The organism is Aeromonas sp. 9A (assembly GCF_963900955.1).
Lineage (GTDB): Bacteria > Pseudomonadota > Gammaproteobacteria > Enterobacterales > Aeromonadaceae > Aeromonas > Aeromonas salmonicida.
This window is the reverse complement of sequence record NZ_CAWRFG010000001.1, coordinates 312,693-370,363: the sequence shown is the minus strand read 5'-3', so window position 1 is coordinate 370,363 and position 57,671 is coordinate 312,693. Positions and strand designations below refer to the sequence as shown.

48 protein-coding genes (2 of these 48 cut by a window edge) are annotated in these 57,671 nt (G+C 57.9%); 17 read left to right on the top strand and 31 right to left on the bottom strand.

Features of this window, described 5'->3' with window-relative positions; all coding sequences use genetic code 11:
* A protein-coding gene (metH, locus tag AACX78_RS01810) for a methionine synthase (protein WP_159167422.1) crosses the window boundary here: on the bottom strand, nt 1-1,000 show its start. Its footprint begins 2,693 nt before the window's first position; the window shows 1,000 of its 3,693 coding nt (coding positions 1-1,000); it begins with the start codon at nt 998-1,000; its stop codon lies beyond the left edge, outside the window.
* 218 nt (nt 1,001-1,218) lie between these two features.
* Here metH and AACX78_RS01805 point away from each other — a divergent pair, with 218 nt between their 5' ends.
* From AACX78_RS01805 to AACX78_RS01775, 7 genes are all read left to right on the top strand, one after another.
* Nucleotides 1,219-2,496: a cation:proton antiporter gene (locus tag AACX78_RS01805; RefSeq protein WP_021141116.1), complete on the top strand. Its 1,278-nt coding sequence runs from the start codon at nt 1,219-1,221 to the stop codon at nt 2,494-2,496.
* 467 nt (nt 2,497-2,963) lie between these two features.
* Nucleotides 2,964-3,140, top strand: coding sequence for a hypothetical protein (locus tag AACX78_RS01800; RefSeq protein ID WP_021139540.1), 177 nt, complete (start codon nt 2,964-2,966; stop codon nt 3,138-3,140).
* 154 nt (nt 3,141-3,294) lie between these two features.
* Nucleotides 3,295-4,527 (top strand): tyrosine-type recombinase/integrase, encoded by a 1,233-nt coding sequence (locus AACX78_RS01795; RefSeq protein WP_212591125.1) that lies wholly within the window; start codon nt 3,295-3,297, stop codon nt 4,525-4,527.
* A 5-nt stretch (nt 4,528-4,532) separates the two neighbouring features.
* Nucleotides 4,533-5,567 carry a hypothetical protein gene (locus tag AACX78_RS01790; RefSeq protein ID WP_159165211.1) on the top strand — a complete coding sequence of 345 codons (1,035 nt, stop codon included), beginning with the start codon at nt 4,533-4,535 and terminating at the stop codon, nt 5,565-5,567.
* Between the two features lie 113 nt (nt 5,568-5,680).
* A complete protein-coding gene (locus tag AACX78_RS01785; RefSeq protein ID WP_096117747.1) occupies nt 5,681-5,866 on the top strand; it encodes a helix-turn-helix transcriptional regulator in 186 nt (61 codons plus the stop codon).
* A gap of 396 nt (nt 5,867-6,262) precedes the next feature.
* A complete protein-coding gene (locus tag AACX78_RS01780) occupies nt 6,263-6,838 on the top strand; it encodes a YagK/YfjJ domain-containing protein (RefSeq protein ID WP_159165210.1) in 576 nt (191 codons plus the stop codon).
* 105 nt (nt 6,839-6,943) lie between these two features.
* Complete coding sequence (locus AACX78_RS01775) at nt 6,944-7,501, top strand: hypothetical protein (RefSeq protein WP_159165209.1); 558 nt, start codon at nt 6,944-6,946, stop codon at nt 7,499-7,501.
* A gap of 350 nt (nt 7,502-7,851) precedes the next feature.
* Here the strand turns inward: AACX78_RS01775 and AACX78_RS01770 are convergent, their stop codons facing one another.
* From AACX78_RS01770 to AACX78_RS01755, 5 genes are all read right to left on the bottom strand, one after another.
* On the bottom strand, nt 7,852-8,217 hold the full coding sequence (locus AACX78_RS01770) for a 50S ribosome-binding protein YggL (protein ID WP_159165208.1): 366 nt from the start codon (nt 8,215-8,217) through the stop codon (nt 7,852-7,854).
* Nucleotides 8,214-8,945, bottom strand: coding sequence for a hypothetical protein (locus AACX78_RS01765; protein ID WP_159165207.1), 732 nt, complete (start codon nt 8,943-8,945; stop codon nt 8,214-8,216). Before AACX78_RS01765 ends, AACX78_RS01770 begins: the two co-directional genes overlap by 4 nt.
* Nucleotides 8,946-8,984: 39 nt before the next feature.
* Nucleotides 8,985-9,179: an ATP-binding protein gene (locus tag AACX78_RS22145; protein ID WP_407704527.1), complete on the bottom strand. Its 195-nt coding sequence runs from the start codon at nt 9,177-9,179 to the stop codon at nt 8,985-8,987.
* 301 nt (nt 9,180-9,480) lie between these two features.
* Nucleotides 9,481-15,825, bottom strand: a complete 6,345-nt coding sequence (locus AACX78_RS01760; RefSeq protein ID WP_159165206.1) for a DEAD/DEAH box helicase — start codon at nt 15,823-15,825, stop codon at nt 9,481-9,483.
* Complete coding sequence (locus tag AACX78_RS01755; protein WP_159165205.1) at nt 15,818-19,144, bottom strand: STY4851/ECs_5259 family protein; 3,327 nt, start codon at nt 19,142-19,144, stop codon at nt 15,818-15,820. The genes AACX78_RS01760 and AACX78_RS01755 overlap by 8 nt, the downstream gene beginning before the upstream one ends.
* A gap of 477 nt (nt 19,145-19,621) precedes the next feature.
* Here AACX78_RS01755 and AACX78_RS01750 point away from each other — a divergent pair, with 477 nt between their 5' ends.
* The gene (locus tag AACX78_RS01750) at nt 19,622-20,068 is read left to right on the top strand and encodes a hypothetical protein (protein ID WP_159165204.1); all 447 of its coding nucleotides are present in this window, start codon (nt 19,622-19,624) and stop codon (nt 20,066-20,068) included.
* 354 nt (nt 20,069-20,422) lie between these two features.
* On the opposite strand, the gene AACX78_RS01745 is transcribed toward AACX78_RS01750, so the two are convergent.
* The gene (locus AACX78_RS01745) at nt 20,423-20,944 is read right to left on the bottom strand and encodes a GNAT family N-acetyltransferase (protein WP_159165203.1); all 522 of its coding nucleotides are present in this window, start codon (nt 20,942-20,944) and stop codon (nt 20,423-20,425) included.
* Nucleotides 20,945-21,062: 118 nt separating this feature from the next.
* Nucleotides 21,063-21,884, bottom strand: coding sequence for an HDOD domain-containing protein (locus tag AACX78_RS01740; RefSeq protein ID WP_201302750.1), 822 nt, complete (start codon nt 21,882-21,884; stop codon nt 21,063-21,065).
* A gap of 175 nt (nt 21,885-22,059) precedes the next feature.
* Here AACX78_RS01740 and AACX78_RS01735 point away from each other — a divergent pair, with 175 nt between their 5' ends.
* Entirely contained in the window at nt 22,060-22,323 is a 264-nt protein-coding gene (locus tag AACX78_RS01735; RefSeq protein ID WP_159165201.1) for a hypothetical protein, read from the top strand.
* A gap of 125 nt (nt 22,324-22,448) precedes the next feature.
* On the opposite strand, the gene aphA is transcribed toward AACX78_RS01735, so the two are convergent.
* Nucleotides 22,449-23,159 carry an acid phosphatase AphA gene (gene aphA, locus AACX78_RS01730; protein ID WP_159165200.1) on the bottom strand — a complete coding sequence of 237 codons (711 nt, stop codon included), beginning with the start codon at nt 23,157-23,159 and terminating at the stop codon, nt 22,449-22,451.
* Between the two features lie 259 nt (nt 23,160-23,418).
* On the opposite strand from aphA, the gene AACX78_RS01725 reads away from it, so the two are divergent.
* From AACX78_RS01725 to AACX78_RS01705, 5 genes are read left to right on the top strand one after another with little or no spacing between them, the layout of a single operon-like run.
* Nucleotides 23,419-24,639, top strand: coding sequence for a PAS domain-containing protein (locus AACX78_RS01725; protein WP_159165199.1), 1,221 nt, complete (start codon nt 23,419-23,421; stop codon nt 24,637-24,639).
* A gap of 15 nt (nt 24,640-24,654) precedes the next feature.
* A complete protein-coding gene (locus tag AACX78_RS01720; RefSeq protein WP_088814402.1) occupies nt 24,655-25,026 on the top strand; it encodes an anti-anti-sigma factor in 372 nt (123 codons plus the stop codon).
* 6 nt (nt 25,027-25,032) lie between these two features.
* Entirely contained in the window at nt 25,033-26,097 is a 1,065-nt protein-coding gene (locus tag AACX78_RS01715; protein WP_159165198.1) for an ATP-binding SpoIIE family protein phosphatase, read from the top strand.
* Nucleotides 26,098-28,764, top strand: a complete 2,667-nt coding sequence (locus AACX78_RS01710; protein ID WP_159165197.1) for a response regulator — start codon at nt 26,098-26,100, stop codon at nt 28,762-28,764.
* A gap of 9 nt (nt 28,765-28,773) precedes the next feature.
* Nucleotides 28,774-29,895, top strand: a complete 1,122-nt coding sequence (locus tag AACX78_RS01705) for a response regulator (RefSeq protein ID WP_159165196.1) — start codon at nt 28,774-28,776, stop codon at nt 29,893-29,895.
* Here AACX78_RS01705 and AACX78_RS01700 read toward each other — a convergent pair.
* Complete coding sequence (locus AACX78_RS01700; protein ID WP_159165195.1) at nt 29,892-30,572, bottom strand: ATP-binding protein; 681 nt, start codon at nt 30,570-30,572, stop codon at nt 29,892-29,894. The two genes, AACX78_RS01705 and AACX78_RS01700, sit on opposite strands and share 4 nt — an antisense overlap.
* 181 nt (nt 30,573-30,753) lie before the next feature.
* Between AACX78_RS01700 and AACX78_RS01695 the strand changes: the two genes are divergently transcribed.
* The 3 genes from AACX78_RS01695 to AACX78_RS01685 all read left to right on the top strand — a co-directional run bounded on the left by AACX78_RS01695 (nt 30,754) and on the right by AACX78_RS01685 (nt 33,297).
* Nucleotides 30,754-32,070 (top strand): MFS transporter, encoded by a 1,317-nt coding sequence (locus tag AACX78_RS01695; RefSeq protein WP_059168872.1) that lies wholly within the window; start codon nt 30,754-30,756, stop codon nt 32,068-32,070.
* 143 nt (nt 32,071-32,213) lie between these two features.
* Nucleotides 32,214-32,930 (top strand): MarC family NAAT transporter, encoded by a 717-nt coding sequence (locus AACX78_RS01690; protein WP_058394779.1) that lies wholly within the window; start codon nt 32,214-32,216, stop codon nt 32,928-32,930.
* 163 nt (nt 32,931-33,093) lie between these two features.
* A complete protein-coding gene (locus AACX78_RS01685; RefSeq protein ID WP_170321042.1) occupies nt 33,094-33,297 on the top strand; it encodes a hypothetical protein in 204 nt (67 codons plus the stop codon).
* Between the two features lie 125 nt (nt 33,298-33,422).
* On the opposite strand, the gene tldD is transcribed toward AACX78_RS01685, so the two are convergent.
* From tldD to AACX78_RS01580, 21 genes are all read right to left on the bottom strand, one after another.
* Complete coding sequence (gene tldD / locus AACX78_RS01680; RefSeq protein WP_058394778.1) at nt 33,423-34,871, bottom strand: metalloprotease TldD; 1,449 nt, start codon at nt 34,869-34,871, stop codon at nt 33,423-33,425.
* An 84-nt stretch (nt 34,872-34,955) separates the two neighbouring features.
* Nucleotides 34,956-35,789, bottom strand: coding sequence for a carbon-nitrogen hydrolase family protein (locus AACX78_RS01675; RefSeq protein ID WP_159165194.1), 834 nt, complete (start codon nt 35,787-35,789; stop codon nt 34,956-34,958).
* Between the two features lie 29 nt (nt 35,790-35,818).
* A complete protein-coding gene (locus tag AACX78_RS01670) occupies nt 35,819-36,139 on the bottom strand; it encodes a Dabb family protein (protein ID WP_159165193.1) in 321 nt (106 codons plus the stop codon).
* Between the two features lie 49 nt (nt 36,140-36,188).
* Nucleotides 36,189-40,088, bottom strand: a complete 3,900-nt coding sequence (locus AACX78_RS01665; RefSeq protein ID WP_201302749.1) for a YhdP family protein — start codon at nt 40,086-40,088, stop codon at nt 36,189-36,191.
* The gene (rng, locus tag AACX78_RS01660) at nt 40,089-41,558 is read right to left on the bottom strand and encodes a ribonuclease G (protein WP_005316349.1); all 1,470 of its coding nucleotides are present in this window, start codon (nt 41,556-41,558) and stop codon (nt 40,089-40,091) included.
* 94 nt (nt 41,559-41,652) lie between these two features.
* Nucleotides 41,653-42,240: a Maf family protein gene (locus AACX78_RS01655; protein ID WP_159165192.1), complete on the bottom strand. Its 588-nt coding sequence runs from the start codon at nt 42,238-42,240 to the stop codon at nt 41,653-41,655.
* Between the two features lie 100 nt (nt 42,241-42,340).
* On the bottom strand, nt 42,341-42,826 hold the full coding sequence (gene mreD / locus AACX78_RS01650) for a rod shape-determining protein MreD (protein ID WP_005316354.1): 486 nt from the start codon (nt 42,824-42,826) through the stop codon (nt 42,341-42,343).
* Nucleotides 42,826-43,716, bottom strand: a complete 891-nt coding sequence (gene mreC, locus AACX78_RS01645) for a rod shape-determining protein MreC (protein ID WP_159165191.1) — start codon at nt 43,714-43,716, stop codon at nt 42,826-42,828. The genes mreD and mreC overlap by 1 nt, the downstream gene beginning before the upstream one ends.
* Before the next feature lie 42 nt (nt 43,717-43,758).
* Nucleotides 43,759-44,799 carry a rod shape-determining protein gene (locus AACX78_RS01640; protein ID WP_005308111.1) on the bottom strand — a complete coding sequence of 347 codons (1,041 nt, stop codon included), beginning with the start codon at nt 44,797-44,799 and terminating at the stop codon, nt 43,759-43,761.
* Between the two features lie 204 nt (nt 44,800-45,003).
* Nucleotides 45,004-48,663 carry a DUF6701 domain-containing protein gene (locus AACX78_RS01635; protein WP_159165190.1) on the bottom strand — a complete coding sequence of 1,220 codons (3,660 nt, stop codon included), beginning with the start codon at nt 48,661-48,663 and terminating at the stop codon, nt 45,004-45,006.
* The gene (locus AACX78_RS01630) at nt 48,663-49,133 is read right to left on the bottom strand and encodes an MSHA biogenesis protein MshP (protein WP_407704384.1); all 471 of its coding nucleotides are present in this window, start codon (nt 49,131-49,133) and stop codon (nt 48,663-48,665) included. The genes AACX78_RS01635 and AACX78_RS01630 overlap by 1 nt, the downstream gene beginning before the upstream one ends.
* Nucleotides 49,123-50,034 (bottom strand): PilW family protein, encoded by a 912-nt coding sequence (locus tag AACX78_RS01625; protein ID WP_159165189.1) that lies wholly within the window; start codon nt 50,032-50,034, stop codon nt 49,123-49,125. The genes AACX78_RS01630 and AACX78_RS01625 overlap by 11 nt, the downstream gene beginning before the upstream one ends.
* Nucleotides 50,034-50,597, bottom strand: a complete 564-nt coding sequence (locus AACX78_RS01620; RefSeq protein ID WP_159165188.1) for a type IV pilus modification PilV family protein — start codon at nt 50,595-50,597, stop codon at nt 50,034-50,036. Before AACX78_RS01620 ends, AACX78_RS01625 begins: the two co-directional genes overlap by 1 nt.
* Nucleotides 50,584-51,081: a type II secretion system protein gene (locus AACX78_RS01615; protein ID WP_159165187.1), complete on the bottom strand. Its 498-nt coding sequence runs from the start codon at nt 51,079-51,081 to the stop codon at nt 50,584-50,586. Before AACX78_RS01615 ends, AACX78_RS01620 begins: the two co-directional genes overlap by 14 nt.
* Nucleotides 51,082-51,135: 54 nt before the next feature.
* On the bottom strand, nt 51,136-51,609 hold the full coding sequence (locus tag AACX78_RS01610; RefSeq protein ID WP_159165186.1) for a prepilin-type N-terminal cleavage/methylation domain-containing protein: 474 nt from the start codon (nt 51,607-51,609) through the stop codon (nt 51,136-51,138).
* A 14-nt stretch (nt 51,610-51,623) separates the two neighbouring features.
* Complete coding sequence (locus AACX78_RS01605) at nt 51,624-52,295, bottom strand: type II secretion system protein (protein WP_058394769.1); 672 nt, start codon at nt 52,293-52,295, stop codon at nt 51,624-51,626.
* Nucleotides 52,296-52,372: 77 nt separating this feature from the next.
* Nucleotides 52,373-52,834, bottom strand: coding sequence for a hypothetical protein (locus AACX78_RS01600; RefSeq protein ID WP_159165185.1), 462 nt, complete (start codon nt 52,832-52,834; stop codon nt 52,373-52,375).
* A 295-nt stretch (nt 52,835-53,129) separates the two neighbouring features.
* Entirely contained in the window at nt 53,130-54,350 is a 1,221-nt protein-coding gene (mshG, locus tag AACX78_RS01595; protein ID WP_021139564.1) for an MSHA fimbrial biogenesis protein MshG, read from the bottom strand.
* Between the two features lie 74 nt (nt 54,351-54,424).
* Nucleotides 54,425-56,134, bottom strand: a complete 1,710-nt coding sequence (gene mshE / locus AACX78_RS01590; protein ID WP_059111674.1) for an MSHA fimbrial ATPase MshE — start codon at nt 56,132-56,134, stop codon at nt 54,425-54,427.
* A gap of 32 nt (nt 56,135-56,166) precedes the next feature.
* Nucleotides 56,167-57,231, bottom strand: a complete 1,065-nt coding sequence (locus tag AACX78_RS01585; RefSeq protein WP_201302748.1) for a tetratricopeptide repeat protein — start codon at nt 57,229-57,231, stop codon at nt 56,167-56,169.
* Nucleotides 57,228-57,671: the final stretch of an ExeA family protein gene (locus AACX78_RS01580; RefSeq protein ID WP_021139567.1), read on the bottom strand. It continues 447 nt past the right edge of the window; the window shows 444 of its 891 coding nt (coding positions 448-891); its start codon lies beyond the right edge, outside the window; its stop codon occupies nt 57,228-57,230. The genes AACX78_RS01585 and AACX78_RS01580 overlap by 4 nt, the downstream gene beginning before the upstream one ends.

Below are 57,671 nucleotides of genomic sequence, written 5' to 3'. Positions count from 1 at the left end.
CTGCCACGGCATCAGCCATGGCGCGGATATGGGTCGGGGTGGTGCCGCAGCAGCCGCCCACCATGTTGAGAAAACCGCTTTGGGCCCACTCGCGGATATGCTCCGCCATCTCGCCCGCGTCGAGATCGTACTCGCCGAACGCATTGGGCAGACCGGCATTGGGGTGGGCGCTCACAAAGGTCTCACTGATGCGCGACAACTCCTCCACGTACTGACGCAACTCGTCGGGCCCCAGCGCACAGTTGAGACCGAACGAGATGGGTTTGACATGGCGCAGGGAGTGATAGAAGGCTTCGGTGGTTTGACCGGAGAGAGTACGCCCCGAGGCATCGGTGATGGTGCCGGAGATCATCACCGGCAGGCTGTAACCCAGCGCCTCGAACACCCCTTCCACCGCGAAGGCCGCCGCCTTGGCGTTGAGGGTATCGAAGATGGTCTCGATCAGAATGAGGTCGGCGCCCCCCTCGATCAGGGCATGGGTCGACTCCGTATACGCAGCCACCAGCTGGTCATAGGTGACATTGCGCTTGCCGGGGTCGTTCACGTCCGGCGAGATGGAGCAGGTGCGGTTGGTGGGGCCCAGCACACCGGCGACAAAGCGAGGTCTGGCGGGGTTCCTGGCCGTCCATTCGTCTGCCACGGCACGGGCCAGCCTGGCCGCCTCGCGGTTGATCTCGGCCGAAAAATCTTCCATCTCGTAATCGGCCATGGCGATGCGAGTGGCGTTGAAGGTGTTGGTTTCGAGGATGTCGGCCCCGGCGGCGCAATACTGATCGTGGATCTCGCGAATGATCCCGGGCCTGGTCAGCACCAGCAGGTCGTTGTTGCCCTTGATGTCGGTGTGCCAGTCGGCAAACCGCTCACCGCGATAATCCGCCTCGCCCAGCTTGTAGCCCTGGATCATGGTGCCCATGGCCCCGTCGATGATCAGGATCCGTTCCTTGAGACAGGATTCCAGTTTCTTTGTTGGGTCCGACTTTATGCTCGGCTTTTCGTTCAACACCGCTCGCTCCTCTTACATCCATGCAACTGCGTGAAGGTCATCCTAGCAGCAAACAAATTAAATGGAAATCTAGCCGTCTATCTGTCCATGGCGGAGTCCACAATAACCGACGGATACTCATAAATGGGTAATGAGTAACATGTGACCCCAGAGTACCCTATGCCGGTCCTCAGCGAAGGATACGTGCTTGCTGTTTACTAACGAGAAAAATAACCATGAGCGTCTACTACACACTCTGCTTTTTGGCAGCGTTGGCGATCCTGATCGCCTTTGCCAACCAGTATGTCGTGAAGATCCAGACCACCATCGCCATCACTGCCGGATCCATGCTGATTTCCGCCCTGATGGTGCTGTTTGGCAAACTGGGTTGGTTCAACCTTGAGCCCCTGGCCATCGAAACCATGAAGAGCATCGACTTCCAGAATTTCCTGCTGAAGGGGATCCTGGGCTTCCTGCTGTTCGCTGGCGGCATCGGCATCAACCTCAAGGCCTTGCGCAGCCAGAAGTGGGAAATCACCATACTGGCGATCTTCTCCACCCTGCTCTCCACCTTCCTGATCGGTTACGGCTTCTGGTTCATCGCCAAGCTGCTGGGCTGGGAACTGCCGCTGGTCTATTGCCTGCTGTTCGGGGCCCTGATCACCCCCACAGACCCCATTGCCGTGCTGGCCATCGTCAAGAAGATGCAGGCTCCCCCCCAGATCGCTATCCAGATCGAAGGGGAATCCCTGTTCAACGACGGTACCGGTCTGGTGATCTTCGCCACCGTCTTTGCCGTGGCGTTTGGCGGCGTTGAACCGACCTTCGGCAGCGTCGCCGGTCTGTTCCTGCACGAGGCCCTCGGCGGCATCTTGTTCGGCGCCGTGCTGGGGCTGCTCGCCCACGTGATGATCAGTGCCACCGACGATGGCTCCCTGGAGCTGCTGCTGACCCTCTGCATCCCGACGGCCGGCTTTGCCCTTGCCAACATGATGGGAGTCTCCGGTGCCTTGGCCATGGTGGTCACCGGCATCATGATCGGCAACTGGACCCGTCACTCCGGCTTCTCCGAGCAGAGCAGCCACTATCTGGATCACTTCTGGGAGTTGATGGACCAGTTCCTCAACGCGCTCTTGTTCCTGCTGATCGGTCTGGCGCTGGTGCTGCTGGATCTCGCCTGGCGTGACTGGATCCTGCTGGTTATCGCGGTACCGCTCTGCCTGGCGGCGCGCTTCATCAGCGTCTCTGTCCCCTTCATGGCCTTCCGCCGTTTTCGCACCTACAACCGTTTCACCATCCGCATCCTTACCTGGGGCGGCTTGCGTGGCGGTCTGGCCATGGCCATGGCGCTGGCACTGCCTTCCGGTGTCATGATGATACCCGAGCACAACGTCGATCTGCGTCAGGTCATACTGGTGATGACCTACTCTGTGGTGATGTTCTCCATCGTGGTGCAGGGCATGACCATTACACCCATGATCACCGCCGCCAAGAAGGCCAGCGGCGACTACTGAGTCACCGTCTGACAGTGATTGACCTGCTGAAAAAGGGCTCCCGACGGGAGCCCTTTTTATCTCGGAGAACACGACAAAAACGGATCTGGCACAAAATCACCAAATAATTGTTTGCTTTTTATTCATATCGAGGAGAGAATGCGCGCCGGCTAGTTAATCAGCCCTGTTTATGTTTACCCTGCAATGCTTCACTCACGATGAATCCTGTCAGTATCCGCATAACCTCCCTCTGATTTACTCGCCTCGAGAACCGTCAGGCTGTCTGCCTGCGTTGCCCGGCTCTCACGGCGCAGACTCGCTCTGCCCACCCAATTTGATTTATGCATCAGCATATTCCTTGATAGTGCAGACGCCCCTGACAGGGCTGGGTATTCCTGCGCGCTTGTTGACCACAAAGTCAACCGCGTCCATTAACCTGACATTTGCCAACACAAGGAGCAAACACTTAATTTATATAGAGAAATACCATGATGAAAACCATACATACACACAAACCCCTGCGTCGTAGCAAACCCATCAACCTGCCTGTACAAGAGCAGGATTCCGATGCGTTCCTGATCCAGTTCAGCACCCGCTTCAGCGGCGGTTTCGCCATCTCCTGTGATGGTATCGCTGGCGAGTTCTCCATCGAAGACCTCAACTGACGTTTCATCTCGTCCAAAGAAAACCCGCCTTGCCTCCTAAAGCCCCATGATATATAAGGCCCAATGAGAATCGCCGTCCTATCTTGTGATAGGTTGTGATATCAGTTAGGGATACATATGTGGGGTTTTTTATGGGGTTTAGTGGGGTTTTGAAATGGCATTAGGGATCACTGCGCTCAGAAAAATGCTGGGCACCAAACACGATGGCCCCAAACCGATTCGGAAAGTAGATCGTGGTGATGGGCTTAACGCTTTTTGGCATCCGAGTGGAAAGGTGAGCTTTGTTTTCCGCTATCGCTTCGATGGAAAGAACCTCGAAGTCACCCTTGGGAAGTTCACGGACAACAGTGCGGGGATCGACGTTGATGAAGCCAGGCGAAAAACGGAGCAATGCAAAGGATGGCTCGCGGCTGGCCACAACCCTGCACTGATGCTCAGGCTGGCCAAAGAAGAACGGCTAAAACCAGTAACGGTTAAAGATGCTATGTGTTACTGGCTGGATAACTACGCCGCCCAGAACAGAAAGAACGCCCACAAAATCAGGCCACTATTCCAAAAGTGGCTCTTTCCCAAGATCGGTGACTTGCCACTGGTGGATTGTGAAACCAGACACTGGCTGACTGCATTTGATGAATGCAGTAAACATGCCCCTGTTTCATCTGGCATGCTCTTCCAGATCTCAAAACAGGCGCTGAAGTATTGCCGTGTTCGGCGTTACGCTGTCTCTGAGGCTCTCAATGATCTGACCATTGCGGATGTGGGTAAGAGAGGTGGAAAAAGAGATCGGGTACTGAGCATGACAGAAGTCCACTCACTCATGGATTGGATCAAAAACCCCTCTTCCAACAGCTATTACCGTGCGCTGGCACTCTTACTGCTGACTTTTGGCTCCAGAACTCGAGAAGTGCGAGAATCGCATATTACGGAATGGGACTTGTCTGCTGGGACATGGACAGTGCCAATCGAACACTCCAAAGCTAAACGTAAGATTGTTCGTGCCATACCAGAACAGATTAAGCCTGTGATAGCCGAACTCATAGCCAACGCGAAGCGGGACAAAACTCACTATCTGCTTGGCCAGCTAAAGAAATTGAATACTGTGTCCACCTATGGCCACAAGTTATCAAAGAGGCTTGGCCATACCCCCCACTGGACCTTCCATGATCTGCGACGTTCTCTAGCCACCCATCTCACCGCAGCAGGCATTGCGCCTCATGTTATCGAGATCATCTCAGGCCATAGCCTCAAAGGTGTAATGAGCCACTACATCCATGATCATCGACTGTCAGAGCAAAAAGTAGCTCTGGAACTATGGCAGTCAATTATCTGGAACAGCCCCACCAACACCAATATCATCCCGTTCAATCACGCTGGTGGACGATTGTAGTAATCATGACAAGAAACATTTTACTGGATAGGGACTACCTCAAAATCTCTCGGGCTGCGACCATAGTGGGTTGTGAGATCGACGATATCATCCATTGGGCAGCCAATCAGAAAACCACGCTTTTTTTGATGCTGAAAGAGGCTGAATGTGCCGTCATCATACGTAATCTAATTCCAATACAGCCAAATGACTCCCTCGATAAACAGATGGAATATCAGGCCAGGCTGGTCAGGGCTACGCTGAAGATTACTGAGGGAGAATTTGGACTCGCGCAACTCAACTTCAATGATGTGCGTCCGAAAAAGCAGCTTGGTGACGTCCCCATGTTTTACCGCTTCAGCTACGGCGGGGTTACTTTTCCATTGACCATGATGGCCAAGGCATCCGGACTCTGGGCTGTGGGACACAGCTTTACCAAGCAGCTTGAATCTCATGGGGCAGTGGATTTCCGCTCCTTCTTTTTGAAACATGGTTATTTGCTTAACATTGATAACCCGATTGAAGGCTTCCAGGTCTCCATTGTACCTGTGACCTCTATTGAAAAACCTGCGGTCCCAGATCATCGTGTATTGCCGGAACATCTGTGGTTGACTCATGAAAGCATGCAGCGATTACTCGGCAACACAGCCCAACATTCAGCCATTCAACGCTTACAACCGCTGAACAAGCCCCAACGATACTCACCTAAAAAACATGCCATGCTCTGCTTTCTGACCGAGTTGCTGGTGGAACGGGACGATGCACTGGCCACCATCGCCTTTGAGCAGCATTCCCTCATATCCTCGAACTATCACCAGCTGGTCACCGAGCTCGGTCACGCCCTGCAGTGCCCTGCCGAGGAGCTGATCCGGCAACTTCTGAGCCGGTGCGCTCACTCCTCGATAGCCTTTCTCTTTCTGGTCAACAAACAGTTCGAGGAGTGGTCGAACACAGCGATTGCAGAAGCAATACAAACGCTAATGGACTCAAGAGAGCGGGATCAAATACAGTGCCAATTGGCCAGCATTGACAAAAACACCATCCAAAACTGGTTAAATTAAAATCAATCACGGTGAGTTAACTTAACTCACCGTGATTTAACCTTTGCTCACCTCACATCTGAAAATAAATCCGGGAAGATGCACCCATCAAATCCAATGAGACGAGGTGAGTAATGATTTCTCAAAAAATCCTTTCTATTACAGCAATTTGTGAACTGGTAGGTCGCAATCGTCGCACCCTGTGGGCATGGGTGCGCGATGGCGTTTTTCCTGAACCCATCAAGATTCACGGCAAAACGGTGGGTTGGCCTGAATCGGTTTACCAGCGGTGGCTGGCCGAGCTGATGGAGGGCAAATAATGGCCAAATCGCCATTTTGCTATCGCACTTTGGCAGCAGCAGATAGCGGTACTCTTCAACCAATACTCAAACATAAAGACCTGCAGCGAGTGCTGGGGTGCTCAAGAACGACCATCTATCGCTGGATCGCACTGGCCAAGCTCCCCTCTCCCCTGAGACATAATAACGGGCGGATCATGGGGTGGACAAAACAACAGATTGAAGCCCTATTAACACAACGCTGAATAAAAAAGAGGAGGCAATCGCCTCCCTTATTTGGTACTTGATGTAACAAAGTGGAACATTGAGGCCGTTTTTTCCTTAAACAGAAATGCCTATTGCAGAGCAATCCGGCCATAAACGACGGGGGAAAGCTGCGATCCACTGCTGCCCAAATCGCTAGGATATTAATAATATATGCCCGATTTTAATAATGATTCTTCTTTATCATTACCCTTTAACTATGAGTATCAAGGCTATGCTTGGGCGGTCATCAAAAGCTTTCATATCAGACGAGAGATAATGGATGGAATTTTTCAAATTATGGAAAAATTCTTCAGTAAGACAAGCAAGCTCACGGCTATTCGCTTGGAGTTAAAGATGAAGCAATGGACAAAGGATAACCGGCCGATCAGCCAATTTTGCCAACAGTTAAAATGTCAGTTAATCCATCATTATGGCCAGATTTACAATGGTTATATCTGGGTCAGAGAACAAGGAAAGTCCAAAGCCCAGCACTACCACTTGGCACTACTACTTGACGGGCAGAAGGTTAAACACTCAGACACGGTTTACCGTATAGCTAAAGCAATGTGGACCTATGGCAATCTTTCCCTACCTGATAACCCTTTTTATCACGTTCATCGTGATCGTCTGGATGAACACAGGTTGCTGATTTACCGCTTGAGCTATTTGGCCAAGGCTGAAACCAAGGGGGAACGGCCACCCGCCGTCAAGGATTATCAATTCAGTCGCAGTATCAGGGTAAATTAAGCAAAGACAAATAGAAGGTATTCTCCAAAAATACCACACAGGACCGGACAGCCAAACTAAGGGATATTCTAATCAGCAAACGGAAGTTTACCAAAGGTCTATTGGATGAGTGCAGAAGAGAACGAGGAAAACGAGTGGCACGCCATAGAGGAAAGCTTACGCCTCATGTATGGTGATAACGCATACCAGCGTATGACAGAGGATGAGTGGTGGAGGTATGACTATTGCGGACGGCGCAAGAAGCTGGAAAGACAAATAGAACGTCAAAGAATAACGATTGTTAAACCGTTGGTGTTCCCCTCTATTTTCGCTGACCCAAAAACTGTGGCTAAGATAAATCGGCAAAACGGGCAACGCTCCCGGTGGCTTATGGATAAATTATCCAGAAGCATTGCCCTTGAAGATATGGGGCCGATTGATAACGTGACGCACGTTGTGACCAAAATGTCCTGGCATCCCCATCATGCCCACATTTGGGCAGTGGCAACCTACCCCGGAGTAACCAGTCAACAATTGACGGATTACGTGGGAGTGGCCAGCTCAAACCACAGAATGGTGTTTCGGCGTTTGAACAATGACCTATACCACGTTGGCTGGCAGTGCGTCTCAAGTCCGATAGGCTACAAAAACGAGCCGTGGGGCTGGTACCTGGAAAAAATCTGAGACCTGATCACCGGAGATGATCAGGTCTATCTGATCAGATCAACCTTGCCTGATCCGAGCGCAATCTGATCAGATCAGCCTTACCTGATCACCTATCCCTAGAAGATGGCAACGAGCAAAGCCACGTCCTGTCTAGGGTTGGTAATGATCATGGTGATTTGAGTGGTAAGGCCGCAGGCGTGTATATCTGCCGCTCAACGCCCGTCAAAAAATTTGGTTGTCTCGTTACGGGTGATCACATACGCGATCAGATGATTCCCGAGATCGAAACCCGACGCGCCAAAATTAGGTGTATTCCTTGGTTTTTTGTGGCTATTGCTCTCATGCCGAGATGCTCCATTGCCACCAGCTCACTCCTCCCAGGGACCGTGCCAGGCATCGCTCAGCTCGGTACATTGGATACAGGCAAAGCCGGGCTGGTTATCCAGCCACTGGCGGGCGCGCTCCCGATCAACTTCGCCGAGGGTACCCCGCTCAAAGCTGACCAGATAACCCGACAGGATGTCTGAATCTTCACCGCCACCACCGCCAAAGCCCCAGCCCTGGGACTCGACAAACTCGATCCAGTGATCGAGGGCCTGATCCAGAGTGTGGCGCAGGCTATCGAAGCGGAAGCTGATGGTAAAGCCAAGCTCCTGAAACTCCCCGACGCGCAGCTTCTTGCGCAGACGGCGGGTGCGGGGTTTGGCCTGCTGTTCTGTGTTCAGTATTTTCATGATGAACCTTGTGGTGATGGCGTCGAATGCTCGGGGGCGGCGATATAACCCTGCTTTGAATGAGTCTTAAATTGCTGGAAAGCCAGCCTGAGCGTGCCCGTGTCCACCAGCCCCTTCAGATACTGCTGCCGAATGGATTGCGCGTCTCTCTCGACGATGTTGGCGAGTGCCGAGATGGAGACAAAATGCCCCTGACAGACCCGGAGCAGTGCGGCCTCCATGGTGTTGCGATCCAGGCGCTTTTTCTGGCGTGGCTCCCAGGCCAGCTGGAAGAGCTGCTGCCGCATGGTTTCGCTTAGGTGAGCCACATCATCGATATAGGGGGCGTCAAAATGCTCCGAGATTAGTCGCCCGTGCGGATCTCTGGTGGCGTTATCCGTAGAGCCCTCGCCGCTATGTGTGGAGCTGCTATCTTCCATCTCTGGGGATGAGGAAGCAAAAGAGAATACCTCATTCGGCGTAGGGAGAGAGACACCATGCAGGGTATAAATCTTTTGCTTGAACTCACCACTGGCCGCCAAAAAACCTCTGTGCTCAAGGCGCGGTAGCGCCAGGGTCACTTCACGGGAGTGTTGTGTCGTTAACTGGCAGGACCGCTCATGATTGACCCCCCCCTCGACGGTGGCAGTAGTCACAATCAGCTGCTCGAAAGCATCGAGCCGGTTGAACTCTTCACCAAACATTCTGAACAACTGGGGCCGAGTCTCATCGAGAATCAGGCTCGCCAAGGAAAGCTCCAGCAAGGTCTGTGGCAGCGAGTCTTTCTCTCATAGCTTGGGAGGCCGCCAGTTGGCCGACCTCCACCCACTGAAAATCTTCGGCATACCAGAACCAGCCCGTTCCCCCAGGCCGATCAGCAGAAACATCTGATGCAGCAGTCGGTTTCGGCAGTCTGTATTACCACCCGCAATCACATCTTCCAGGGGGATGCGCATCAGACCAGGATTGCGAAATCCGAACATGTCGGGGCGTTTGACCACCAGCACGGAGGCACATTCCGAGTAATCGGCATGGACTATTATCAGACCCAAGCGCCTGAATGTTGCGTTCTTACCTGCCGGGTACCAGTGGCGTGTGCTCTGCTCTTCGGTTCATCGTATTTCGGGCTCTCTGCCAATTCCTCCATCCACGCGTTTTGTGCCGCCTTTACGTCAATGCCGTGTACGCAGCAAACCGGTCGAGCGGAGTAAGTCAACACACCAGCTTTTTTAGCCACCTGATACTGGCTTCAATCCAGCATCAGGTGATAATCGATGCTCACAATTAATTAACGCCAACCTTAAGTTCGACTAGTACATCTGTTGCCCACTTTTGCTCGGAGTTTTGTATCCGGGCACCCTCAACCACCCTAGCCATGTGCATGAGCTGGTCTTGAGCTGGCAGAGCAAAGTCAAACCACATGTCACTGTGCGAGCCGAAGCGAACCTGCCAATAGGCGACACCTTGGTCGAACCGGACCTTCAGCGTCCTGCCGTCTTCAAACTCAAGCTCCAACCTACGGTGATGAGGGATTTCACGATTCGACGACTCCATAATCAGTTCAACTTGACGCCCAACCATGGCCGACAGCCAATTGCGTGAAAAGAACTCGAAATCGTCCTGGCTGGCCCAGTCATCAAAGGCCTTACGCCCTTGCATCCGACCTGATTTGAATAGGGTCTTCACCTGCACAACTGCGTCGGCAGAAATACGGCTCTTCAGATTCTTCAGAACCGCACCCAGGATCGTCACGACTGCGGGGTTCTGAATGTAACGATCTGAGTAGGTCAGCCTATTGATCTTCGCAGTTGCAATCACATCAGCAACTTGCTGATCTCTAGCGCCAAGCAGCTCCCAGAAACGCTCACCGAACTGCAGCAGCGACCCATTGAGCTCATCATGAATTGATATATCGACGATCCCTACCTTACCTCGGGACCCACTAAAAACCCTTGAAAAGTCCATCGCTTTCCAGTCAAGACCCGGCTGACTTCTTGAGAGAACGACTAGCTCATCGCTTTGATGCCAACTGCAGCCTGGGACGGTTGCCACAAGGCTGCGCGAGGCCAGCGTAATAACCTCGTCCCCTATAAATGCTTGGGCAACGACATGCTCACCTGGCTTAGTAATGGCATTCCCGACATTCACTCCAAGGCTCGACAGACGCTCGAGATCCTGCACGAGCTCCTCATCGTTGATATCCGCTGGCACGAGCAGATCGACAGTCAGCTCATCAACCAGAACATAGGTCTGAATCGCCTTACGGAACTGTGGTGCGAGAAGATCCCACTCCCCCATATCACCAGAGGTCAGCAGAGTGACCCTCTCAGCCCCCTCATTTATCAGCCGGCGCAGAACGCTCTCAATACTGCCAGGCGCATATTGGCCATCAGCAAAGGAGAGTTTGTTTTCGGTGGTCAACCCCACGTGATGAATGAAGTCCGAGTCTAGCCAGTCGAGCGCTGCTTGGCGATCCAGCTTGTCGTGGTTATGCCGCGTTTGAGAGTCCAGCAGGCACTCACTACAACCAGTTTCACAATGCTTGCAGTGGAGCCTTTCCACCATCCCGCGCAACAGTCGTTCGACATGCAACGGTGCGCTAGTAGCAAAGCCCGCACCACCGCTGATGACGTCGAAAAGCTGAAGGACGCGAATGGGCTGCCCGCTGGGCAGCTTGCTTGGGCGGGTTGCATAGCCCAGTTCGGAAGCAGATACCCCCAATATCTCAGCTAGGGCGGCACGCAGAGCTACAGTGAGCGTCATGGCAATTACACTGCCCTGCGCCGAGTCTGAAATAAACTCACCGCGTACTGGATGATGCAAGGTGAGCTCAAACACATCAGTGGTAGCCACAGCACCAAGGCTTACGCTTGGAAGAATGCTCCCGCTTCCCTGGCACGGGAGGCGCTTGTTGTTCTGGTCCTTATCCTCTTTGGTCGGGCGCGGCGGATAGTGGTCACCGGACGGTGACAGGTCTCGCGGAAACGTTCCATCCGGCTGCATGGACTCCGCTCGGCCACAACTCATGCACAAGGCAAAACCTGCTCCGTGCTCACCTGAGCTATGATGGAAGACCTTCCCATCGGCACCATAGGTCATCGCCCCAACTGCCGGATTTGGCAGCGGAGTCTTGCTGGCATTTACGAAAACCCAGGCAGTTTCAACTGGGATGAATTTCTGATGCTGGATGTCATTGGATACCGACACATAGGCATCGGTGACAAAGCCAGTGGGCCGCAGGACCTTACGAATGTTCTGGGGCTTAATCAGCGCCTGACAGTCGACATTGCTGCAAGTCAGCTCGTCGGCCCTCACCAGCGCCTCCTCATAATCCACCGTGCCGCAAACATCACAACGCCACGCGATGTCCAATTTCTGCGCCTCTTTGCTGTCTGCATTGAGGTTATGCCAGTGAAGGGAAACACCGGCAGATCTGAACACCCGACCATCTAGAACAATTTCTGCGCCAGGAGCGTACTCGCGAATGGCTATCGACAGGTTGCGTGAAGGCAGTCCCTTGTATCGGGATACATTGTCCTCACGGTCCTGCTTCAGAGCGCTACTAGGATTACGCTCACGAACGTAATCCTCTATCGTGAAGTTATCGAAGTTAACCACATCGGTGGGGAAGCCGTAGCCGGGGAGAAAGGTGCGCGCCGCAAGGTCCCGCAACAAGTACTCATTGCAATGGCGGGTCTTCTCTACTTGAAGGCGCTTCAGATAAGGGCTGTTGGCTTTCGTCTGCTTCTCCTCAGAAAGCAGGAAGCGATAACTCTTCAACCAGCGGCTCTGCAATGGCTTGATCGCATCAACTGAACGGCGACGCAGCTGTACTACATCCACTCCGGCCAGAGCCGTGCCCCTCACCAAGTCCTTCAGTACATCATCTAGGCTTGAGACAACTTGGCCCATTCGCTCAATAAACCGGTCACACTGCGAGGCACCATGCTCATCGTCGTAGAACCACTGGGTATTCAAACTGGTTTTCTCTGTCTGAGTGGGGCCCACCACATTGCAGAGAAAGTCCGCCAACAGTAGTGAGTTAACGTGCCGTTGCACGAGTCGCTCGGAGTTCAACGCCACCACTGGTGCGGGGATCTTCGTCTCAAACGGCCAACCCGGATTGGCGAAAACCTGTTGATCATGCGGGTTGTTTTTACAAAGGGTGTAGGCAAGCGCTCTGGATTCCTTGCTTCGCCCCGCACGACCGGCACGCTGCAGATAGTTGGCCGGGTGCGGAGGTACATTGTTCATGACCACGGCAGATATACCGCCAATATCCACGCCCATCTCCATGGTAGTGGAGCAGTTCAGGACGTTGAGCTGCCCCTTTTTGAACATCTCTTCATAGGAGCCGAGACGTTCAGAAGACTGCTGGGCAGAGTGCTCTGCAGTACGGTAATAGTAGCCACCCTCCACAGCCCTATCATTGATGTCCGTCCACAGATTCCGCGCTCGCAGAGCGTTGACCAACGGATCATTCGCCACCAGATTTCTTAGTCGCGCAAGTCCAGGCGCATAGTCATCCTGCGAACGCTCAAAATCCCACAAGCTTGGTAGCTCAACCAGCTCCGCCTGATAGCTTTTACGCTGCTCTTCAGTCAGCCGCGAAAAATCCAGATGAGTAGGCAGGTAAGGGGTAAGGCCTTTGAAGGTGGTATCCAACAGCTTGTTGGTCACCGGACAGACATAAGCCCGATCAACCAACGAGAACAGCATGTGCTCTCTGGGCAGGAAGTATCGGTTTTCGTCAGCCTTAAGCGCTGAGCCTGGTCTTGTCAACTGCGCCCAAGCAGCCCGCAGCCAAGCATTGACCAAATCAACGTCGGCAGTGCTGGCCGGATTCAATCCAGCACCAAGCAATAACAGTTTAGTTAGTCGCTGGGAATAGTTGCCGTTACGGACCTGAGGCCAGCGTTTGACACGAATCTCATCAGACTCTTTCGACTCGGGATTACGCAGACTCTTGGCAGAAAAGCGGCTGCCGATCCAACTCAACCAGCCCTCATCGACCTGGATATAGCTGTTTTCCCGAACATGAAAGTCCAGCGCCACCTTCAGGAAGTCACGCCAATCATCGAGCGTCAGGCCTTTCTGTTCCCAGTACGCCGGTACTTCCTGGACATTAGCCAAGCCAACGTATTCGACCTTCACCAGTCCCTGGGTTTCCAGACTGTTCTGCCGTCTCGGACGGCGCATGAACTCGCGGAACAGCAGCATCTCCGCCAGCTTGTAGGGGCCATCATTGTCTCTGAATATCTCGGGCTTCTGATACTTGTTGTAAAGCAGCATCGAGCCTTTCAAGTCCGCCTTCTGCTTGAGCTCATTGGCGAGATCCGGCCAGGCTAGAGAAACCAGCTTTGGCCTAATTTTCGATCCAGTAGTTGCAGCTAGCATGGCCGAGAGTCGCGCGACTTTTTCCTCTGCGGCTCTGGCTTCCTCCTTGATGCCAATGCTGCGGTACAACTCCACGTCAGCTTTCGCCTTGGCAATAAGTTGATGTAACACCGACGGGTCGAGGCTGCTGGCATCCGCCGACGAGGTGGTCTGGCTCCGCTGGTGCCAGCTCAGAATTTCCAAGACAAGTCCGCGCAACCTGCTGCGCTCGGCCTCCTGCTGCATACGAACAGCCATGCGCGCCGTGCCCTGCCTGCTGTCCGTAAAGGTAATCAGCCGACGGCCTCTACCCGGCAGAGACTGGGGACCATAGTCCGGCTTCTGATCTTCTTCCTGATAGTCCTGACAGTATTCAAGAACTGTCGGCACGGCATTGGCCACATAGAAAGGCCCGCCTAACATGGCGCGGCGAAAGGGGAATGAGCCTTGAAATCCCTTGTACCCGCAATTTTTTCTGCTGCAAACAGCCTCATGGTCATTCAGGCCAAGCCGTTCACCTTTACCGGTGTTGGCAAAAAAACAACCTGACTCCCTGTCAAATTCGACAGGTATGAACTCATTTGAGTAGTTCTCAGCAGAACAGAGAATGACCGGGATTTTGAGTGGCCCTGCCGGGACATTGGTTTCAGAGCGATCCTCCTCACCTGGTATTTCAGCCTGGAGTGAAAACTCATCACCACCAGAACTCTCCCACTGTATCAGCTTGCCCCCTTTATCCCGAGCTAGCAGATGAGGTTCATTGCAGTCATTACAGAAAGCCAGCTCAAAAACCGGGCTGCCACAGGTACAGGTTTGCCGCTGGTTGGCATAGACATAGCCAAAGGGCCAGTTTTGCTGGAGAGGTGTGCCCTGCTTGGCGGAACAGTGCTTGTCAAAACAGGCCCACAACCCGTGAGTAGTACGCTGGAAGAAGTGCGCTCGCAATTTCAGAAACGCCGGCTCGCTAGCCGAAGGCCGAGTACCCGAACACACATCCAACCAGCGCAGTATTTCTCCTTGCGATAGCGACCATCCGCCCTTCTGACGCATATGGCTGACCATCTCGGTCAGCTTCAATGGTTTAGGACTGGTGATCAGCAGGTTTCTCAGTGCGCGGGCTTGTGGAGAGTGCACCAGGGCATCGTATCGGTCGGGATGAACCTCTGGATCGTTAGCGTTGACCGCCGACATGGATTCGATCGTATCCAGAGCAGTCGGCGTTTGTTTACAAAGCGCCAGAGAAGGGATGACCCGACTCCCGCCCCAAACATCGATCTGCGCAACCGGCACCCCGGACAGATCCGAAAGGAACTTCTTCAGCTGTCCTGCGGCATCCTCACCGGCAATGGTCGCCGAGGTCGCCACGAAGCGGACATCCTTGGGCGTAACGCCGAAGGCTGTCATCACCCTACGCAGCTGCAATGCCAACTCAGCCGCCTGCGACCCCACGTAGGTGTGGGCCTCGTCCAGAACGATCCAGCGCAGCGACTTCTGCTCTCTGGAAATTCTTACAATGGGCGCATCAACCTGGCGCACCATCATGTATTCGAGCATGGTGCCGTTGGTGACCAGAATGGGGGCCGGTTGCGAGCGCATCAGCTCGCGTGACAGAATCTCGTTAGGCTTTTGGCTCTGCTCGCTACGCACCTTGGCCTGCAGCTCCGGTGTATTACCGTTGTAAAGGCAATAGCGGATACCACTTCCAAAACTCTGAGTCCAAGCATTCAAGCGTTCACGTTGCGAGTTAATCAGGGCGTTCAGTGGATACAAGAACAAAGCCCGGACACCGACCAGCGGCTTAAGACCTGTGCCATGGTACTCGCGATACAGATCCTCTAGCACCGGTACCATAAAGCATTCGGTCTTGCCCGAGCCGGTACCACTGGTGACGACTACCGAGTGCTTCTTCTCCAGTAAGGAGCGCCAGCTCGCCAACTGGTGGGTAAAGGGCTTCCAGCTTGCCCCAAAGCGGTAACGCCCATTCACCTTACCGTCGAGCGAAGCAACGATCGCCTTGCTAAGCAAGCGCTCATTACTCGCCAACTGCTCCATCGTGAGTGAGGACTCCTCCCAACCGAAGGTCTGTTCGAACAGAGGGGGTGCCAAGAATGCCCCATCTTTGCCGCAGTCCGCACGCATCAGACTACCGAGGTGCTCACGCAAGCCTGGATCGGTGATACTCAAGATGCTCAAGGTGGACTCAGTGGTGCGGGAAAGCGCCTGCTCGACCAGCCCAGAAAAATACTTATCCATTTAACAACTCGGCCTTATTCATTTCCATGACGCTGTTCAACAAGCAATACTGGTAGATTGAGTTGAACCATTTTGAATCGAAATCGCGGACTTGGCGCAGGAAGAAAATCGCCTCTACTCCGTCCGTAAATACATCGGTGAACTGGGCTTTGCCACAGGCGACTGCAGCAGCAAAAACCGGGAGATAGCGCACTGCATTGCGGTAATCCATATCCGGCTTAAAAGCGATTACCGAGTCGCTTTGGCTGCTGTACCAACGCTCTAGGCGCTTGCCCCCGAACTCCGGCCACTGGGCCTCGCTGCGCTCGCGAATCAACTCAAGGTACCAGCCATACAGGACCGCTAGAGGCACCTTGATCTCCGGGCCAACAGGCTTGCCTGAAAGGAAGTGCTGCACACTCTGACCGTAGGATGGATAAGTTTCCCCCAATCTCGAAAACATTCGTCCGATCAGGGTATCAGCAGCCTCTTCAGCAACTCCCTTCACCTTAAGGAATGCAGCAAAACGCTTGGCCGCAAGATGGATTTCTGCGATGGGAAGAAACTCCCAGAAAAGGGGGAACTCAGCCTCCAACCGGCCAAGAAATTTCGCCTCCATCTCAAACTTGAATAGCGCCATCGCAAATGCGTGGGTATGTCCCACCAGAGCCTTCCAGACCTCGAAGGTAGCCAACGGCAGATAGCCGTATCCTTCATACAAGGCCTGCAAAAACTGCCAGCCGCTATGCATGGGGTTTATCGCCATGGCATCCAGTACGGACGCGAAAGAACTGACAGGTGAAGCATGATCGAAGGTAAGCACTGCCTTTTGCAGACTCTGGATATCTTCGCCAGACACCACAGGCTGCCAGTCTCCTGCGAAAAAGAGCGGACGGAAGGATACCGATGAGTCAGCTCTGGGCAGTACCAGCCAAGGACCGTCCCTCTCAACGGCTGCCGGCAACTCGAAGTAGCCAGTGGGTACACCATCAGATGTTCGGGAACTAAGTTCGATGGGACTGCGCATAGGGTCATGCAACAGCATAAATACCGGCTTAGGGATATCGCCAGAGTCATAGTGCAGATTGGCAGCACACAGCATCCGACCATCGAGATCCAGTTGCATCTCCGTCGCATACCTGCGGATGCGGTAACTGACGTCTTGACCGTTACCAAACACCCGTAACTCGGCGACCTGATCGATACCTGACTGAAGCGACAGCAGATCAAAAATCTGCTCACGGATGCTGAACAGACTGATCTCTAGCGGCTTCTCAGCAGCCGTGTAGCACCAGCTGTAACAAGCATTCCTAGCCACGCTGCCCCTGAGGGTCAGCTCAATACCAAAGCGAGTGGGTGTATCGGATCGGCCAAACAAAAACAATCTGGCCCCAAGCAGGTCATCGACACTGAAAGTACGTTTCAGCTGCTTCCCGTTGCCGTCAAAAGCCAAGCAACCCGAGCTGGGAAATGGCAGATCAATTTCCACCGGATCGGCCATCAAGCTCGGGAAAACGGAAAGCCGGATCCTGATCGGGGGGAAGCCCTTTGCCGAAAGCTTAAGCTCTGTATGATCTTCATGCTTTACCTGCTGTACCTGCAGGCTTTTGTCATCAACCTGAAGCAGACAGCGCTGCCGGGAGTACACCAGAATGCTGCCCATCCCCGGTGCCTCACCACTACGCAGCTCAACACGGAAATCCGTCGGCAAGATGCCTACCCTGCGGCGCAGCAAGGTATCGCCGGCTCGGTTGCGCACCGATACATACTGAGTACCGAGCATCTCCTGCAGCAAGCCGGTACCTGACTGCTTGCCAGCCACATATAGGTCACTGCCTTGCTGTTGCAGCTCTCCAGCAGCGGTCGGCCACTGCACACGAGGCAGGCCGACAAAGGTCATAGCAGGCTTGGTCGACCATCCGGTCTGGGCACCAGTCAGTTCCAATTCAATCCCAATACCGGCGACATGGCCCGTGCGTATCCGGTAACACTCTTCCCCCTCAACCAGGAGTTGCGCCTTACCCTGCACCTTGACCGTACGACGCGAGAGCGTCGGGGGCATATCGCTGTAAATGACCTCTCCGCAATAGTCAGGTATGCTCAAACTGCCGCCGTCAGGCAACACCAGCAGCAACTCTTCACCGGCCATATTGAATGAGGCCTGTCCGCACAGCTGCCAGCAGCGGTCGTTCATTGGCTCAAAGCCTAACGGAACCTCACCCAGCGCCACCGCACTGCCTTCTATCGGCAGGGTAGCAATCTGCATACCGCCAGCCATAGCCACCAGGCTCAGAGGAATACTGCAATCCCGCCGCTTGCCAATCACCTCTCGCAGGCGCAAGCGAATGCGCGCAGCACCATTGTCCACCAGCGCATAGCCGGGACCAAGGTCAGCAATCACCAACCCATCTTCGGCAATGACCAGCTCAAAACGAGTGGTGGATGGTTGTGCCGTAAGACGAAACACCACTTCCTCAGGCGTTGAGATCTGAACCTTGAACACATCCGGCTGCGCCTCATGCCAAAGGTGTCGACAGGACCATCCCCTAGTATCCCTGTGTCGCCTTTTGCCCTCGACAGTCGCAGTCTTTAACAAACCATTTAGGAGTTCGCTGCCAGTCTCGTTATCCAGAGGTAGAGGAAACAATTCTCGCCACTTGGGATTCTGGGCATCCAGGTGGACAACAGGCTCATCCGCCTGCGCCAACCTATAATTTCGGACCAAAGCGACAAGCTCATCAACCATGCGCGCAATCAGTTCGACCGACGTACGTGAGGCAAACACCTGAGGAAGGTTTGCCTTTTCCAGCTGTTGCTCCACCTGCTGGAGGGTGTTAAATCCCAACAGGTGCCACTGGTCATTCTGCCTTAGCAAACGATCAAACAGAGACTGGAAGCGGCTACCTCCCTCACGCAATACCTGAAAGGGCAAGCCCCCCTCGCCAAACAGCGACCCCAGAAAATCCCGATGACCTGCTTCGTAGAAATGAAGGGGACGTTTCCAATACCCCTCCAGCCCTTTCGGGATGGCCTTGCTCAGTTCTCCCGGCGACAGGTTAAATCCCAAAGTTTTCCAGATCGGATCCCAAGTCCAGGCATATTCGCTGAGGTACTCACGTCGATACCACTCCGAGCCATATAGCACCAAACATGCACAGGCAGCCTTGTCCTGTAATATCGCATCGCCCCCCCCTAGTTGGCGGAGCAAATCCCGCAGAGCAACATATTCTTCATGGCTACAGTGATAGGCGTAGAGCCCGCGTTGATCTGGTGCTTGTAGACCACGACGCAACAAAAAGGCTTGAAGCCAGAAAGAGCACTTGAAGACAGATAATGCCATGGGCGATGACTCTGCATGAATTAGGGCTAATCGAGATTAATAGAGGCTACTACAGAACTCCATATGAGTATGTGATCTGTCGAACAGCACGATGCTTCTCGATACCTTGAGCACCGCCGGCATCATGGCTTCATAGCTGAGCAGGGTTTCTTTCATGGGCTAGCCAGAGTCAGACAAAACTGGTAGTTATCTTGCCACAGCGACCTACATGGGACCATGGCATAACACCGGGATTGTGCGGGGGGTCATTTAAAGAGTGCTGGTGGATGGGGGCACAGCTTAGGAAATAGGACGGGTCGAGGGCGCTGACAGGATTACGCTACTGGAACTACGAACCGGCCGACCCGCCACCGGAACCCCAATTGCAAGCATTGCCCTTGGTAAACAGACCATATCAGTGGTGGCAGAGATAGACAACTACCAGGCATTGTACGGCGCAAGCACCAGCCTGTTACTACATGATGCCAAGGAGACCATATGATGACCGATCAGCCAGCTTTTGTTCCTGTCCTTACAGTGATGGTGGACTACGGAGGGGCACCGTTCCTGTGGCTCAAAGAGTCACCAGATGAACCAGGCTACGTGAACGACTGCATGTGCGAGGGCGATGGATACTGCGAAGATGACCCCATTTCGGAGGAACTCTGGAGGCAGTTTTCCCCTTGGGCGCTCGAATTCAATCGAACAATGTACAACGACCATGCTCTTGATCCCGACCGCTGGGATTGGGCTGCCTTTCACGTGCGCGGCCTGCAACTGACCCGCCTGCTCAAAGCAGAGGTAGGTGATACGTATCGCGTGCTTTATTGCAAACCTGTAGAAGATCCCGCGTTTAAGCAGGACGAGTACAGGGAAGTCTTAGCCGACGGAACCATTGTTCCGTTCCACCCTGAAAGCGGTAGCTATGCCGATTCGAAAGAGTGAGCCTTGGCCGGACAAACCGATGATATGTCGGGCCGACCCGGCCCCGTCGGTTTTGGAGTCACCGGGCCCTTACAAACGAGCTAAATTTTTACATGCGGGGTTTTTTGTGGGGCTATAAGAATAAAAAATTAAATCAAACAAAAAATTAACCATTAAAAACAATTACATAAAGAGGATTGGAGAGTTCCCCATCGAAGACCTCAACTGATCCTGCCTGCCCTCCGGCAGCACCCGATGCAGACAGGCCGCAACTCACGGCGGCCTCTTTGTTTCAACTCCTGTTTATTCTCCTGAACCTGCGCCGTCAGCATCGCCTTCCATCACTGGCTGTCAGCCGCACCCCCGTTTCATACCTCAGGCCAGGTTCGTTTCAGCTCCGGCAGCCTCCAGCAGCAGACACGCGTCGGCATCCTCGCTCAACTTGACCAGCCGGCTTTGTACCAGCCCCAGCTTGGCCAGCAGTGTCAGTGATCGTTCGTTGCCCGGTGTGACTATGGCGATGACACGCACAATCCCCAACCTTTCCCGGCCGTCCTGCAGCGCCGCCTTCGCCGCTTCTATGCCATAACCCTGACCACGATAGGCGGGCAGGAAGGCATAGCCAATGTCTTCACAGGACAGAGTGTCTCGCCTGATCAAACCACAGATGCCGATCTTGGCTTCATCGCCTCTACGTGCCACCAGATAGAGGCCGTGGCCATGGCGAGCATAACTAACCGCAGGCCCTTGCTGGATGTAGTGTTCGGCATCCGCCAGGGTACGCACACCGCGATCGCCAATGTAGCGGTGGAAATCGCTGTCGTTGAGCAGCTCGAGGATAAAGGGAGCATCGGCGATGGTCAGTTCGCGCAGCAGCAGGCGCTCGGAGAGGATCATGACAAGGGCTCTTTCAGAAAACACAGGCCTTCAAGACTGCCTCTGCACCGCAGGGTTGGCAAGGCAAACACCATGAAAAAGGGCCGCACTGCGGCCCGGTGACAATAACTTAGCGGGCTCAGGCCGCCAGCAAACCCGCATAGCCATTGCCGTGCTCCCGCATCGCCACCAGCACGGAGGCGCAGTCAGACCATGGCAGACCGAGTCTGTCTGCCACCTGAGTTGGCCACTCGGGCGGCGCCACCTCCCCCACATCCGATTGGGCCGCCAGGGCGATGGCCAGATGGATCAGGCCAGCTTCGACAGAAAACTCCCTGGCCAGCATGGGGTTGTAGTGGTACTCCACCGCATGGCAGATACTGAGGGGAAATTGCCAGCGCCTAGCCATCTCGGCCCCTGTCTGGGCATAGTTGAAACCAACCACCAGCTCCTCTGCCTTGGCGCGTCCCTTGCTGGGTTCAAGATCCTGAATGTGGTTAACCATGTTTTCCGGCAGACCCACATGCATGATGAGGCGCCCCATGTCGAACAGCAGGGCACAGGTGAACACCTCCTCCCCTTTCATGCCCTTTAGCCTGGCCAGCAACCTGGCCAGCTCGGCCACATCGAACACGTTGCCCCAGAAGTGCCTGAGATCGATGCCGGGCACCGAATGCATGGAGCCAGTCAGGCCACAGGCCAGCACCATGTTGCGTACCACATCGACGCCGAGCCGCACCACGGCTTCGTTGACGGTGGCAACCTGACGATTGCCGCCAAACTTGGCGGAGTTGGCCAGCCGCAGCAGCTTGGCAGAGATGACGGGATCCTTGTTGATCTTCTTGGCGATCAACAGGATATCCGGCTCCTTCTCATTGAAGGTCTGCACCAGATCGCGCATGACTTCGGGTACATTGGGCAGGTTTTGGGGATGGGATAACAGAGAGTCTATGGTGGGCATATTGATATCCGTCCATGCAATTTTATGATGGTTTTCGTTTGCTGACAGCAAACCCACAGATAAGTATGAGTAACAAAAACTGGCGCCACAGAAATGTTTTTATCGCAATATTTCAAAGTGTTAATGCCAGCTTCGTTATACTGGCATCTTTTATGGCATGACGAGGAAGTACACCATGAGCGAATCCACCGAGTTCTTTGACGAGCAAACCCTGCTGGAGATGGTCGACAACCAGCTGATCGACGGTCATCCGTTGCAGGTCAAGGCGACCCTGATGCGATTGGTGATGAAGGGCACCCCACGGGACGAGGCGCTGCAATATATCGCCTGCGCCCTCGGTGCCGAGCTGATGGCGATGGAGGCTGAACAGGGCCCCTTCAACCTAGAGCGCTACGCCCAGTTTCTGGATTCCCTGCCCGAGATGCCCTGGGCGGAATAAACCGCCCTCCGCGAACAAGACGAGCTTGTCGGCAACCCATGCCACGATGCCAGCATCCGCGCAACAGACTCACTAAAAAGCCGGATCCTGACAGGATCCGGCTTTTTCTAGCGGTTTTACGCCACTCAGAACTGGGAGTTGACGATCACCTCTTCTCCCAGGGCGCCGGCCAGCGGCAGTGGACGATAACTGGAGTTTGCCGCCCGCAGCAGCCGAATGCCGCGGGCTCCCACTTCCTGCGCCGCCTTGATATCCCCGTCCGCATCGCCGTAGAAGACCTTCATCTGCTTGTCCTTGAGCCACTGCACCTTGGTGTTCTGGCCCGGCTGATCGCCGGCGAAGATCACTGGATTGAGTCGATCGGCCGGGATCCCCATGGTCTGCTGCAGGGTCTGGCTCACGGTTTCCGTTTTGGTGGCAGAACGGCCAGTGACGAAATAGATGTGATCGCCGCGTTTGAGGTGCATGGCGATCAGCGCCTTGCCCACCTCTTTCGGCATGCTGAACGCATCCCAGCCGTTGTTCATTTTCTCCCAGAAGGCAGGGTTCTTCAGATAGCTCTCGTCGTTGGGCGAGAACTCCTGCTTGCCGCGATAGAAACCCGGGCTGGAGAAGAGCAGGGTATCGTCGATATCAAAACCTACCGCCATCGGGGGTAGACCATCCAGACTCTTGGCAATCTGCTCTACCGAGACCCAGTGAACTGGAGCCTGCTGGGCCAGGGTCACAGTCGTGACACCGGCCGGGCTGGTCACGATCTGATCGGCCAGGGCGGGCAGGCTGAAGGTGGCGGCAAACAGGGATGCTATCAGGGTAAGACGGGAAAAAGCGGGCATGGCACAACTCATGACGTGAATGAAACTGGGTGCCAATCCTGCCCCATACTGCCGATACAAACCGTGAAACTCGCCACAAAACAGGGCTCGGTGGATAGCTCCCGCCCTGTTTTGTCCCCTCGGAATAAACATCCAGCAACCGGAAGATGACAAGCCTCTTTTGACCCTTTATTCCAGCCGGAAGAGCCGGAGTGGGCTATAACTGCTTAGCACCCTTTATTGACATCAAAATCAACGACTCCCTCTCACTGGAGATGCCATGGACGCGCACACTTCCTCTTCCAAGACCACCGGTTCGGCCCCTTCCCCTCATCAGGCCGGGATGGACGCCATCGATCTGGTGCTGGCCCGGCTCGAACTCTCGCCAGAGGGGCAGATCCTGGATGCCAACCCTCATTTTCTCACCATCATGGGCTACCCGCTGGATGAGCTAAAGGGCAAGCACCACGGCATGCTGCTCTCCCCGGATGAGGCTAAGTCTGCCACTTATGACACTTTCTGGGAGACTCTGCGCAGCGGCACGTCACAGGAAAGCGAGTTCCACCTGCTGGATAAACAGGGGCGGGATATCTGGATCCGGGGTGCCTGCAGCCCGGTTCTGGATGCCGAGGGGCAGCTGACCCGCATCATCATATACGCCATGGATCTGACCGGGCAGAAGCAGCTCACTGCCAGCTTCGAGGGCCAGCTCAATGCCCTGAGCCGGGTCATGGGCAAGGTAGAATTCTCGCTGGATGGCACCATACTGGATGCCAATCCACGCTTTCTCGACATAGTGGGCTACCAGCTGGATGAGCTGAAGGGCCAGCACCACAGGCTGCTGGTTGACCCGGACTACGCCCAGTCGGCGGATTACCGCACCTTCTGGGAAACGCTGCGACGGGGCGAGTTTCTCGCAGGCGAATTCTGCCGGCTCGGCAAGCAGGGACAGGAGGTCTGGATCCAGGGATCCTACAACCCGGTGCTGGATCTGAACGGCAAGCCCAGCAAAATCGTCAAATTTGCCACCGACATCACGGCGCAGGTGGAGCAGCACCGTCAGCTCAAGCGTGCCATGGTGGAAGCGGAAGAGGCCGCCAGAGTGCGCGAGGAGCTGCACAAGTCGCTGCAAGAGATGTCGACCCCTGTCACCCCTATCTGGGACGGGATCCTGCTCCTGCCATTGGTGGGGATCATCGACTCAATGCGCACCGCCGACGTGATGAACAAGTCGCTCACCAAGATCGCCGAAACCCGGGCCCGGGTCTTCGTGCTGGATATTGCCGGTGTCGCCACCGTGGATACCGGCGTCGCCAACCAGCTGATCAAGATCACCAAGGCGACCCAGTTCATGGGCTGTGAGGCCATCATCTCGGGAGTCTCTCCCGCCATTGCCCGCACCATGGTGGAGCTGGGGGTGTCGGTCGGTGACGTCCGCACCACGGCAACCCTGAGAGATGCCTTCGAAATAGCGCTCAAACGGGTCGGTTCCACCCTCTAGGATGCGGCCATGACCATGCAGCTCAACAACGATCTTGGCATCGCCGATGTGGCCGACTGCATAGTGGTCAGCATGCGTCCCGATCTCGGTGACGATGGCATGCAGATGCTGATGCAGGCCCTCTCCCAGCGACTGGTACACGGGCGTCACCATGCAGTGTTGCTCGACTTCTCCGGCGTCATGCTGCTGGATCACCATGAATTCAGACAGGTACGCAAGCTGGCCGAGGTATGCCGCCTGTTAGGCGCCATCTGCCTGCTAGTGGGGCTCAATGCCGGGATCGCCGCGTTTCTGGCGCTGGCCGAAGCGCAGCCCGGGCCGCTGCGCTGCTTCATCGACATGGACGACGCCTTCGCCCACGTCCGCCATCTCAAGGGCGAGGAGTAAAGCGCCATGATGCAAGAGCATGCGACTCAGGAGGCCAACTATCCGCTGCGCCACGATATCGATCTGCACCTGACTGTGATGGCGGTGCGTCGGCTTCCCTTTATCGCCAGCCTGTCTGACGTGGATCGTGCCATGCTCTCCACCGTGGTTTCCGAGCTTGGCAGCAATATCCTGAAATACGCCGGGCAGGGGGAAATCACCCTGACCCTCCATCACCCCAAGGGACGAGCCTGCATCGACATCATCGCCCGTGACAAAGGGCCCGGCATACCGGATGTGCATCAGGCCCTGCAGGATCACTACAGCACCTCGGGCACCCTGGGGCTGGGGCTACCCGGCGTGCGACGCATGATGTCAGAGCTCACCATCAGCACACCGCCGGAAGGGGGCACCCTGGTGCAGGCTCGAAAGTGGCTGGGCTCGGCACCCTCGACGATACGCCTCACAATGCCAACCCAGTCATGGGGTCAGCCTGGTTTGAAACTGGCATGGGCCAGCGAAAACAGGCCCTGCTATCCGGAAAAGGTCTCCGGCGATCTGGTCTTTATCCGGCCCACCTCCGACGGCGCCTTGCTGGTGCTGATCGATGTCAGCGGCCACGGCACCTCGGCCAACAAGCTGGCACTGACACTGGAAGAGGCGCTGCAAAACACCCCTGAGCAGGAGCCGGCACCTCTGCTGCAGCTGTTGCACCAACACTGCATCGGTACCCGGGGAGCGGCAGCTGGCATAGCCCTGGTCAACAGTGAACGGGGGGAACTGAGCTACGCCGGTATCGGCAACACCCGCATCTGTCTGCGCGGCCATGACCTCTGGCGCGGCATCTCCCGCGATGGAGTGCTGGGGGAGCGCTTCCCCACCCCCTTGCTGCAACGCCAGCCCATGGAGCCGGGGGATGTGCTGATGCTCTATTCGGATGGCATCAGCGAGTCGCTCAACCTGCGTGACGGCGCACTGGATCTGGGGGCGGATCCCGCCATCCTGGCCCGTCAAGTCATAGACCACAGCGGCCGCAGCACGGACGATGCGAGTTGTATCGTGTTGCGGGTACAACCGGAGAAGGAGCGCTAGATGCGGCAGCGGATCGGTGATATCAGGCTCTCTGGCCCGGCGGCAGCCCTCACCGCCAGACGCAAGGTGATCCAGGTGCTCACCTGCATCGACAAGAATCCCACCTTCGTGGCGCCGCTGGCGGGTACCACCTCGGAGCTGGTGCGCCAGCTGACGGCGACCACCGACTCGCTGCAACTCCAGCTGTGGCTGGAGAGCCATACGCAGGAGCTGTGGGTCTCCCTCTCGGCGGACGAGCCACTGCAGCACAGTCCGTCCGGCGCAGCCCATGGCAACATCCGGCTGGTTCCTCACTCTGACACTGACATCGCCCTGGTGTGCCACCTGCCGCACTGGCCCGATGACGCTCTGCTGTTGCAGATGCAGCAGCAGTTCGCCGAACCGACCCGGGATGAGCTGTTCGCCGTGATGCAGACCAAGAATCAGGAGCTGGAGCAGGCCTATGAGCTGGCAGAAAGCGCGACCCGGGCCAAGAGCGATTTTCTCGCCAACATGAGCCACGAGATCCGCACCCCCATGAACGCCATCCTGGGCATGGCCCACCTCGCCCTACAAACCCGGCTCGATCCGCAGCAAGCCGACTATGTGGGCAAGATCCAGCGCTCGGCCCAGCACCTGCTCGGCATCATCAACGATATCCTCGACTTCTCCAAGATAGAGGCGGGCAAGCTGGATCTGGAGCAGATCGAGTTCGATCTCGACCATGTGCTGGAAAATCTGGCGACTCTGGTGGGCGAGAAGGCCGAAGCCAAGGGCATAGAGCTGCTGTTCGAGGTCGACCACCAGCTCGACACCCTGCTCTATGGCGATCCCCTCCGGCTCGGCCAGATCCTGATCAACTATGCCAACAATGCGGTCAAATTCACCGAGCAGGGGGAGATACTGGTCAAGGTCACTTGCTTGGAAAAACTGCCGAAGGAAGTGCTGTTGCACTGTTCGGTGCAGGACACGGGGATCGGCATGAGCCAGGAGCAGCAGCAGCGGCTGTTCCAGTCTTTCAAGCAGGCGGACAGCTCCACCACCCGCAAATACGGCGGCACCGGCCTCGGGCTCGCCATCTCCCGCGAACTGGCGGCATTGATGGGGGGTGAGGTCGGCGTGCAGAGCGAACCGGGCAAGGGAAGCACCTTCTGGTTTACCGCCCGACTCGGCCGTGGCAGATACAGATCACGCTATCTGCCGAGTCTGGACCTGCGTGGTCGCCGCATGCTGGTGGCCGACGACAGTGCCAGCGCCCGCACCATACTGGCTGCCCTGCTGCGCAGCATGAGCTTCGTGGTGGACACCGCCGAATCGGGTCAGCAGGCCTTGCAGATGATCGCCAGCGCCGAACAGGAAGGTAACGCCTATGAGGTGGTGCTGCTGGATTGGCACATGCCGGGGCTGGATGGCATAGAGACGGGGCGCCGCCTCATTGCCCGCGGCCTTGGCAAGCGGCTCTATCGGGTCATGGTGACGGGTTATGGGCGGGAAGAGGTCTTTCGTGAAGCACAGGCAGCCGGCTTTGACCGGGTACTGGTCAAGCCGGTGTGTGCCTCAGTACTGTTCGATACCATCATAGGGCTGTTTGGCCATCAAACCACGGCGATCACCTTGAAGACCCCCCAGCCCAGCCACAACTATCGCTTCGACGGACTCCGCATACTGCTGGCAGAAGACAACGAGCTGAACCAGCAGGTGGCGATGGAGTTGCTGCGAGCAGTGGGAGCCGACGTCAGCATCGCCGGCAATGGCGCCATAGCCCTGAAAATGGCAGAGCAACAACCATACGACCTGATCCTGATGGACATGCAGATGCCGGTGATGGATGGACTGGCCGCCACCCGTCAACTGCGCCAGCAAGAGGGCGATGGGCACCAGATCCCGATCCTTGCCATGACGGCCAATGTCATGGCCGGTGACAGAGAGCGCTGCCTGGCAGCGGGCATGGATGACCACATCGCCAAGCCCATCGACCCCGACAAGCTCTATGCCGCCCTGCAGCGCTGGGTGCCCGCCTTCAGTCGTGAAACCGATGCAACACTCAAAACTTCCCCCTCACCACAGGACATGCCTTTACTGCCGCAGTTAAGGGCCCTCGGGCTCAATGCCGAGGCGGCCCTGCAACGGCTGATGCACAACTGGGAGTGGTATCAGGACCTGCTGCAACGGTTCGCCCAACAGGGAACCCAACCCATGCAGAGCCTGATCACCGCCCTGCAGACAGACGACCGGGAGGAAGCCCATCGGCAAGCCCATACCCTCAAAGGGATTGCCGCCACTCTGGGCGCCGATCCACTGCGAGATATCTCGGCCAGGCTGGAGAGTGCGCTCTCCCGCGGAGACGACACCACCAGCCTGCTACCGCTGGCCGAACAAGGGCTGCAGATGCAACAGCAACTGAGCGATGGCGTGCTGGCCCTGCTGCCCACCCAGCCCTCCCCCGACCTGCCGGAGCAAGAGCCAACAGACATAGCGCCCCTGCTGGCGCAGCTGACCCAACTGCTGGTGGAAGATGATGCAGAAGCACTGACCCTGTTCCAGCAACATCAGAAACAGCTGACTGGACAGCTGGGAGAAACAGCATCGACGATGGCAGACGCCATGACCCGCTTCCGTTTTACGGATGCACTGGCACACCTGCAACAAGTCCGGGCCCTCAGGCCCGATCTGTTCAACCAAGAGTGAGGCACCACTATGCTCAACTTGCTGGATCCCGACACCAAACCCACACTGCTGGTGGTCGATGACACCCCTGAAAACCTCTCCCTGCTCAGCGCCCTGCTGGGCCCGCACTATCGGGTCAAGGTGGCCATCAGTGGCCAGCGGGCGCTGGAGATACTGTCATCAGGCACCCGGGTGGATCTGATCCTGCTCGATGTGGTGATGCCCCAGATGGATGGCTATCAGGTGATGCAGGCACTGCAGGAGATGCCGCAGGCGCGGCATATTCCGGTGATTTTCCTGACCGCCAAGGTAGAGGAGAGCGCAGAAGCGCACGGACTGGCACTCGGCGCCGTGGACTATATCCACAAGCCTATCTCTCCCGCCATCGTACTGGCCCGTGTCAGAAACCACCTTGAGCTGAAAGCTGCACGGGATCTGCTCCATGACCAAAACGCCTATCTGGAACAAGAGGTGGAACGGCGCACCCGTGAAAACGAGCTGATCCAGAACATCACCATCCACTCCCTCGCCTCTCTGGCCGAGACCCGGGACAACGAGACCGGCAACCATATACTGCGCACCCAGCACTATGTGAAGCTATTGGCGGAAACCCTGTGCGATCACCCTCGCTTTCGTGCAGAGCTGACCCCCAAGACCATAGATCTGCTGTTCAAGTCTGCCCCCCTGCACGATATCGGCAAGGTCGGCGTACCGGACCGGATCCTGCTCAAACCCGGCAAGCTGGATGCGGATGAGTTCACCCAGATGAAGCACCACTCCATCCTCGGCAAGGAGGCCATAGTCCACGCCGAGGAGGCGCTGGGAGTGGAGGTCGAATTTCTGCGGCTGGCCAAGGAGATCGCCTGCTACCACCACGAGAAATGGGATGGCACCGGCTACCCCTACGGTATGATGGGGGATGAGATCCCCCTGTCGGCCCGACTGATGGCGCTGGCAGATGTGTACGATGCCCTGATCAGCAAGCGGTGTTACAAGGCGGCCATGTCCCATACGGAGGTGGTCCCCATCATATTGGCGGGGCGCAGCAGTCACTTCGATCCCGACATCACGGATGCCTTTGCCCGCATCCACCTGCTGTTTCACGAAATTGCACTGCGCTACAACGATGACAAGGAGACCAACCTCGACTAGGCGGCGGAGTCCGCAGGCAACAAGTCAGTGAAGATGAAGCCGTCCCGCTCCACCGTCTCTCCCACGTACATCGTCAACGGGCGCAGAAACATGGGACCATCATAGGCCAGGGTGTGAAACTCGCCGTTCTCGCCGCACGGATCCACCCCCTGCGGCAAGGCCGCCAGCAGGGCAGGATCGAAATCGTGACCACCCAGGCTGGCATCCAGCTTTTTCGGGTCAAGGGAGCTGATCCTGGCCCTCAGCCCCGCCGCCATCATCTGCCGAGCAAGCTCGTCCGTCTTGCTGCCCCACAGCGGGAACAAGGGCTCTATGCCCGTTCCCACCAGCTGTTTCTCCCGATAGGCGCGCACATCCTCAAGGAAGAGGTCGCCAAACGCCATGTGGTGGATCCCCTCTGCCACCACGCTCGCGATGAAGTCGGTCATGATGCGGGCGTAATCCTCATTGGTGCAGGGCCAGGGCAGATCGAGGGTGGTCAGCGGCAACCCCACACACTCGGCCTGCTGCATCAGCAACTGCTTGCGCACTCCGTGCATGGCCACACGCTCGAAAGCCTGATTGAGGGTGGTAAACAGCCCCACTACCTCGATGGCCGGATCCTGCTGCAATTTGTGCAGTGCCCAGGCGCTGTCCTTGCCACTGCTCCAGGAGAGCAGCACCTTTTTCTTCGTCATGATTTCTCCCACTGTCTCTTCGTCATGATGTTGCCGGTCTTGCTGCACCAAAAAGCTGCAAGACTGTATTGCGAATTGTGCGATTTACATACCGGGATGCAAAAGCATACCCTCGGTAATGAGCGTCTCCCCTGAAAGGATGGGGAACAATAACTAAAAAAGCGATGGGAAACATAAGGATATGACGACAGTCACGCAAGCTTACGACCACAGCCGCCCCCTCAACCGACAGGATTACAAGACACTGAGCCTGGCAGCCCTCGGCGGAGCCCTCGAATTCTACGACTTCATCATCTTCGTCTTCTTCGCCGTGGTGATCGGCGAGCTCTTCTTCCCGGCCGATATTCCCGAGTGGCTGCGCCAGTTCCAGACCTTCGGCATCTTCGCCGCCGGCTATCTGGCTCGCCCCCTTGGCGGCATCATCATGGCCCATTTTGGCGATCTCATCGGCCGCAAGCGGATGTTTACCCTGAGCATACTGCTGATGGCGCTGCCCACCCTGATGATCGGCCTCTTGCCCACCTATGCGGTTCTGGGCATAGGCGCACCACTGGCCCTGCTGGGTTTGCGCATACTGCAAGGAGCCGCCATCGGTGGTGAAGTACCGGGCGCCTGGGTGTTCGTGGCGGAGCACGTGCCCGCCCGCCGGGTCGGGCTCGCCTGTGGCACCCTCACCGCCGGGCTGACTGCCGGCATACTGCTCGGCTCCCTCATCGCCACCGCGGTCAACAAGAACCTGACTCCGGCCGAGGTGAGTGAATGGGGCTGGCGGGTTCCCTTCCTGCTGGGGGGTATCTTTGGCATAGTCGCCATGTATCTGCGCCGCTGGCTGCATGAAACCCCTGTCTTTGCCGAAATGCAGGCCAACAAGGCGCTGGCGGAGGAGCTGCCGCTCAAGACGGTGCTGCGCAGCCACAAGGGCAGCGTGGTGATCTCCATGCTGCTGACCTGGCTGCTCTCCGCCGGTATCGTGGTGGTGATACTGATGACCCCCACCTATCTGCAGAAGGTACATGGCATCAGCCCGGCCGATGCCCTGACCGCCAACTCCCTGGCCATCCTGGCCCTGACCCTGGGCTGCATCGTCTATGGCAGGCTGATCGATGCCCTCGGCAGCGGCCCCACCTTCATGCTGGGCTCATTGCTGCTGGCAGGTTCCAGCTACGCCTTCTATCACGGTCTGGTAGCGGGCACAGAGCAGCTGGTGCCGCTCTACATGCTGGCGGGCTTCGCGGTCGGGATTGTCGGGGCCGTGCCCTACGTCATGGTCAACGCCTTCCCGGCGGTAGTGCGCTTCTCGGGATTGTCGTTCTCCTACAACGTGGCCTACGCCATCTTCGGCGGCCTCACCCCCATGCTGGTGACCCTGTGGATGAAGAACGACGTACTGGCGCCCTCCCACTATGTGGTGAGCCTTTCGGCACTGGGCTTTGCCATCGGTGTGCTGCTGTGGCTGCAACAGCGCAACCAGCGGCAGACGGCGCCACAAGCCGCCTGACCAACGAAAAAGCCCCGGACATCTTCGGGGCTTTTTTATTGTCCTTGTGTTCAGTACGGCCGACATAGGATAGCCTCCCCCCTTAGGGCCAGGCGAATACCTGGCTCCAGACTGTCACCCAATTCCGTTATCCGAGGCTCAAGATGTTCTTTCAAGTCGTATTTCTCGCCTTGCTGGCGCTGCTGCCCATGGTCAACCCGCCAACCACGGCCACCCTGCTATTGGGGCTGAGCAAGGGCATGTCGCGGGAGCATGTGCGCCGCCAGGTCAACCTGGCGGCTATCTATCTGTTTTTCACCCTCTGCATCACCTTCTTTATCGGCTCCTCCATTCTGGATCTGTTCGGGATATCCATTCCGGGCTTGCGGCTGGCAGGGGGTCTCATCATCGGCTTTATCGGCTTTCGCATGCTGTTCCCAGCCCCCAGTCAGACCAACGGGGTCGATATCAACCAGAGCATCGCCTTCGTGCCACTGACCATGCCCAGCATGTGCGGGCCGGGTACCATGGCGCTGGTGATCAGCGGGGCAGCCCAGATTGCCGAGCTGCCCGACGAGTACAACCGCCTCACCATCTACGGCGCCATGGTCACAGCGTTTGCCCTGATGAGTCTGATCAGCTGGGGCGTATTGAAGCTGGCGGATCCTGTCTGCAAGATCCTCGGCGCCACCGGCATCGATGCTATGACCCGGATCATGGGTTTTCTGCTGGTGTGCATGGGCATGCAATTCTGTATCAACGGCATCAAGGAAGTGGCACAGGATCCTGTCTTCCACGGCGCACACTCGATACACACCACGCCTTCCTTGCCATCCCTGCCAGACACTTCTGATCAACGACAGGAGCCGCGCCACCCCTGACTGAAAACGGTGTCAAAAAGCCTCAAAAATCGTCACTGATCTTGCGCTTGATCATGTTACTGACACACAAATGAGTTAGTGTGTTTTTCATACAGATTCGGTTCAGAGATCAGTTGTTAGGTTTGCAGGCAGGCGCCCACTTACTTCAGGAGATGTGCAAATGATGGAAAAGATGCTGACCGAAATTGGAAGCTACAGCCTGTTTCATGAATATCTGAATGTAGTTGGTGTAGCCAGCCCAGCCTTGGCCCGGATAAAAACCCGATGGGAGTACAAAAAAAGCGATCGTCTGGTGGCCCAAATCAGGGTCGACCAACAAGGCAATGCCCGCTTCTACATCGATGCCAGAGCCATATCGGTCAACTGACCCTGTCACCCGTATCCAGCAGCCCCGGCCAGTCGCCGGGGCTTTTTGTTCTCTGGCTTGCACTACCCAAAACAATGACCCCGGCACATGGCCGGGGTCATTCACAACATAGTGGGTTAAACCCCTTACTGGGTGCCGCCCACTGTGAGTTGATCCAGCTTGAGTGTGGGCTGGCCGACACCGACCGGCACGCTCTGTCCCTCTTTGCCGCAGACGCCGACACCACGATCCAGTGCCAGATCACTGCCCACCATGGAAACCAGACTCATGGCTTCCGGACCATTGCCTATCAGGGTCGCGCCCTTGATGGGGGTGGTGATCTTGCCATCCTCGATGAGGTAAGCCTCGGAGGCGGAGAAGACAAACTTGCCGGAAGTGATATCCACCTGACCACCGCCGAAGTTGGGAGCATAGATACCCTTCTTCACCGAGGCGATGATCTCCGCCGGATCGTACTGACCCGCCAGCATATAGGTGTTGGTCATGCGCGGCATCGGCATGGCGGCGTAGGATTCGCGGCGGCCGTTACCTGTGAGCGGAACCCCCATCAGGCGGGCGTTCTGCTTGTCCTGCAAGTAACCCTTGAGGATGCCGTTCTCGATCAAGACGTTGTAGCCGCCCGGCGTCCCTTCGTCATCGATGGAGACGGAGCCGCGCCGACCCGGCAGTGTGCCGTCATCGACTATGGTGCAGTGCTTGGAGGCCACCTGTTCGCCGATGCGGCCGGCAAATGCAGACGAGCCCTTGCGGTTGAAGTCCCCCTCCAGGCCGTGGCCCACGGCCTCGTGCAACAGCACGCCGGGCCAGCCGGCACCGAGTACCACCGGCATGGTACCAGCGGGAGCATCAATGGCCTCCAGGTTGACCAGCGCCTGACGCACGGCCTCGCGCACATAGCCAAAGGCGCGGCTCTCCAGCCCGTCCAGCTCCAGGAAATAGTCATAACCACAACGACCACCACCACCGGCGCTGCCACGCTCGCGGCGCTCGCCTTTCTCGGCGATGACGGTCACCGACAGCCGAACCAGAGGGCGTATGTCAGCAGCGAGCGTACCGTCGGTGGCTGCCACCAGTATCTCTTCATAGACACCGCTGATGGAGGCCATCACCTGATTGATAACGGGATCAAGACTGCGGGCGAACTTGTCCATCTGCTCCAGCAAGGCAATCTTCTGGTGCTTGTCGAGGGTCTGCAGGGGATCCATGGCCGGATAGAGCAGGTTGGCCTCTGTACGAGCCCAGGCCTTCACCTTGCCCTGGGCACCGGCAGCGGCAATGCCGCGGGCAGCAGTGACCGACTGTTGCAGCGCCAGCAGGCTCAGCTCGTCGGAGTAGGCAAAGCCGGTTTTCTCGCCACTGACGGCGCGTACCCCGACCCCTTGGTCGATGTTGTAGCTACCATCCTTGACGATGCCGTCCTCCAGCATCCAGGACTCGTGCCAGCTGCGCTGGAAATAGAGATCGCCGAACTCCACCTGGTGGCTCATCAGGCTGCCGAGCAGCTGCTGCAGCCGCCCTTCGTCGAGGTCGTTCGGGGCCAACAGGGAGGCACTAACCTGGCTCAATAGACTCAATCTTTCTCTCCACTCCCGATCCGGGATTTCACAATAAGATCCCATGCCATAGCGGCCTGGGTCAGCACGCGGGGCGTGCCTTGTTCATTCGTTGTCAGAGACCTGACCCGCCGACAACAGGCGGGCGTGCTGCAGCACCGGCATGGTTCGCTTCAATTCGTCGCCCAGCTCGGGATCCATGGCAGCCAGCACGGTCGCGCGGCCCGACGGCTGGCATGCCAGCACCCTGCCCCAGGGGTCGATCACCATGCTGTGGCCCCAGGTATGGCGCCCGGTTTCATGGGTACCGCCCTGATTGGCGGCCACCACATAGCACTGATTTTCGATGGCGCGGGCCCGCAGCAGCGGCTCCCAGTGCGCCTCGCCGGTCACGGCGGTAAAGGCGGCAGGCACCAGCAACACCCTGGCACCGGCGCGGGCCAGCTGGCGATAGAGTTCGGGAAAGCGCAAATCATAACAGATAGAGAGGCCGAGGGGACCAAAGGGGGAGTCTATCAGCACGCAGTCCTGACCAGGACTGAACGTCTCCGACTCTCGATAGCGCCCCTGATTGTCGGCGACGTCCACATCGAACAGGTGGATCTTGTGGTAATGACCCTTGAGCTCCCCTGCCGAGTCAAACACCAGCGAGCTGGTATGGATATGGTCTGAACCTGCGATAGTCGTCGGCATGGCACCAGCCACCAGCCAGATGCCGTACTCTTTGGCCCAGGCAGCCAGTTGCTGCTGGATAGGCCCCTCACCGATCCGTTCAGCACCATCGAGATAGCCCTGCCGCTCGCCAAACAGGGCAAAGTTTTCCGGCAGCAGTACCAGCAAGGGACGCTCGGCTGGCAGCGCCGCCAGCTCGGCGGCGATCTGCTCCCGGTTATCCTGCCAGTGACGGCCTGATACCAGCTGTATTGCGGCTAACCACATGACGCGCTCCTTGTCCTTGGTGCAAGCCGTCAGATGCTGACAGCGTCTTTGGCTTGCAGTGTGTAGTCCAGCACTATGATACGGTCCAGCACGGGACGGAAGATGGCCTTGAGGGCCTCGTGATCAGGATGGGGCAGGTAACGCTGACGGGCCGCCTCGTCCGCAAAGGTCATCAAGACGCTGTGGGTAAAGCCTTCGGCGCGCCCCTCGGGGCTGTCATTCTGCCCCCACTCGACCGCCACCACGCCATTGACCCTGGCGGGTATGCCGAGAAAAGCCGCCCTGACAGCGGCAATATCGCCAGCCTGGGTGCCCGCTTTGAAGGCAATCAGCAGAATATGTCGGATCATGGCTCTCTCCTTGAGCGTAAGCAGGTCGAGACAAGGGATGGCGCCAGCATCAGGGCTGACGGGGACTCCCTGGTTGCGGATTCAGCAGGAAAGGGGTGACTTCGGCGGCAGGCAACTTGGGCGCTACCGTATCCACCGCCTGTTTCTGCTGCTGGTTGAGCTTGATGCGGGCTCTATCTCGCCCGGCCTCGATCAGCTTGGGATTGTCCAGCGGCCCCTCAACCCTAAAATCGATGCGGGTCACCACATCCACCACTGGCTCCAGCAGTTTGGAGAGAGCCAGCACATAGAGGCCGGTGATCGGCGTCAACGAGAAGGCCGCTACCACCGGCAGGGTGCCGCCCAGATTGGGGGAGAAGCTCAGCTCGTAGTCAAGCCGCCAGCGCACCAGATCGGCGATGCCTTCACCACGCAGGTTGCCCGCGGCCCCCTTCATGTAGAAGTCCTTGTTATCCATCACCCCCTGCTTGATCTTGGCCGAGGCGGACATGGACTCGAAGTAGAAGCCCTTGTCGAACACATCGCGAAAATCGAGCCGCAACTTGCGCAGCAGGGAGTCGAGACTGAGCAGGGAGAGCAGTCGCGCCCCCTTGTCATTGACCTCCCGCAGCGTGCCCCCCTCCAGCTGATAGTTGGCGCTGCCAGCCAGGGTCGGCAGGCTCAGCCGATAGGGCACATCATTCCAGCTCAGATCCAGTGCCATCTTGCCGGGTGCATCACCAATGGGTGAGGTATAGCCGATCCGTTTTAGAAGCAATTCACTGTTTTTACTGGTGATCTTGGCTCTGGCATGGGTCTGCATCCGGCCTGGCTCAGCCAGCCAATCCACTGTGCCTGTCAGCTGGCTCCCCGCCAGCCGCATATCCAGCCCCTTGAGGGTCAGCTTGTTGGCCCCGGGGAGCAGCTCTCCCTTCACCTCGCCGAGCGGCAGTTCGCCGAAGCGGCAATCCACGCAGCTGAAGGTGAGCCAGGGAATGGCATCCATGATGGCTTTGTCCTGCCGCGCATCAGGCTCTGGGCTCAGATCCGAACTCTTGCCGGACCAATGGATGCGGGCGAATTTGGCATCGATGGGCTGGCGATCAGTCACCGGCAGGCGGATCACCCCCATGACGTCCGGGCTGTCGATCATCACCTCTGTGGCGTCCTTGACCGGGCCTACGGTGAAGTGTACAGCCCTGAGATTGGCACTGCCGATATCGGCGCGGGCCAGCTGGCCATCCACCCACCACTCCTGCGGCAGGAAAGGAGGACCAACCACGGCACTGCCGCTCGGCTCACTGCTCGCAGGCACCCACTGTTTGAGTCTGGCCAGCCAGCCAGCCACATCGGCCTGTTGCTGGTTGATGGCGAGCAGCATGGGCTTGTCACGCAGCACCCGTGCCCCCGGCTGGCCTATGTTCACCCTGACCCGGCTGAAGTAAGGAACCCCGTCCCCATAAACCAGTCGGCTCTGCAAATCCACATCGGCCCCCAGCACGGTGCGAATGTCGGCACTGCCGTCACGCCCGCGCACTGTCACCTTGAGCGGCAATCGGCTGTTGGCTGCCTTGGTCAGGGGGAGCGGCAGATCCAGCGCCATGCCTTGCAGGTTGGAGTCCATCGCCAGCTGGAAGCTGAACGGTTTGTCATTGGGCAGGGTCAGCCCCAGGGTACCAGCCCAGTTGCTGCGCCCCTTGAGGATATCGAGGGCGGGGATCTTGCGCTGCTCGCGGCGGCTGTCCCACTGCCCCTTGAACTTGAGATCCACCTGATAGCGGTTCGGCAGCTGCTTGCCCTGATAATCCAGGGTCAGCGGCTGGTTCCACAGGCTGGCCTTGAGGTTGCTGAACCGGGTCTGCTCGTTGTCATATTCGAGGCGCCCCTGTACCTGCTCCAGCGGCAGATCCAGGCTGGCGACCCGCACCTTGTTGTTGTTGAACAGGGCATCGCCGCTCGCCTTGACCTCGCTTTCACCATCGAGGGGAATATCCAGCTTGACCGACCCCTTGAGCGGGCCGCGGATCTCTATCTCACGCAGCGCCTGACCCACGGAATCCCCCAGCGGAGAGTCCTGCAAGTAGTCGCTGATGGCCTTGCCCTCACCTTCTACCTTGGCATCCACATAGAGATGGGCGCCGGGATAGAGATCCGGGATCCAGGCATGGACCGAATCGGAGCTGGCCTTGCCAAGGTGGGTGGAACGGCTGTTCATGTCGAGACTGGCGTTCTGGAACAGCAGATCGATCTGCAGGTCGGTGAGGGGTTGCCAACCGGGGAAGAACTGGAAAGTCGCCTGCTCGAGCGGAACCGCCACCTGGAAGATGCCCTCGCCCTTGCTGTAGGGGAAATCCTTGAACTCGCCGTACCAGAGCAGGTCGGCGCCCTTGGCCTGACCCCCCTTGATGGCGCCGCTCAGGTAATCCACCAGGCTCTTGTCCATCACCTGCAACGGGTAGTAGCGATCCGCATTGCCCGCATTCTTGACGTCGATGCGGCCTGTCAGCGCGAGGAAAGTATGTTCGAACAGATCCATCCTGAAGCGGCTGTCGAGGCGCAAATCCGGGTTGTCCAGCGCCACATCCTGACCATAGAGCACCCAGCCCTGCGGGACTTGCCACCAGTCGAGCCGTGCCGAGAAGCTGTCCACCGGGATCGGCTCCTTGAAGTGGCGGGCCGGATCCACCTTGTCATTGGCAAGGGCCAGTCGGGCACTGCCCCCCGTTGGGGTCAGCCAGAATTCGCCATTGAGATCCTGCACGCCGGGCACATCCTGCCAGGCGCTGACCTTGATGTGGGATAGCCGGCCGCTGAGAGAGAGCCCCCGCCAGCCGGCATCGGCCTGCAAAATGAGATCCTGCAGCTGACCCTTGGGCTGGGTACGCTTGAGGGTTTCGGTCAGTTCGGGGTAGAGACCCGATACCAGCTGGCTCAGGTTGGCGACCTGATCGAGGTCGATAGCAGGCACATAACCCTGGATGCGGGAGCCGATCCGCTCGAGCTGCAAACGGCTGCGTAACCAGGGTTTGCCATCGAGCTTGAAGGTCATGTCATGGCTGGCGAGCTGCCACTCCTCACCATCCCGGTGCAGCTGGATCTTGCCACCCTGCAGGCCGAGACGGTGCATGACATCCTGCTTCTCATCCTTCCAGATCAGGTAGTTGTCGCCAAACGCCAGCAGGGACTCTCCCAGCTGACCGTCGGCAAATTCACTCCAGAGCTGGAAATCGAGCTGGCCGGCGACCTTGGGCTCACCGGCGTGGATCCGCGCCAGCATGGGGCTGACGTCGAACTGGCTGGCGCCGAGATAGAGCTGGCCCCGCAAGCGATCGAACCGATCCTCTGGGGTATCCACATCAAGGATGAGATCTATGGTGCTCTCGCCCACCCCGTTGATGAGATAGGCCTTGCCGACCCCCTGATGGCGTTTGCCGCGGTTCTGCCAGCGCAGTTGGGCGATATCGAGGGCCCGCACCTCCCCCAGCGCCGTCGTCAGGCTGAGGCGGGTATCATGAATATCGAAAGTGGAGAGCTGGGTGAGAAAAAAGCGCAGCAACGCCTGCTGTTGATCGACGCCACCACGGGTATCGGGCTCGGCGGACCGGGCCAGATCCAGCGCAATGTCGCCATCGCTCAGTATGAGCTGGCCGAACACGGGCCTGAGTTCATTGAGGGAGCGCCAGAAGTCGAGGTGAGCCCACACCTTGCCAAGACGCAGGGTGAAGCGACCCGAATCCGGCGCTATCGCCAGCTGTTGCAGCTCGAGCGCCGGGCCGCGCTGGGTCCAGTCCAGGCCTATGTGTTCAACACTGGCCTCCAGCTGATTGCCGGCCAGCAGGGCATCGAGCAGTGCCTGTCTGTGCTGATTGAGCAAGGGGCCGCCAAAGCGCGCCAGACTGACCAGAATGGCCAGCAGCACGAAGAAGACCCCGAGGGCCAACCAGCCCCGACTCAACCAGCGATAGACCAATTACATCATCACCACATCAAACTGTTCCTGACCACAGAGGGGCTCACTCACCACTCTGACCTGCTTGCCGATGAACACCTCCAGCTCGGCGAGACTGTGGGACTCCTCACCGCGCAGATAGTCGATCACGGCCGGTGCAGCGTAAACGGTGAACTGATCCGCATCATAGGCGCGGTTGACCCGGATGATCTCCCGCAGGATCTCGAAACAGACCGACTCCACCGTCTTGACCCGACCGCGCCCCTTGCACTCGGGGCATTCGGAGCAGAGCACGTGCTCCAGGCTTTCGCGGGTGCGCTTGCGGGTCATCTCCACCAGACCAAGCTGGGAGAAACCGTTGACGTTGGTCTTGGCGCGATCCTTGGCCAGCGCCTGTTCCAGACTGTGCAGCACACGGCGACGATGATCTTCCGACTGCATGTCGATGAAATCGATGATGATGATGCCGCCGAGGTTGCGCAGACGCAGGTGGCGGGCGATGGCCGCCGTCGCCTCGACGTTGGTATTGAAGATGGTCTCTTCCAGATTGCGATGGCCGACGAAGGCGCCCGTGTTGATGTCCACTGTCGTCATGGCTTCGGTCTGGTCGATGATGAGGTAGCCGCCGGACTTGAGCTCTACCTTGCGTTCCAGCGCGCGCTGGATCTCGTTCTCCACATCGTAGAGATCGAAAATCGGCGACTCGCCCGGGTAATACTCCAGCTTGCCAGCCAGCTCGGGCACGTACTCCTCGGTGAAGCGCTTGAGCTGATCGAAGCTCTGGCGTGAATCGACCCGGATCTTGTCCAGTTCGGCACCGACAAAGTCGCGCACCACCCGAAACGCCAGGCTGGGATCCTCGTAGAGGATCTTGCAGGGAGGATACTTGTGCTTGCGCTCCAGGATCTTGCGCCACAGGCGTTTCAGGAAGGCGGCATCCTGCTCCAGCTCCTGCTCACCCACCCCTTCGGCGGCGGTACGAATGATGTAGCCACCCAGATCGTCCACATAACCGGCCACGGTACGCTTGAGGCGCTCGCGCTCCGCTTCGGACTCGATACGCTGGGAGACACCGACGTGGGCGCTGCCGGGCATGAACACCAGATAGCGGGACGGCAGGGTAATGTCGGTGGTGAGGCGGGCCCCCTTGGTACCCAGCGGATCTTTCACCACCTGCACCATTATGTCCTGGCCCTGGCGCACCAGCTCGGCGATGTTACCGGCCTGGAACTGCTCCTTCTCCTTCACCGCCACACACTCGGTGTGCGGCACTATGTCGGAAGCGTGCAGGAACGCCGCCTTGTCCATGCCGATATCGACGAAAGCCGCCTGCATCCCGGGCAGCACCCGACTGATCTTGCCTTTGTAGATATTGCCCACTATGCCACGCTTGGCCTGACGCTCTACGTGCACTTCCTGCAGCAGACCGTTTTCGACCAGGGCGACACGGGTTTCGGAGGGGGTGACGTTCACCAGCAGTTCTACCGACATAAGTTACCTTGCCTGTTCCAGTTTTGAATTCTATAAAGCCAATCCGGTACAACGCGCGCAAGGGAGAACGCAGCAGAGCACAGCTGACGAAAAATTATCGGACCTGTTCCAGATGATGCTTGATCAACAGATCCGTTTCCAGCAGGGGCAAACCGACAACGGCGCTGTAGCTCCCCTCAATCCGGCTGACAAACTTGCCGGCAATCCCCTGAATCGCATAGGCACCGGCCTTGTCACAGGGCTCACCCGTGCGCCAGTAGGCTTCGATCTCGGCCTCATCCAGCTTGCGAAACGCCACATTGGTGGTGACCAGTCGCACATCGCAGCGATCCGGGGTAGCCAGCGCTACCGCCGTCATCACCTGATGCACCTTGCCGGAGAGCGCTTCCAGCATGTCTTTGGCGTCGAGCAGGTCGGAGGGCTTCTCGAGCACCCGATCACCCAGCACCACTATGGTGTCGGCACCCAGCACAGGCAGCATGGTCGGGGCGGCGGCCACCCCGGCCATCGCCTTGTCGCGGGCGAGGCGACAGACATAATCCTGTGCCTTTTCACCCTCTTCACGCCGCTCTGGCACGTCCAATCTGAGTACCTCGAAGCGGTAGCCCAGCTGGGCGAGCAGTTCATGGCGGCGGGGCGAGCTCGAGGCAAGATAGAGTTGCAGTTCGTTGTGCTTGTTCATATTCGCTTAATGAGATGAGGTAGAGTTGCAGTTCGCTGTGCTTATTCATATTCGCTTAATGAGCTGAGGTAAAGTTGTAGTTCGTTGTTTTTGCTCATATTCACTTGATATTGAAGCGACGGCGCACCTTGCGCAAGACCAGAAAAACCCAGGGCCATATTAGCATCGTGCTCAGGGTCGACCAAAAATAGGCGAAATTGAGGCTGGCACGGCTGAACAGGTGCTCGGCCCAGAAGATGGTCACCTTGCCCACCAGCGAGAGACAGCCGATGATCAGCGCCTGTTGCCAGAGGGAGAAGTTGCGGATCTTCTGAAACTGGAAGGCCGCCAGATAGGTGGTGATGGCCATGGCCATGGCCCGCACGCCGAGCGTGCTGCCCAGCAGCACATCCAGCAGCAGGCCCGCCACCCAGGCGGAGCCGACGTTGGTACGGTGCGGCAAGGCCAGCGCCCAATAGATGAGCACCATGGCGAGCCAGTCCGGACGGAAGGGTTCAAATTGAAAGGGAAGCGGCAGGATCGACAGGCACAGAGCCAGCAGGATCGAGATCCAGATCCAGATCCTGCCGCTGGCGGGTTCTAGCATCAGGGTGTTGCTCCCGCTGCCGAGGTTGCCGGCGCGGCTGGCGCCACGTCATCATCATGCACATCCGGTTTCTTGTCTGTCCACAGCAAGAGCAGGTAGCGCAATCTGTCCAGCGCCACCAGCGGCTTGGCTTCGACCTGGGCGAAGGGTTTGCCCTCCACATAGTCGGAGCGGGTCACGGTCGCCACCGGATAACCTTCCGGGAAGCGGCCGCCGAGCCCGGAGGTGACCAGCAGATCGCCGACCTGCACATCCGTGTTGCGCGGCAGGTTGCGCAGCTCCAGCTTGTCCAGCTCGCCGCTGCCGGAGGCGATGGCGCGCAGGTCATTGCGCAGCACCCGCACCGGAATGCCGTGGCTGGAGTCGGTCACAAGCAGGACGCGACTGGTGGTGGACCCCACGTGCAGCACCTGACCTATGACCCCCTGATCGTTGATCACCGGCTGGCCGTTATAGACACCGTCCAGCGCCCCCTTGTTGATCAGCACCTGATGGCTGAAGGGGTCAGAATCCACAGACAGCAGCTCGGCCACCATCTTGCGGGACTCCTTGTGCACCGGCGAACCGAGCAGCTCACGCAGACGCTGGTTCTCGTGCTCCAGATGATCCATCTTGAGCAGGCGCGAACGCAGGGTGAACAGCTGCTGCTCCTGCTGCTTGGTCTGCTCGATAAGGCCTGCCCGGGTCTGCACCTGGGTCGACATGGTATCGAGCATGATACCTGGCGCATTGGCTATGTATTGCAACGGGCTGACAAGGGAACTGAGGTAGACGCGGACGTGGGTAAACACACCGAAGCGGGAGTCCGCTACGATGGCAGCAATGGAGATGATGACGGCGAGAAACAACCGTAACTGAAGCGAAGGGCCTCTACCAAAAATGGGTTTCATGGGTCGTCAAAAAAGAGCCGGCGCGCTGGCCGGCTTTGGGTCTTATTCGTAGTGGAACAGGTCGCCACCGTGCATATCGATCAGCTCCAGCGCCTTGCCGCCGCCACGGGCCACACAGGTGAGGGGATCTTCGGCAACCACTACCGGTATGCCGGTCTCTTCCATCAGCAGACGGTCGATATCCTTCAGCAGTGCGCCACCACCGGTCAGCACCATGCCGCGCTCGGAGATGTCGGACGCCAGTTCCGGCGGAGACTGCTCCAGCGCCACCATAACGGCGGAGACGATACCGGACAGCGGCTCTTGCAGCGCTTCCAGGATCTCGTTGGAGTTGAGGGTAAAGCTGCGCGGCACACCTTCAGCCAGGTTGCGACCACGGACTTCGATCTCGCGCACCTCTTCGCCCGGATAGGCGGAGCCGATTTCGTGCTTGATGCGCTCGGCGGTCGCTTCCCCGATCAGGCTGCCGTAGTTGCGACGGACGTAGCTGATGATGGCTTCGTCAAATTTGTCGCCACCGATACGGACAGACTGGGAGTAAACCACGCCGTTCAGGGAGATGATGGCCACTTCAGTAGTACCACCACCGATATCGACCACCATGGAACCGGTCGCTTCGGAGACCGGCAAGCCGGCGCCGATGGCGGCAGCCATGGGTTCGTCGATCAGGTAAACCTCACGAGCACCAGCGCCCAGTGCGGATTCCTTGATGGCGCGGCGTTCTACCTGGGTAGAGCCACACGGCACACACACCAGCACACGGGGGCTGGGGCGGAAATAGTTGTTGTCGTGAACCTGCTTGATAAAGTGCTGCAGCATCTTCTCGGTCACGTAGAAGTCGGCGATGACGCCGTCTTTCATCGGACGGATAGCGGAGATGTTGCCTGGGGTACGACCCAGCATCTGCTTGGCGGCATGACCGACGGCAGCGACCGATTTGGCGTTCCCGCGCTCTTGGCGAATGGCGACAACTGAGGGTTCGTTAAGGACGATCCCTTGATCTTTTACGTAGATCAGGGTGTTGGCAGTTCCCAAGTCGATCGACAGATCGTTGGAAAAGACGCCTCTGAGCTTTTTGAACATGGCTACGGGAAATCCTAAGAATTTGGAGGTGCAGAAAACCGGCTAACTTTACCAATGCCTACCCCAATGGGCAAGCGCTCAAACTGTCGCCAATCAATCAGTCGCGACAAAAATGCGAGTCATCACTCACTCGCACAGGCCGACAAACGCTAATAAACAAGAAGATAGGGGGGAAGATCCCGAAGATCCGCCGCCCCGCCTCCGCTACTGCATCACTTCACGCCGATAAATAATTCTGTCATTACCTCTGCTGGAGCCAAAAATGGCCTCACCTTGCAGGCTAACGGGGTCAGATAACCAGAGCGGCTGAGCCGGCTGTTTTGACAAATCGACCTTGTAGGGGATGCGTACAGAAATTTTTGGCTCGGCAAAATTGAACAGGATCTCGCCATCTTTGGCGACTGCCGATATCCCCCCTGGAGGCGTACTACCCAACCCAAGCCGGATCTTGCGATTGGCTCCGAGATTCAGATCTTGAGTGGCCGTATCAAAGGTGTGACTCGGATTGATGAAGCTGACCCCATCACCGGCGAGAGAGAGCAGAGTGCATTGATCTTCCTCGTTGAGCAGCCAGTCGCCTGATTCGTAATATTGCATTTGCAGTGGAATGGCCAGCGGCGCTGCTGCGAGCCCCGCTCCAGTGCCCGCCAGCAATCGGCCAAAATAGGCTTTCATGGATGTCGCATCGATAAGGCGAGCATTGCAGTTACTTCCGCTGCAATCGCCAGTCACCACCTCATTGAAATCGGGGCTGGCAATCAGGGTGCGCTCGCCATCGTTATCCTGCATATAGAGGCCAAACAGCAGTGCCTTGAAGGGGCCATCCGGCTGGGTATCGGAGAGGCGCACAAACTCGCTGCTGCCGCTGAACTCTGCCTGCCCATTTAGCCAGGGCAGAGGTTGCAGGCTGCGCAAGCGGCTCGATAGAGAGGTTCCATTCTTGCTATTGGCGGTAGTGATATAAGCATTGCCCTTGGCAAAGTCGCCGGTGTAATTACGGGTCTGTCCCCCAGCCACATTGCGGGCAATGATATCCAGCGTCACCCCGAATGGCTGGCCCATGTAGGAGAAGACGCTACAGGCAGGCACTATGTCGCCGCTGACCAATTCAAAATCAGCAGGGATAAAACGGCCCACCGGCTGGCTCTGGGCAGAAGGGATGGTATATCCGAAGTAGTTGCTGGTGGGCGGAGTCGCCGTCATCCGGAACACCCCCACCTCGCTCACCGTCTGGTTGACACTGTTGAGACTGTTGGTCGCAGCCACATGGTTGTAGGTGGTGGTTCCCACTGTCGCATTGGTACCTGTGCTTGGCGCCACCAGGGTGCTGCCCAAGCCAACACCGCTCAGCACAAAATTGGGGGTTGTCTGATTCCCCGCGCAAATATCCCCATCATTGACGGCTTCCCAGGCCATCGCCTTGATATCTACCTGGAAGGTCTCACCCGCTTTCTTGAAGACCGGGCAGCTGGCATTCCCTACCGTACAGACCCCTTGCGGGGGCGTAATGCACAAGCCGACAGGACGTGCCACGAACTGGTCCGAGCCGAGCATCACCAGACCCGCAGTCTCCCCACTGCCATTATGACTAGCGGAAAGCTGCATCCGACCCGCATCGGGGTAGGTCACTTTTTTCAAGGTCGCCTTACCCTGATTATCGAAAGTCAGGTTGAGGGTGGTTGGCGTTGGCGAAGGAACACTAGCGGCATAGGTAGCGATGGGATTGCCATCTATGGATATCCGGCTGCCAAAGTTATTGTTACTCGGATTGCTATAGGTTCCCCAGAAACCAACCGACCTGACCCCGGTAAAGCCGGGTACGCACTGCTTGGTAATATCGTCTTTCTTGACTGCGCTGATGGTCACATCCTGCGGCTGGTTGGAATAGGTATCCGGCGCGTCGAAGAAAAAACCGCTGTCGGCAAAACTCAGGGTGCAGGCGGCTACGCTGGGGGTGCCATTACCTGACTTGCACAAGGTAGTACTGAATGGTTTGGTGGTCGGGGTCGAGCCTGATACTCCGATAGTGACCGCCGAGGCTGTGTTATTGCGAAGCTGGACCGTGGTGGAGCCGCCACTGAAGGTCACCGTATTGCCGCCGACCCAGCCATTGCTGCTGGACGTCGGCATCAGACTCAGGGTCGCCGTAACAGGGTCGGTAATAAGGGTGCTACAAGCCGCATCGGCACAGGCCTTGATAGTGACCGTCTCCGGATTGCACGTCAGCGCCTGACCGGAGTGTTCGAGTTGGAAATGATCGATCTGTACGCCGACCGGGCTGGATCGCAGGGCGCAGATCCGCACGTTGTCGATTTCGTGAAAGTTGGTCACCGAGCCGGTGGATCCGGTCAGGGAGAGCAGGAAATTGGCCGGTACCGCAGACTGACCGGTCTGACTCGCCATGTTGATGGGTCCAACCAGGGTGCTGTAGCCCGAGCCGGTGTCCCGCTCGACTTTCGTCAGCGAGCTGCCAGTGGTCCGGGAGTCGACAGTAATTCGATAACGGTGGGGGCGATTGCTATTCGTACCACTGTCAACGCCCGGGTTCAGGTTGCTTGTAGTGCCAGCCAGATAACGGTAGCCCGAGGTACCCGAGCCTGAGCCACGGATGGAAACTGCCTGAGGGCGGGATCCCAGATTGTAGGACCCCCCTTCATTGGCATAGTTGCCATACTCGTCGAGCCCCACCCCGAGCCAACCGCCGGCGAAGCCGCTGATCCCGGTCTTGAAGCCGTAGCCCAGCGGGCCGCCAAAGGCCCCGGGCTGCGGCGTCAGGGTGGCATCCGAGAGCACCACCGCCATCCCATCTGCCCCGCTAGAGCCAAAGGTTTTGTAGGCGAATTGATCGAATTCGACCGTCACCAGATTGCCGGCCCCCGGAAAGAGGCGCTGGAAGGTGGCCGAGGTGGCCTGATTGGTGACGTTCTGGGTGAGGCGCAGGCGGCCGTTTTGTACCGATGGCAGGGTGCTGTTGTTGCGCTGGGCCACCACCCAGCTGTCCGGGTTGATCTGGGCGCTGTCAAAACCGTCCTCAAAACAGGTCAGCGGAGGAGGAACGGCATAGTCGTTGATGCTGGATTGGGTATCCATGCTCAGGTAACGGGCCGTCACCCGCCCATAAACGGTGGCATTGTTGTTCATGGTCAACCGACCATCGGTGTAGAGGTAGCCATAAAATCGAGAATTGTTGTCTATGGTCATGTCGCCATAGTTGACCCAGACAAGGCTGCCCTGATTGGTCGCATTGATGTTGACCGTGTTGAGCAGCTTCACGTCCTGATTGACAAAAATACGGGTCGTGCCGTTGCCGGACAGGCGGATGGTGGCATTATCGAGGATCAACGAATCGATAAAGTAATCCCCATCCCCCAGCACCAGAGTACCGTTGTTGCGAACGCTCAGCGATTTAATCTGGTAGGTGCTGCGGCTCGGAAAGGTCACGGTGCAATTCTCGACCGTGGCAGACCCGTAGTCTGAGAAGAGTGCGGTTTGCTGGCCCTGCTGGCAAAGAAGCGGCATCACAGACGTGATGGTCGGGAACTTGTTGTTCCCCGTTGCCATTGGGAGGCCGCGGATATCGCTGCCGGTGATGGCACAGACCTTGTAACCGCCAGCCCCGTTATCACAACGGGGCGTATTGTTCTGATCGGGTAGGATGGAACAGAAGTTGAGCGGCAGACCGCCGGTGCCATTGATCTTGGGATTGTTAAGCTGGATGAGCTGGTTGCCGCTGATCTGGTGGCAGGTGTTGTTGTTGTTACCATGATGACCCTGTGCCACGGCAGGGAAGAAGGTGCTGGTGTCGATGGGGTCAAATGCCCAGACCGGGCTAGTGAAGAGGGCCAGCGCCCATAGCCATTTCATCACAAACCTCCATCATAGGCTTCGGCCGTCACTGTCCTGCTCACGGCAAAATCGGGGTTGGCACTGCCGAGATCGGTCGAGCCACAGGAGCCGACACTGAGCAGACGGTAGCCATTGGTCACCTCTCCGTTATAGGTCACGGGCAGTTGCACGCAACTGATCCTTGCCTCGCAGCCAGCCAGTCCAGAATTGCCATTAAACACAAGTGATGAGAGTACCCACTCGCAGCGATCAAGCGGTGATGGCGGTGTCGGTCTATTGGGGAACAGTTGATACAAGGCTATTTCCAGTCCGCTCTGTGCCGCCAGCAAGGCGCGTACACTGCGCACCTCTACCGTATTTTTCTCGCTGCTGTCCACCAGAAAGCGACCCATAGCAGCCGCCAGCAGCGCCATCACCACAATGACAAACAGGGCGATCATCAGAGCACTGCCACGCATGCGTCCAAGCGCGTGTGTATCAGGGCACATTGAGCACCTCTATCTTGTGGTTGAAGGTAACTGACTCCCCTTTGCGCTCGAACACAAAGCGCATGCCAAACTCCCCTTCAGCGTTAAACGCAGAGGTTTCCCGATAGAAAGCGCCAATACGAAGGGAATCTGCCATCAACACGCCCTGCGCAGGCAAAGATGCACCAATGGGAGCTGTGGTACGGGTGAGCGTGCTCCCTTCCACACAGTAACGTACCTGCTGGTTGGCAAAGTAGACTCGGCTGCCGGGGGAGAGGCCCGCCAGGCTCTCGGCGCTGGTATAGCGAATGGTTTGCGCCCCGGAGACGGGCGTCAGCACATCAGTGACCTTGGCTACGCAGCGGCCATAATCGCAGCCTGCCGTGAGCGAGCCGGCATTTTTGTCCGGCACAGGGAATACGATCAGCTGGTCATCTTTTTTGACGGCGGTGGCATCCACATCCAGTGGATTGGCAGCAGAGGCCGGGGTCGCCATCACCAGCTCAAGGGTGGCCGTGCTCCCCGATATGGCGCGGTTTAGCACCAGATAGCGGCTGGAGGTGCTGATGGGCCAGAAACTCAGACAAGGGCCAGCGTCGACCCAAACACCATCTGTCGTCTCTATCCGCTCCGATCCCGGCACCGCATCACGCACTTCACGGTTGAGTCGCTCCATGGCGAAGCGGGCATCGCTCATCAGCTGCTCACGACTGCTGGCATCCCCATAGATCTGGCTGCCAATGCCGATGAACTGGCTGGTAAAGGTCGCCATTATGCCCAGCAGCAGGATCACCATCACCAGCTCGACCAGGGTAAAACCGCGGGCACGCCCACGTCTGGCGCAGGTTCGATTCGCCGGTCGGCGTAATCGGACATCGGAAGCAAGATCGGACACTCGGATACGATCGCAAAGCCGACCCATCAGTAGTTCCCCCGATAGAAGGAGAAGTCGAGCCGACTCTCGTCAGGTAACTTTACTTGCAGATCAATCCGCTTTCCCACAGAGCAAGGGGGAGCACAGGTGTTATTGAATGTCCCATCGCTGAAATCGACCCCACTCACCGCAATTTTCACCTGGTAGTTGCGATACTCCTCTCCGCTGATCCCCGCCACAGTCTGGGTAAACCGATTGGCATCCACCCAGTTGCCTGCGGTATCGAAGTCATCCACATCGTTGTAGGCATAAGGCGCTGGCTCGCCATCTGGGCCATAGCTACTCGAACAGGCAGGAATCGTGACGCCCGTGACCGTCTCACCACAGCGATAGCGGCCACCGTTATGATCCGACTGCTCATCGAACGACTTTTGCAACATCTCGCCGGCCAGACGCTGGGCCAGCTGGGCTGCACGCACCTGCTGCACCGGATCCACGGCCTGGGGCGCCTGATTGATCAAGAGCCCCAGAATGCCGGTCAGCGCCACCGCCAACAGCACTATGCCGACAATCAGCTCAATCAGGGTAAAACCGCGATCAGGGGATCTCATGGATATACCCCTCGGGCTCTATCTTGATGCGGCCCGTTTCGCGGCCATCCGCTACCTGCAGGGTACAGCCATTGGCTGTGGAGCAATCCCCTTGTGGGCGGCCCATATGATCAAAATGCAGCACAAAGCGGGTATTGCCGTTCAGGGTGACAGCGATATCGGCTGAGGGGGTAACCAGACGGCCACGAGCACGCAAATTGTCGTTCCAGCCATCGCTCAGATCATCGCTGGATGGGCAGGTGGCAGCAAAAGTGCGGTGGGCAAAACGGGGGGAGACAACAATGAGTTGAGTACAGCGATTGGTGGCTTCATGCATATTGACGGTCTGCACCAGCCGCAGCCGGGCCAGCAGTTCGTCGCGTACGGTTTGAGTTTCAAAGCCGCCTTTACCCAGCCACTTGGGCACGGCAAAGGCGGCCAGAATCCCGAGCAGCAGGATCACAATGACCAGTTCAATCAGGGTAAAGCCCTTGGCTGCAGGCATTGGGATTCTCACAAGGGGAAAGAGAAAGCGAGGCCGAAGCCTCGCCTTTTAATATTATGGAGTGACAGCACATACGCTGCTTGCGTTGAGTTTCCCCAACTCAGCTTTAGCAGGTGTGGAAGAGGTCGCTTCAGTGTAAAGAACGCAATCAGACTTTTCTTTTGCATCAGTTGGCGCAAAACGGAAAGTGGAAGAAGCGCCTGAAGTACCCTTCCAAGAACCATCGATAGTCACTGCTTGCTCAATGCCGTCAGAAGATGCTTCGGGATAGCCGTAAACAACCTTAATTTCTGTGCCATCAGAGCTTGATATTGCACCGGAAGATGCGGTTTCCAAGCCTTCCAGTGCAGACTTACTGTATACCAGCTGAGAAGAGCTCTGCACGGCGGCCAGTACACCGCTGGCAGCGGCAGTTTTTGCATCATCCTGCAAATTCAGGAACTTGGGCGCAGCGGTCACTGCCAGAATGCCCAGAATGATGATCACTATGACCAGCTCGATCAGGGTAAAACCCGCCTGTTTTTTCATTTTACTATCCTCTGTCAATTGATATTGGTGGTCACCTGACCGGAAGCCGGACGGTAACTGAAACTCATGAATGCATCAGTACTACCTTGCGGATCCTGATACTTGCCATCACTACCCTTACTCAAACTATTGACCAGATAGTAGCGGCAGACCGAGTCCAGGCCGTTATTGGTCACACTGACATAGTATTTCAGGTCATTGCCGCTACCGCTCACCTCGTTGAAGCTGGCGGTAGCCTTGGGTGGGTTCTGTAATAATCCCTCCCAAATCTTGAGACAGCGCTGGGCTGTCAGGTTGGCCGGGTCCACATCTATGCCGCCCCCTGCCGATGTATCCATGGGATAGCCGGGCGAGAGCTCACCATTGCTGACCTGCGTCTCGGTCGGGGTCGTCAGATAGAAACGAGAGCCGTCATACAGCACAGTGTTCTGACCGTCCTCCTTGGGACGTCCTTCTGCCTCCCACTGGGCCCGTACCAGCGAAACCGCAGTGGCGAAACCGCCAGAGACCCCCTCCACGCTGGCCTTCTTGGCTTCATCGGTCACATCGAGGAAGCGAGGCAGGGCGGTCACCGCCAGTATTCCCAGGATAACGATGACGATCACCAGCTCGATCAACGAGAAACCGGCTGCCCGACTCGTCATCATCGACGCGGGATGTCTTGGTGCCATTCGATTTGTTGCCATGGTCCCTCCGTAATAACCCGCATTATTTCATGCAGATATAAAAAAATCATTTAACTGAGCCACACTATCGGCCTCATTCAAGGCTTTAGTGTCACTCTGCCATCATAAAATTGATAAATCAGCCAATTATCTTCCCACCCGAACTCGCATCCCGTGCCATCTCGGCTCGCCATGGCCTGCAACGGCGGCAAGGCCTGGCTCTGTGTGCCAATGATCGACGACCAGAGCTGGCGGCAATTTTCCGAAGGGGCCAGCAGCGCATCAACACCCAGGGGCCAGCCCCTGGCATCGAATCGCCAGGCCACCCCATCTGCATGCAGGACGGCGGGACGGCGCTGATCCAGCCAGAGACCGTGCAACCTTTGTACCCGCTCGGCAAACTGCTCCCCCAGCAGGGTCAGGCTGAGGGCCAGCGCCTCGGCCCTGTGGCTACGATAGCTCTGGGCCAATGTCGCCACCATGATCAGCAGCAAGATCAGCACGGCCATCCGTCGATACCCTCCCAGCCAGCGATCATCCTGTTGTGACTGTCTGTTCAACCGCACCTCTCCCGCACCCTGTTGACCACCCACTCCGCATCAGGCCCCTACGTCGAAATGACGAGTCTGCTTATTTGCCTCTTACGACGCTCATCATGTCCCACCATCGGGAGGGTAAAGATGCCACTTATTTTCCACGTACGGCGCCCAGCATGTCCCACCAATCGGGAGGGTAAAGATGCCGCTTATTTTCCGCGCACCGCGCTCATCATTCCCCCACCAGGAGGAGGAAAGATCATTATTTACCCCTTACAGCGCCCAGCATGTCCCACCATCGGGAGGGTAAAGATGCCGCTTATTTTCCGCGTACGGCGCTCATCATGTCCCACATGGGCGTAAAGATACCCAGTGCCAGCACCAATACCATGACGGCCACGATCCCGATCAGGATGGGCTCGATACGGGCGGTCAGGCTCTTGAGGTCATAATCCACCTCTCGCTCGTAATACTCCGCCGCCTCGTGCAACAGATCATCCACCTGACCCGTCTCTTCCCCCACCGCTATCATCTGCATCACCAGGGGCGTAAACAGACCGCTGCTGCCGGCGGTGCGCAGCAGGCTCTCGCCCCGCTCTATACCGGCCCGCATGTCGCGGATCTGACCCGCCATATAAGCGTTGTCCACCGCATCGGCCACCAGGGTCAGTGCGGTATTGAGCGGCACACCTGCCTTGAGCATCATGGAAAAGCTGCGCGCAAAACGGGCAAGCAGGGAGCGCTCTATGATGGTGCCGACGATGGGCAATTTGAGTTGCCATCTGTGCCAGGTCAGCTTGCCCTTGACTGTGGCGACCCAGCGCCGCCAGCCAAACACCATGGCCAGCAGCATGCCGAGCAGCAGCCACCAGTAGTTGACGAAAAAGTGGGAGGTAGCGAGCAGAATGCGGGTGGCCAGCGGCAGCTCGACCCCGAACTTGGCAAACATGCCGGCGAAGACGGGGATCACCATGATGTTGAGGATCACCATGGCGATGCCGATGGCAATCATCACGAAGCTGGGATAGCGCATGGCGGTCTTGATCCGCTTGCGGGTCTCCAGCTCCAGCTCGAAATAGTTGGCCAGTTGCAGGAAGGCCTCTTCCAGCTGACCCGTGTTCTCGCCCACGTGAATGATGGCGACGAACAGGCTGCTGAACACCCTGGGGTGCGCCTGCATGGAGCTGGACAGGGGCCGACCGTTGCCGAGATCCTCTCCCAGCGCATGCAGCGCCCGCTTGAGCGGCTTGCTGTGGGCTGTCTCTTCCAGGCCTGCGATGGCACGCAGAATGGGAATACCTGCCCGGGTCAAGGCGTACATCTGGCGGCTGAATACCACCAGCTCGTCCAGCTTGACGCCACCTTCCAGCAGCAAAGACCAGTCGATGGCCGCGGATTTCGCCTTGCCGGGTTTGAGTTCGGTGGGCATCACGCCACGGCGCATCAGCTGCTCGGCGGCAGCCATCTCGTTGGCAGCATCGACCACGCCATTGACGGCATTGCCCTGACTGTCGCGACCCTTGTAGGCGAAGGTATTCATGCCGCGCCCCGCACAAGCCAAGTGGCAGGACGCTGCCGTCCGGGTTGCTCATTACCGATGAAGTTGGTCATCACTTACCCCAGGTCCTCGGCCAACCGCAGCACCTCGTCCACCGACGTGATCCCCTGGCGGGCATAATCGAGCGCTGTCAGGGCCAGCGGCCGGTAGTGCTCATGCTGACGCGCCGCCTTGGCAAAGCCTTCCGCATCGTTGCGGCGCAGGGCATCCATCATGGGTTGATCCAGCTCCAGCAGCTCGTAGACACCGATCCGGCCAGAGTAGCCGGTGAAGTTGCAGCTCTGGCAGCCAGGTCCCTTGTGGTAGACATGCTGACCCGGCGCCTCGCCGGAAAGCACCCTCAGCCAGGTCGCCTGTCCCTCGTCAGGCGCCTTCTCCTCGACGCAGTGCTCGCACACCCGCCGCACCAACCGCTGGGCGATGACGGCACGCAGCGCGCTCGCCACCAGATAGCCAGGCGCGCCCATGTCGATGAGACGCAGGGCGCTGGTAACCGCATCGTTGGTGTGCAATGTGGTGAGCACCAGATGGCCCGTGATGGCGCCACGCAGGCCTATCTCCACCGTCTCGTTGTCCCGCATCTCCCCCACCAGCAAGATGTCCGGATCCTGACGCAGGGTGGAGCGCAACACATGGGAGAAGGTGAGGCCTATCTTGGGATTGACCTGCACCTGATTGACCCTGGGCAAGCGGTATTCCACCGGGTCTTCCACCGTGATGATCTTGTTGCTGGCCTGATTGAGTTCAGACAGAGCGCCATAGAGGGTAGTGGTCTTGCCGCTCCCGGTCGGGCCTGTCACCAGTATCATGCCGTGGGGGCGCTTGAGCTGGCGACGGAAGCGGGTCAGGATCTCCGGCGGCATGCCGGTTTCGCTCAGAGACAATATGCCGGAGGATTGATCCAGCAGCCGCATCACCACCGACTCGCCGTACTGCACCGGCATGGTGGACATACGCACATCCACGTCCCGACCGCGCACCTTCATGTTGAAGCGGCCATCCTGGGGCAGTCGCTTCTCGGAGATGTCGAGCCCGGCCACCAGCTTGAGGCGCAGCACCAGCGCCTGGGCAATGCGCACCTCGTTGAGAATATTCTCGTGCAGTATGCCGTCGATCCGCTGGCGAATGCGCAGCACCTTCTCATCCGGCTCGATATGGATATCGGACGCCCCCACCTGCACCGCATCCTCGAACAGGGAGCGCAGCAGCTTGGCCACCGTCGCCTCCCCCTCGTCGCCGGCGCCCAGGTTGCTGGAACCCAGCTCGAAGCCGGAGTCCTGATACTCCTCGTGCAGCTGTTCGGCAAAGCTCTCTATCTCGCGGGTACGGCGATAGAGGCGGTCGAAATACTCCAGCAGCTGACCTTCCCGCGCCACCGCCAGCACCATTTCCCTGGGGCTGAGCAAGGCCGCGATGGCGTCGAGGGCACTCAGATCCGCCGGATCCGACATGGCCACAGTCACCCGGTTGTCGGTGAGATTGACCGCCAGGGCGCGATAACGGCGCGCCTGAACCTCGGGCAGAAGCGGCACCGCAGAAGCGTCTATGGTGAGGTTGTTGAGATCGAAGAAGGGCACGTCCAGCTGGCGGGCGAGGAACTGCAGCAATTGCACCTCGCTGATGAAGCCGAGATCGATCAGTGTGGTGCCCAGCTTGCGGCCGGTCTGACGCTGCTGCTGCAGGGCGAGCTGCAGTTGATCATCCGAGATGATCTGCTCTTGTACCAGCAGGTCGCCGAGGCGCATTTTCAGTCTGGGTTGTGCCATGCAAACTCCAAAAAAGTTAACTGTCCCGCCCGTCAGGGAGCAAGCTGGGCAATTCGCTGTTCAATCCAGCTGGTCGACGCCTCGCCGAGGTTGCCATGCAACTGGGCATTGCGATAGGCATCGAGCGCCCGCAGGCTGTGGCCCTGGCCATCTTCGGCCACACCGAGCCCGAGCCACCAGCGCCCCTGATCAGGCTGCTGACGCAGCAATTTCACATAGATCTCTGCCGCCTCGGCGTTGCGGCCCAGCTCCTGGGTCAACCCGGCCCAGGTGGCGTAATAATCCAGATTGCTGGCCAAGTCAGGTTGATAACCAGTCAGCCAGCCAAGAGCCTTGAGCTGATCGCCGCCGCTGATGGCAAGCCGTGCCAGCAGCAGACGGAAATCCGCCTGCGCCGGATCGAGCCGTATCCCCTCTTCCAGCAACTGGCCAGCCTCACTCAGCCGCCCTTCGCCGTAGAGCAGACCCGCCAGCTGTTCGCGGGCGCCCTGATTGTGGGGGTCGTGAACCAGCACCTGATAGTAGTTGTCCTGGGCGTCGCGCAGTTGCCCTCTGGCCATGGCGGTAGTGGCCTTGCGCTCGGCCAGGGTGGCCAGTTCTGCCTCGGAGAGGTTCACCGTCTCTATCTTCAGCACCCCCGGTTTGCGCGGCGGCGGGGCGACCGCCTCTTGTTCCGCTTCCAGCTCGGCATAGAGCTCAGGTTGCAGCTCTTCATCGCTCGGCGGAGCCTCTTCATAGGCGATTTCATCCTGCTCTTGCGCCAGCCCGGGTTCGACTGCAGGCCGAGAGCGGGTCTCGGGCCCGGAACCCGGGGTGGGCAAAGCCACCACCAGATCCACCGGCTCCTGCTCTACATAGGTTGGCGTGGCGGGCACGGCGCGGGCAATGGCATCAGCCCCCGGCTCACTGGCCTGGACCAGACTCTGCTGCCAGTAAATCCAGGTCCGCCAGCCCAGAATGCCGAGGGCCAGGCCGCAGATCAGGGTCAGCACCAGCATCCACCAGCCCTGTTGCCGCACGGGCGGCACATAGACGGCCCCCTCGCCGCCCTGCTGACGCTGCTCCAGATCCTTGAGCATCTGATTGATCACGCTCATGGCCAGACTCCATAAGCCAGGGCACACCCCAGCAACAGTAACAGGGGCCACCAGCGCAACGGCGCAAAGCGGCTGGCATCGTCGGTATCACGAATGGCAAGCCGCACCAGACGGCTGTCGATCTGGCGAGCCCCCTGGCCATAGGCCAGCATCAGGCACTTCTGCGCCAGTATGTTGATAAGCCTGGGGATCCCGCGCGACGCCCGCCACAGCAGGCGCATGGCGCGACCGGCAAACAGCGGTGCACCGCGATAGCCGGAGATCTGCAATCTGTGCTCCAGATAGGCTCGGGTCTCGTCAAAACGCAGGGGGCGCAGGCAGTAGGAGAAGCCGATCCGCTGACGCAACTGGCGCAAATGAGGCTTTGCCAGCCGGGCGTCCAGCTCGGGCTGACCGAACAGCACGATTTGCAGCAGCTTGTTCGACTCCGTCTCCAGGTT

Excerpts from the sequence above, each read along its gene's own strand:
- AACX78_RS01615 (WP_159165187.1), bottom strand. The coding sequence starts at position 51,081 with ATGCCTGCAGCCAAGGGCTTTACCCTGATTGAACTGGTCATTGTGATC.
- AACX78_RS01755 (WP_159165205.1), bottom strand. The coding sequence starts at position 19,144 with ATGGCATTATCTGTCTTCAAGTGCTCTTTCTGGCTTCAAGCCTTTTTG.
- AACX78_RS01620 (WP_159165188.1), bottom strand. The coding sequence starts at position 50,597 with ATGAGATCCCCTGATCGCGGTTTTACCCTGATTGAGCTGATTGTCGGC.
- AACX78_RS01655 (WP_159165192.1), bottom strand. The coding sequence starts at position 42,240 with ATGAACAAGCACAACGAACTGCAACTCTATCTTGCCTCGAGCTCGCCC.
- mreD (WP_005316354.1), bottom strand. The coding sequence starts at position 42,826 with ATGCTAGAACCCGCCAGCGGCAGGATCTGGATCTGGATCTCGATCCTG.
- AACX78_RS01640 (WP_005308111.1), bottom strand. The coding sequence starts at position 44,799 with ATGTTCAAAAAGCTCAGAGGCGTCTTTTCCAACGATCTGTCGATCGAC.
- AACX78_RS01685 (WP_170321042.1), top strand. The coding sequence starts at position 33,094 with ATGGAAAAGATGCTGACCGAAATTGGAAGCTACAGCCTGTTTCATGAA.
- AACX78_RS01760 (WP_159165206.1), bottom strand. The coding sequence starts at position 15,825 with ATGGATAAGTATTTTTCTGGGCTGGTCGAGCAGGCGCTTTCCCGCACC.
- mshG (WP_021139564.1), bottom strand. The coding sequence starts at position 54,350 with ATGAATACCTTCGCCTACAAGGGTCGCGACAGTCAGGGCAATGCCGTC.
- aphA (WP_159165200.1), bottom strand. The coding sequence starts at position 23,159 with ATGCCCGCTTTTTCCCGTCTTACCCTGATAGCATCCCTGTTTGCCGCC.
- AACX78_RS01750 (WP_159165204.1), top strand. The coding sequence starts at position 19,622 with ATGATGACCGATCAGCCAGCTTTTGTTCCTGTCCTTACAGTGATGGTG.
- AACX78_RS01695 (WP_059168872.1), top strand. The coding sequence starts at position 30,754 with ATGACGACAGTCACGCAAGCTTACGACCACAGCCGCCCCCTCAACCGA.
- AACX78_RS01770 (WP_159165208.1), bottom strand. The coding sequence starts at position 8,217 with ATGAAAATACTGAACACAGAACAGCAGGCCAAACCCCGCACCCGCCGT.
- AACX78_RS01775 (WP_159165209.1), top strand. The coding sequence starts at position 6,944 with ATGAGTGCAGAAGAGAACGAGGAAAACGAGTGGCACGCCATAGAGGAA.
- AACX78_RS01635 (WP_159165190.1), bottom strand. The coding sequence starts at position 48,663 with ATGAAATGGCTATGGGCGCTGGCCCTCTTCACTAGCCCGGTCTGGGCA.
- AACX78_RS01790 (WP_159165211.1), top strand. The coding sequence starts at position 4,533 with ATGACAAGAAACATTTTACTGGATAGGGACTACCTCAAAATCTCTCGG.
- AACX78_RS01705 (WP_159165196.1), top strand. The coding sequence starts at position 28,774 with ATGCTCAACTTGCTGGATCCCGACACCAAACCCACACTGCTGGTGGTC.
- AACX78_RS01690 (WP_058394779.1), top strand. The coding sequence starts at position 32,214 with ATGTTCTTTCAAGTCGTATTTCTCGCCTTGCTGGCGCTGCTGCCCATG.
- AACX78_RS01715 (WP_159165198.1), top strand. The coding sequence starts at position 25,033 with ATGATGCAAGAGCATGCGACTCAGGAGGCCAACTATCCGCTGCGCCAC.
- AACX78_RS01610 (WP_159165186.1), bottom strand. The coding sequence starts at position 51,609 with ATGAAAAAACAGGCGGGTTTTACCCTGATCGAGCTGGTCATAGTGATC.
- AACX78_RS01670 (WP_159165193.1), bottom strand. The coding sequence starts at position 36,139 with ATGATCCGACATATTCTGCTGATTGCCTTCAAAGCGGGCACCCAGGCT.
- AACX78_RS01745 (WP_159165203.1), bottom strand. The coding sequence starts at position 20,944 with ATGATCCTCTCCGAGCGCCTGCTGCTGCGCGAACTGACCATCGCCGAT.
- AACX78_RS01700 (WP_159165195.1), bottom strand. The coding sequence starts at position 30,572 with ATGACGAAGAAAAAGGTGCTGCTCTCCTGGAGCAGTGGCAAGGACAGC.
- AACX78_RS01735 (WP_159165201.1), top strand. The coding sequence starts at position 22,060 with ATGAGCGAATCCACCGAGTTCTTTGACGAGCAAACCCTGCTGGAGATG.
- AACX78_RS01625 (WP_159165189.1), bottom strand. The coding sequence starts at position 50,034 with ATGGGTCGGCTTTGCGATCGTATCCGAGTGTCCGATCTTGCTTCCGAT.
- AACX78_RS01720 (WP_088814402.1), top strand. The coding sequence starts at position 24,655 with ATGCAGCTCAACAACGATCTTGGCATCGCCGATGTGGCCGACTGCATA.
- AACX78_RS01725 (WP_159165199.1), top strand. The coding sequence starts at position 23,419 with ATGGACGCGCACACTTCCTCTTCCAAGACCACCGGTTCGGCCCCTTCC.
- mreC (WP_159165191.1), bottom strand. The coding sequence starts at position 43,716 with ATGAAACCCATTTTTGGTAGAGGCCCTTCGCTTCAGTTACGGTTGTTT.
- AACX78_RS01780 (WP_159165210.1), top strand. The coding sequence starts at position 6,263 with ATGCCCGATTTTAATAATGATTCTTCTTTATCATTACCCTTTAACTAT.
- AACX78_RS01630 (WP_407704384.1), bottom strand. The coding sequence starts at position 49,133 with ATGTGCCCTGATACACACGCGCTTGGACGCATGCGTGGCAGTGCTCTG.
- AACX78_RS01605 (WP_058394769.1), bottom strand. The coding sequence starts at position 52,295 with ATGGCAACAAATCGAATGGCACCAAGACATCCCGCGTCGATGATGACG.
- rng (WP_005316349.1), bottom strand. The coding sequence starts at position 41,558 with ATGTCGGTAGAACTGCTGGTGAACGTCACCCCCTCCGAAACCCGTGTC.
- mshE (WP_059111674.1), bottom strand. The coding sequence starts at position 56,134 with ATGGCACAACCCAGACTGAAAATGCGCCTCGGCGACCTGCTGGTACAA.
- AACX78_RS01585 (WP_201302748.1), bottom strand. The coding sequence starts at position 57,231 with ATGAGCGTGATCAATCAGATGCTCAAGGATCTGGAGCAGCGTCAGCAG.
- AACX78_RS01710 (WP_159165197.1), top strand. The coding sequence starts at position 26,098 with ATGCGGCAGCGGATCGGTGATATCAGGCTCTCTGGCCCGGCGGCAGCC.
- AACX78_RS01675 (WP_159165194.1), bottom strand. The coding sequence starts at position 35,789 with ATGTGGTTAGCCGCAATACAGCTGGTATCAGGCCGTCACTGGCAGGAT.
- AACX78_RS01805 (WP_021141116.1), top strand. The coding sequence starts at position 1,219 with ATGAGCGTCTACTACACACTCTGCTTTTTGGCAGCGTTGGCGATCCTG.
- AACX78_RS01795 (WP_212591125.1), top strand. The coding sequence starts at position 3,295 with ATGGCATTAGGGATCACTGCGCTCAGAAAAATGCTGGGCACCAAACAC.
- AACX78_RS01740 (WP_201302750.1), bottom strand. The coding sequence starts at position 21,884 with ATGCCCACCATAGACTCTCTGTTATCCCATCCCCAAAACCTGCCCAAT.
- AACX78_RS01785 (WP_096117747.1), top strand. The coding sequence starts at position 5,681 with ATGATTTCTCAAAAAATCCTTTCTATTACAGCAATTTGTGAACTGGTA.
- AACX78_RS22145 (WP_407704527.1), bottom strand. The coding sequence starts at position 9,179 with ATGTTCGGATTTCGCAATCCTGGTCTGATGCGCATCCCCCTGGAAGAT.
- AACX78_RS01800 (WP_021139540.1), top strand. The coding sequence starts at position 2,964 with ATGATGAAAACCATACATACACACAAACCCCTGCGTCGTAGCAAACCC.